Origin of the sequence: Cellulomonas olei (assembly GCF_039548315.1) — a bacterium.
GTDB lineage: Bacteria > Actinomycetota > Actinomycetes > Actinomycetales > Cellulomonadaceae > Cellulomonas.
Window position 1 is genome coordinate 1 of the sequence record NZ_JBCLVN010000011.1, and the last position, 57671, is coordinate 57671.

Consider the following 57671-nt stretch of genomic DNA (forward strand, 5'->3'; position numbering starts at 1 on the left):
GCGACGGCTCCGGCGCGCCGCGTGGCGGGTCGGAGACGCCCCGCGGCAGCGGCGCCCCCCGCGGCGGTGCCCAGCGCAGCAGCGGGGCCGGTGCACGGCGCGGGCCCGACCTCGGCCGCCCCGGGTCGGCCTGGCCGTCCCGTCCGCCGCAGCAGCGCCGGCCCCGTCCGCAGCGCGCGCAGCAGGACCTCGACGTGCACGACCCCGAGGGCGTGCGGCTGCAGAAGGTGCTCGCGCAGGCGGGTCTCGGCTCGCGCCGGGCGTGCGAGGAGCTCATCGCGTCGGGGCGCGTGAGCGTCGACGACCAGGTCGTGGTGGAGCTCGGCGTGCGGGTGGACCCCCGGTCGGCGGTCATCCACGTGGACGGCCTGCGGCTGCAGCTCGACCGGTCGGTGGTGACGCTCGCGCTGAACAAGCCGCTGGGGGTCGTGTCGACCATGCACGACCCCGAGGGGCGCCCGTCCCTCGAGCAGTACGTGCAGAACCGCGAGGAGCGGCTGTTCCACGTCGGACGGCTGGACGCCGACTCCGAGGGGCTGATGCTGCTGACGAACGACGGCGAGCTGGCGAACCGTCTCTCGCACCCGTCGCACGGCGTCACCAAGACGTACCTGGCGACCGTCGAGGGCCGGGTCGCCGGCAACCTCGGGTCGGTGCTGCGCAAGGGCGTCGAGCTGGAGGACGGCGTGGTGACCGTGGACGCGTTCCGGGTCGTGGACGCCACGCCGCAGGCCTCCCTCGTCGAGCTGGTGCTCCACGAGGGCCGCAACCGCGTGGTCCGCCGGCTGCTCGAGGAGGTCGGCCACCCGGTGACGCGGCTGCTGCGCACGCAGATCGGTCCGATCAAGCTGGGCGACCTGCGCCCGGGGCGTACGCGCGTGCTGGGGAAGCCGGAGGTCGGCTCGCTGATGACGTCGGTGGGCATGTGAGCGGGAACGGCGCCGTCGCGACCCGCGGGCCGGTCCGCGTCGTCGGCACCGGCCTGCTGGGCGCGTCCGTCGGCCTGGCGCTGACCGCCCGGGGCGTCGACGTCACGCTGCACGACCCGTCCCGGACGGCCCTCGCCCTGGCGCGGGACGTGGGGGCGGGCCGGCCCGCGGCGGCGGACGACCCGCAGCCCGCGCTCGTCGTCGTCGCGGCGCCCCCGGACGTCACGGCGGACGTCGTGCTGGCGGAGCTCGCGGCCCACCCCGCGGCGGTGGTCACGGACGTGGCGAGCGTCAAGGGCTACGTGCTGCGCGAGCTGCGCGCCGCGGGCGCGGACCTGACGCGCTACGTCGGATCGCACCCGATGGCCGGCCGGGAGCGTTCCGGCCCGGCCGCGGCGGTGCCGGACCTGTTCGTCGGGCGGCCGTGGGTGGTCGTCGACTCGGGGGAGTCCCGGCCCGACGCACTGCTCGTGGTGCGGGCGCTGGCCGCGGACCTCGGGGCCGTGCCGGTCACGATGGACGCGGAGGCTCACGACGCCGCCGTCGCGGTGGTGTCCCACGTGCCGCAGGTCGCCGCGAGCCTCGTGGCCGCGCGCCTGCGGGACGCCGAGCCGGACGCGCTCGGCCTCGCGGGGCAGGGCCTGCGGGACGTGACCCGGATCGCGTCGTCGGACCCCGCCCTGTGGACGTCGATCCTCGCGGCCAACGCCGGGGCGGTGCGGGACGTCCTGGCCGGCCTGCGCGCGGACCTGGACGAGGTGCTGGCGGCGATCGACAGCGCCGCCCGCGCCACCGGCCCGGAGGACGTCGAGCTCGGCGCGCTCGCCCGGCTGGCGCGGCTGCTCGCCGACGGCAACGCCGGGGTCGCGCTGGTGCCGGGCAAGCACGGCGGCGCGCCGCGCGCGTACGCGGTCGTCACGGCGCTGGTGCCCGACCAGCCCGGCGAGCTGGCCCGCCTGCTGACGGACGTCGGTGCCGCGGGCGTGAACCTGGAGGACCTGCAGCTCGAGCACGCCGCGGGACGGCCCGTCGGCATGGCGTCGGTGTCCGTGGACCCGGCGCGCTCGGCGCACCTGGAGGCGGAGCTGACGGCCCGCGGATGGAGGCTGGTGAGGTGACGACGCGCGAGGACGCGACGACGGGGACGGGGACGGGACGCCGCGGCGTGGTGGTGGCGATCGACGGCCCGTCCGGGTCGGGCAAGTCGACGGTGTCGCGGCGGGTGGCCGAGCGCCTCGGCCTGGCCTACCTGGACACGGGGGCGATGTACCGCGCGGCGACGTGGTGGGCGCTGCACCGCGGCGTCCCGCTGACCGACGTCGAGGCGGTCGCCGCGCTCGTGCGGCGGATGCCGCTGGTCATGGGCGTGGACCCCCGCGACCCGAGCGTGCACGTGGACGGCCACGACGTGGGAGGGGCGATCCGCGAGACCGCCATCTCCGCCGCGGTGAGCGCGGTCGCGACCAACCTCGGGGTCCGCGCGGAGCTCGGGCGCCGGCAGCGCGAGGAGATCGCGGCGCAGGCCGTGCCGACCTCGTTCTCCGGCGGGCGGGGCGTCGTCGCCGAGGGGCGGGACATCACGACCGTCATCGCCCCGGACGCGGACGTGCGCCTGCTGCTGACGGCGAGCGAGGAGGCGCGCCTCGCCCGGCGCGCGCGCGAGGTCCACGGCACGGACGACGCGGCCGCGGTCGCCGCGACGCGCGACCAGGTGGTGCGGCGCGACGCGGACGACTCCACGGTGTCGCAGTTCCTCGTGGCCTCCGACGGCGTGGTCACCGTCGACTCCTCCGAGCTCGACCTGGACCAGACCGTGCAGGCGGTCCTCGACGTGGTGGCCCGCGTCGCGGACGTCCACGCGTGACCGCGGCGGGCCGGGCCGAGGGCGCCGGCGTGCGGTCGGCGGCGCCCGGGCGCCGGTACGCGGAGCGACCGGTCCCGCGCGGGGCCCGGGCCATCGGGTGGTTCCTGGCGCACGCGCTGTGGGACGCGCGGGTGGTGGGGGCGGAGCGCGTGCCGGCCTCGGGACCGGTGCTGTTCGCCGCGAACCACACGAGCGTCGTCGACGGGCCGCTGCTGGCCGGCGTCACCCCGCGACCGGTGCACATCCTGGTCAAGGAGGAGATGTTCGCGGGGCCGTTCGCGGGCATCCTGCGCTGGTCCGGCCAGATCCCGGTGGACCGCTCCGGCGGGCGCGCGGCCCTCGTCACCGCGCTCGGCGTGCTGCAGCGCGGGGACGCCGTGGGGGTGTTCCCGGAGGGCAACCGCGGGCGCGGTGACGCGGCGTCCGCGCGGGCGGGCGTCGCCTGGCTCGCGGTGAACGGCCACGCGCCGGTCGTCCCGGTCGCGATCCTCGGCACCCGGCGCACGGGGGAGTCGGTCGGGCACGTCCCCGGGCCGCGGCGTCGCCTGCACGTGGAGATCGGGGAGCCGCTGGACGTCCAGCCGGCCGCGGGGCAGTCGCGGCGCGACGCGATCGCGTCCGGGACGGAGGCGGTGCGGGTCGCCCTGCAGAGCCTCGTCGCGGCCGCCGCGGAGCGCACGGGCACGTCGCTGCCGAGCGACTGACGGCCCCGCGCCCGGGGTGCGGACGCCCGGCGCGCCCGGCCCGACGCCGGGGCCGGTCGTCCGCGGTCCGCCCGTCGGGGACAATGGTGCCCATGCGTGACAGCGAGCCGGCCCAGCCGACCACCAGCGGACCCGTCGACGGGAACGCCGACGTCGACCTCGACCTCGACGCGGGCGGGTCGACCGACGTGCCGGTCGGCGCCGCGGAGGGCGAGCCGGCGGACGACGAGGCCCGCGAGCGGGCGCTGCGCGCCGGCCTGGAGGAGTACGAGCTCGAGGACGAGGACGTCGCGCTGCTGTCCGGCGCGCTCGGCGACGGCGACGACGACGAGATCGAGGTCGCCCTCCCGGTCCTGGCGGTCGTCGGCCGGCCGAACGTCGGCAAGTCGACGCTGGTCAACCGCATCCTCGGCCGACGCGAGGCCGTGGTCGAGGACCGCCCGGGCGTGACCCGCGACCGCGTGTCGTACCCCGCGGAGTGGGCCGGGCGGCGCTTCACCCTGGTGGACACCGGCGGCTGGGAGGTCGACGTCGCGGGCATCGAGGCGCGCGTGGCGGAGCAGGCCGAGGTCGCCATCTCCCTGGCGGACGCCGTGCTGTTCGTCGTCGACGCGACGGTGGGCCCGACGGCCACCGACGAGCGCGTCGTGCGCCTGCTGCGCAAGTCCGGCAAGCCGGTGGTGCTCTGCGCCAACAAGGTCGACGGCCCGCGGGTCGAGGCCGACGCCTCCGAGCTCTGGAGCCTCGGCCTGGGCGAGCCGCACCCCGTCTCCGCCCTGCACGGGCGCGGGACGGGCGACCTCCTCGACGCCGCGATGGACGCCCTGCCGCGCGTCTCCCAGCACGGCACCGTGCGCCCGGGCGGACCGCGCCGCGTCGCTCTCGTCGGCCGGCCGAACGTCGGCAAGTCCTCGCTGCTGAACAAGGTGCTCGGCACGAACCGCGTCGTCGTGGACGACACCGCCGGCACGACGCGCGACCCGGTCGACGAGCTCGTGGAGCTCAAGGGCGTCCCGTGGTGGTTCGTCGACACCGCGGGCATCCGGCGGCGCGTCCACCAGACGTCCGGGGCCGACTTCTACGCGTCGCTCCGCACGCAGGCGGCCATCGAGAAGGCCGAGGTCGCGGTGGTGCTGCTCGACGCGTCGCAGCCGCTGACCGAGCAGGACACGCGCGTGATCCAGCAGGTCATCGACGCGGGCCGGGCCCTGGTGATCGCGTACAACAAGTGGGACCTCATGGACGAGGACCGCCGGCCGTACCTGGAGCGCGAGATCGAGAAGGAGCTCGTGCAGATCCAGTGGGCGCCGCGCGTCAACATCTCGGCGCGGACGGGCTGGCACACGGACCGGCTCGTCCCGGCGCTCACGCGGTCGCTCGAGTCGTGGGACACCCGCGTGCCGACGGGCCGGCTGAACGCGTTCCTGGGCGAGCTGGTCGCGGCGCACCCGCACCCTCTGCGCGGCGGGAAGCAGCCGCGGATCCTGTTCGCCACCCAGGCGTCGACCCGGCCGCCGCGGTTCGTCATCTTCGCGACCGGGTTCCTCGAGGCCGGGTACCGGCGGTTCATCGAGCGCCGGCTGCGCGAGACCTTCGGGTTCGAGGGCACGCCGATCTCGATCTCCGTGCGGGTGCGGGAGAAGCGCAAGCGGTGACGCGCGGGGCGGTGGACCCGGGGCAGCGGGCGGCACGGGCGGGCGGGGAGCGGGAGCTCGCGCCGCGCCGGTCGCCGGTGCTCGTCCTGGGCCTGCCGCGCGACCCCGCCGGTCCGCGGCACGTCGCCGGATTCCTCGCGGTGACGGTCCTGACCGTGCTGGTCACCCGGGGGCTGCTGGCGCTGACCGGCTTCCCGCAGCTCGGCGGCGACGGGCTGCACATCGCGCACGTCCTGTGGGGCGGGCTGCTGATGGCCCTCGCCGTGGTGGCGGTGCTGTCGTGGGCGGGGCCCGTGGTGCGACCGGCGGCGGCGCTGGTCGGCGGGATCGGGTTCGGGCTGTTCGTCGACGAGATCGGCAAGTTCGTCACCGCGGACAACGACTACTTCTACGAGCCGACGGCGTCGCTCATCTACGTCGTGGTGGTGCTGCTGGTGCTCGCCGGGGAGGCGATCCACACCCGGCGCCGCGACCCGCACGAGACGCTCGCCGCCGCGACCGACCTGGCCGTGGCGGGGCTCGCCGGGGGGTTCACGCACCGCGCGCGACGTCAGGCGCGTGAGCTCGTCGACGCGGCGGGTGACGTGCGCGGCGCCGCGGAGGTGCGCGCGCTGCTGGCCGTCGTCGAGGACGACGCGCGCGAGCTGCCCGACCCGATCAGCGCCGTCGCCCGCGGGGTGGTCCGGGTGTCGCGCCGGGTGGTGCGGGTGCGGTGGCTGCCGCGGGTGACCGTGGCGGTGCTGGCGCTGGTGACCCTGGCGACGGTGGCGCGCGGCGTCGTCCTCGTCGCCACCGGGACCGACCTGCCGTGGTGGGCCCTCACCGGGATGCTGGTCAGCGCTGCCGCCTCGCTGGTGTGCTCGGGCGTGGGGCTGCACCACGTCGGCCGGGATCGCGCACGCGGCTACGAGTGGTTCCGGCGCGCCGTGCTGGTGAACCTGCTGCTGACCCAGATCTTCCTGTTCCGTGTGGACCAGTGGGGCGCCGTGAGCGGGCTCGTCGTGGACCTCGCGCTGCTGGGCCTCGTCGCGGCGGAACTGGACGTGCTGCGCGGCCGGGCGGGGACCGACCCGACGGCGCCCGTGGACGAGGCGGACGCCGCCCGCGGGTGACCCTCCGGGCGGTCCCGTCGACCGCTCCGCGGGACCGGGCCGTCCCACGGGGCGGACGCGTCGGACGTCCTCGTGCACGACTGAGATACATGTAGTGCCCATGGATCTCGCACGGCCCTCCGCGCCGGCGGCCCCCGCGGCCGAGCTCGCCTACCGCCACGTCAAGGACGCCCTGCTCACGGGCCGGCTCCCCGCCGGGGAGATGGTCAGCGAGGGCGAGGTCGCGGACGAGCTCGGGCTGAGCCGCACGCCCGTGCGGGAGGCGTTCCTGCGCCTGGCGGCGGACGGCTGGCTGCGCCTGTTCCCCAAGCGCGGCGCGCTGGTCGTCCCGCTCGCGCCCGGCGAGGCCGAGGCGGCGGTCGAGGCCCGGCTGCTGCTCGAGTCGCACGCCGTCGACGTGGTCGCGACCGACGCCGCCGCGCGGACGGCGCTCGTCTCGCGGCTGCGGGACCTGCTGGCGCGGCAGCAGGAGGCCGTCGACGCAGGCGACCTGGACGGCTACGCAGACCACGACGCCGCGTTCCACCTCGCGGTCGTCGCCGCGGGCGGCAACGCGCTGCTGACCGGGTTCGCGGTGACGCTGCGCGAGCGGCAGCAGCGCATGATCGCCCTGTCCGTCGGGCGGTCGGGGGAGCGGGCGCCCGGGTTCGTCGAGGAGCACGAGGGCCTGGTGGCCGCGATCGAGGCGGGGGACGCCGCGCGGTTCCGCGAGCGGCTGCGCGCCCACCTGCACGCGGCGCACCTCGGCGGTGCGCGGTGACGGCCGAGGTGCGGACGGCGGCCGGGGTGCGCACGGCGGCCGAGGTGCGCACGGCGGCCGAGCCGACCACCGCCCGCGCGACGGACCCCGCCGACCCTCGCGTCTGGCGGCGCGTCGCGGCGCTCATGGTCGCCATCGCGTGGGGCGGCAACGAGTTCACGCCGCTGCTCGTCATGTACCGCGAGGTCAGCCACCTGTCCGCACTGACCGTGAACGTGCTGCTGGGCGCCTACGTGCTCGGCATCGTCCCCGCGCTGCTCGTCGGCGGCCCCCTGTCCGACCGGTTCGGGCGCCGGCCCCTGCTGCTGCCCGCCGCGCCGCTCGGCGTCGTCGGGTCGCTCGTGCTGGCGCTCGGGCCCGCCTCGGTGCCGGCGCTCGCCGTGGGCCGGGTGCTCTCGGGCCTGGCGCTGGGCCTCGTCATGGCCGTGGGGACGACCTGGGTCGCCGAGCTGAGCGCCGCGGCGGGGGAGCCCCGCAGCGGTGCCCGGCGGGCGTCGCTCGCTTTGACCGCCGGGTTCCTGCTGGGTGCCGGTCTGGCGGGCGTGCTCGCGCAGTGGGGGCCGTGGCGCACCGGCACGCCGTACCTCGTGCACGCGGCCCTGACCGTCGCGGCCGGGGTCGCCGTGCTGGCGGTCCCCGAGACCCACGCCGCGCCGGCAGACCGCGGCCGGCTGCGCGACGACCTGCGCGTGCCGGCCGTCGGCCACCGCCGGTTCCTGCGCGTCGTGCTGCCGCTCGCGCCGTGGGTGTTCGGCGCCGTCGGCAGCGCCTACGCCGTCCTGCCCGGGCTGATGCGCGCGCACGCCGGCGGCGTACCGATCGCCTTCTCCGCGCTCCTCACGGTCGTGACCCTCGCGGTCGGCTTCGCGGTGCAGTCCGTCGCGCGCCTCATCGACACCCGGCACAGCGCCCGCGCGTCCGTCGTGGCGCTGGCGATCCTCGTGCCGGGCATGGCGCTGGCCTCCTGGGCGTCGGCCACGCTCGCGCTGCCGGTCGTGCTGCTCGCCGCGGCCGTGCTCGGAGCGGGGTACGGCCTGGCGCTCGTGGCCGGGCTGTCGGAGGTGCAGCGCATCGCCTCGCCGGCCGACCTCGCGGGGCTGACCGCGGTGTACTACTCGGTCGCGTACCTCGGGTTCTTCGTCCCGGCCGTGCTCGCCTGGCTCTCGACGCGCTGGGCGTACCCCGCGATGTTCCTGGGCGGCGCCGTGATCGCGACGGCGTGCCTGGTCGTGGTCGCGTGCGCGTGGCGCTCCCACCTGCCCGCGGGGGACAGCGGCACGGTCCGCATACGGTAGAGTTGCCGAGGCTCCTGCGGGGGCCATCGGGCTGTGGCGCAGCTTGGTAGCGCACTTGACTGGGGGTCAAGGGGTCGCAGGTTCAAATCCTGTCAGCCCGACCAGAGAGCCCCGGCGGGAGAGCCTCCCGCCGGGGCTCCGTCGTGTCCGGGGCAGCCCTCAGCGCCGGTCTCCCGCCGGGCCTCCCGGCTGCCGCTCCGCGCGCCGCCCGCGAGGCTCGCCGTGCGCGCACGGTCACGACGCCCCACAGGCCCACCGCGGTGAGCACCAGCGCCGCGCTGACGGCGAACGGGCCGGCGGCGCCGGCGGCGTCGAGGGCCGGGCCGGCGCCGACGGGTCCGACGACGGCGCCGACGTTCAGCGCGGCCGTCGCGAAGGAGCCGCCCATCGTCGGGGCGTCCGCGGTGGCGACGACGCGCGCGACCAGGGTGCTGCCCAGCGCGAACGAGAGCGCGCCCTGCACCGGCGTGAGCACCCGCAGCGCGACCGGGGCGTCCGCGGCCCACGCCAGCAGTGCCCACCCCGCGACCAGGGCCGGCCCGGTGACGGTGATGAGCCGGCGCCCGTGCCGGTCGCCGATCCGCCCGGCGAGCGTGACACCGAGGAAGGCCCCGACGCCGAACACGGCCAGGAGCGCGGGGAGCGCGCCGCCGGTGAGGCCGGCCGGCCCGGCGGCGACCGCGGCGAGGTACGTGAAGCTGCCGAAGGTCGCGCCGTTGACCAGGGCCGTCAGGGCGAGGTCCAGCCGGACGGGGCGCGCCCGCAGGCTCGCCAGCTCGCGGCCGATCGTGCCGGCCGCTCCGGTCCCCGCGTCCGCCGCGGGGCGTGCCGGGGCGGCGACCAGCACCGCGACCAGCGGTGGGAGGCAGAGCAGGGCGATCGCCCCGAGGGTCGCGCGCCATCCGAGGAGGTCTCCGACGAGGGCTCCGGCCGGGACGCCGGCGACGAGCGCGAGCGTGGTGCCGCCCAGGACGACCGCCAGGGCACGGGTGCGGCGGCCGGCCGGGACGACCCGGGTCACCGTGGAGAGCGTGACGGCCAGGAACCCGGCGTTCGCCGCCGCCGCGACGACCCGGGACGTGAGCAGCAGGGCGAAGCTGCCGGTGCCGGCACCGAGGACGTGCGCGGCGATGAAGACGGCGAGGAACCCGCTGAGCGCCCAGCGGGGTGCGAGGCGGCGCGCGGCGGCCGCCATGACCGGCGCACCCAGGACCATCCCGAGCGCGAACCCGGAGGTCAGGAGGCCGGCGCGGGCGAGCGGGACGCCCAGGTCGGTGGCGATGCCGGGGAGCAGGCCGGCGAGGACGAACTCGGAGGTGCCTTGCGCGAAGACGGCGACGGCGAGCAGGCGGAGCAGAGCGGGCACGGGTGGACCTTCCGGAGCGCGGACGTGACGGGGTAGGCGCGTGGCGCCACCGGCGCTCCGGATGCGTGAGGGCTCCTGCGACGGCGCCGAGGGGTCGGCGCGTCAGGTCCCCGGGGGGACGGGCGGGGGCATCGCGGGCTACCGGCGGACCGGCAGCCCTGACCTGTCTGTCTGCGGCGAGCTCACCTCGCGAGGCTACCAACCGGCCCCGTCGGTCCCGCCCCTGCGCCCGACACGTTCGACGGAGCGATACCCCGGGGGGTATAGTCGTCGCATGCTGAGCGAGAAGGTCGTCGAGGGTGCCGCGCGCGGCGCAGGGGCACGCCGCACGCGGATCGTCGTGGTCGGCGGGGTCGCCGGCGGCATGAGCGCCGCGGCCCGCGCCCGGCGGCTCGACGAGCGCGCCGAGATCGTCGTGCTGGAGCGCGGGGACCACCCGAGCTTCGCGAACTGCGGCCTGCCGTACTACGTCGGCGGGGAGATCGAGAGGGAGCAGAGCCTGCTGGTGCAGACCCCCGCCTCGCTCGCCGCGGCGCTCGACCTGGACGTGCGCGTCCGGCACGAGGTCATCGGCCTCGACGCCGAGGCGCGTGCCGTCACCGTGCGGACGCCGTCGGGCACCGAGGTGATCGGCTACGACGCCCTGGTGCTCGCGCCCGGCGCCCGCGCCGTCGTGCCGCCCGTCCCGGGGATCGGGTCGCCGCGCGTGACGACGCTGCGCACCGTCGGCGACGCCGTGGGGCTGCGGGAGGCCGTCACGGGGCCCGGGGCCGCCCGGCGCGCGGTCGTGCTCGGCGCCGGGTTCATCGGGATCGAGGCCGCCGAGGCGCTGCGGCTGCGCGGCCTGGAGGTCGACGTCGTCGAGCTCGCGGACCACGTGCTGCCGCCGCTCGAGCGCGAGCTCGCGAGCCTGGTGACCGCCGAGCTGCGCCGGCTCGGGATCACGGTGCACGACGGGGTGGCGGCCACGGCCGTCGAGCAGGGCGTCGACGCCGACGTCGTCGTCCTGGCCGACGGCACGCGCCTGCCGGCCGACACGGTGGTGCTGTCCGTCGGCGTGCGCCCCGACACGGCGCCCTTCGAGGCGGCCGGGGTGGCGTGCGAGCGCGGCGCGATCGTCGTGGATGAGCACGGGCGGACCAACCTGCCGGGCGTGTGGGCGACCGGCGACGCCACCGTGAGCACCGACGCGGTCACCGGCGTGCGGCGACCGGTGGCGCTGGCCGGGCCGGCGAACCGCGGCGGGCGCCTGGTGGCCGACGACATCCTGCGGCCCGGGACGGCCCGGCCCCTGCCGCAGCCGCTCGGCACGGCGGTCGTGCGGGTCGGCTCCCTGACCGCCGCGATGACGGGCGCGAACCGCGCCGCGCTCGACGCCTCGGGCACCGGCTACGAGACCGTCCACCTGCACCCCGGCAGCCACGCGGGCTACTTCCCGGGCGCCGAGCAGGTGCACCTGGTGCTGCACGTCCGCACCGGCGACGGCCTGCTGCTGGGCGCGCAGGCGGTGGGCGCCGACGGGGTGGACAAGCGGATCGACGTGCTCGCGACCGCGATGCGGCACCGGGCCGTCGCCGCGGACCTCATCGACCTGGACCTCGCGTACGCGCCGCCCTACGGCTCGGCGAAGGACCCCGTGAACCTCGCCGGCATGATCGCGGACAACGTGGCGACCGGGACCGTCCGGCTCTGGCAGGCCGCCGACCTCGACGACGTGCTCGAGCGGGCGTTCGTGCTCGACGTGCGGTCGCCGGCCGAGTTCGCCACCGGACACCTGCCCGGCGCGCTCAACGTCCCGCACACGCAGGTGCGCGACCGGCTCGCCGAGATCCGTGAGGCCGCCGGCGACCGCCCGGTGCGGCTGCACTGCCAGTCCGGCATGCGCTCCTACCTGGCCCTGCGGGTGCTCGCGCAGGAGGGGTTCGCGGACGTCGCGCACCTGTCCGGCGGGATGCTGACGCTGCGGGGCTGGCTCGGCGACGCGGCGGACGAGGTGCTCGTCGTCCCGGAGCCGGCACGCGTCGCCTGAGCGCGGGCCCCCGCCCGCGCGGCTGACCACGACCCCCGAGATCCCTCGGACCCCCGGGCCGGCACCGGCCCACGACCCCTCTGGAGGTACACCCATGTGTCAGGCAGTGACGTGCCGGACGTGCGGCAAGGTCACCTGGTCCGGCTGCGGCCAGCACGTGGACCAGGTCATGCGCGGCGTCCCGCAGTCCCAGCGCTGCGAGGGCCACGAGAGCGAGCCGGGGTTCCTCGCCCGCCTGTTCGGCGGCCGGTGACCCCGGTCCGGAGACGGTCCGGGCCCGCCGCGCGTGGCACGCTGTGCCGCGGACGTGGCGGGCCTGTCGCGTCCGGGACGGAGCGCGAGGAGCGGACGGGCGGATGACGGACGGGATCCCCGCGGGGCTGCGGCGCCGGACGATCGTGCTCCTCTCGGGGGCGCAGGTGCTCAGCGGGCTCGCCGCGGGGTCGGTGGTGTCGATCGGGTCGCTGCTGGCGGTCGAGCTGACGGGCCGCGAGGCCGTCGCCGGCTCGGTGACCACCGCCGCGACCCTCGGCGCCGCCGTCGCGGCGCTCGTGCTCTCGCGCCTCGCCCTCGCCCGCGGCCGGCGCACCGCCCTCAGCTCCGGGCTGGTGGTGGCGACGGCGGGCGCCCTCGGCTTCGTGCTCGCCTCCGTGCTGGAGAGCTTCCCGCTGCTGGTCGCCGGCGGCGTGCTCATGGGCGCCGGCTCCGCGGTGAACCTCCAGGCCCGGTTCGCCGCGACCGACCTCTCGACCGCCGGAACCCGGGCGCGGGACCTGTCGCTGGTGGTGTGGGCCGGCACCGTGGGCGCCGTGGCCGGGCCGAACCTCGTGGGGCTCGGGGGACCGCTCGGGCGGCTCACCGGGCTGCCGGAGCTCGGGGCCGCGTTCCTGTTCTCCGCCGCGGGCATGCTCGCGGCGACCGCGGTGCTCTGGTTCGGCCTGCGGCCGGACCCGCTCGAGGTGGCGCGCGCGGCGGAGCGCGGCACCTCGGTGGAGACGGGGGTCCGTCACCACGTCCCGCTCCGCCTGGCCGTCGCGACGCTGGCGCGGTTCCCGCGCGCGGTCGCGGCGCTGCTCGGCGTCGTCGTGGCGCACGCGGTCATGGTCGCGGTGATGGCCATGACGCCGGTCCACATGGCGGGGCACGGCGCGACGGTGACCGTGGTCGGGCTGACGGTGAGCCTGCACATCGCCGGGATGTACGCCCTCGCCCCGGTCATGGGGTGGCTGAGCGACCGGCTCGGCCCGCTCGCCGTCCTCGTCGGGGGGCTGGGCGTCCTGGTCGTCGCCGCCCTGGCCGCCGCCGCGTCGGGGGCGAGCACGGTCGTGGTGACGACCGGCCTCGTGCTGCTCGGCCTCGGGTGGTCCGCGGCGACCGTCGCCGGGTCGAGCATCATCGCCGCGGCCGTCCCGGGCGACGGCCGCGTGGCGATCCAGGGCCTGTCGGACGCGCTCATGTCCGCCGCCGGAGCCGGTGGCGGCGCCCTCGCGGGCCTCGTGCTGGCGGCCGCCGGGTACGGCGGGCTCGCGCTCGGTGCGGGAGCGGTCGCGGCCGCCGGGGCGGTGGCGGTGCTGCTGGTGCACGCCCGTGGCGGCGCGCGTGACCGTGCACCGGGTGCGGTCGGGCGGGCGTCGCCGCGCCCCTGACTCCGGCGCCCGGTTCGCACGTCCGCGACGCCGGAGGCGAAAACCGGCGGAGAGTGTCGGTGCCGGTGCGTACCCTCGTGCTCGCCGATACGGACGGTCCCCCCACCGGCCGTGGCCGTGACCTCGCCGCCTCGACCATGGAGACCCCCGTGCTCGCCCGACTGCTCTGGCGCTACCTGCGTCCCTACCGATGGCTCCTCGCGGGCGTGCTGGTGTTCCAGCTCGGCTCCGCGCTCGCGATGCTCTACCTGCCCAGCCTCAACGCCGACATCGTCGACCGGGGCGTCGCCCAGGGCGACACCCGCTACATCTGGCGCACCGGCGCCTTCATGCTGACCGTGTCGCTCGGGCAGATCCTCGCGGCGATCGTCGCGACGTACTTCGCCGCCCGCGCCGCCATGCAGGCCGGCCGGGACATCCGCGACGACGTCTACGGGCGCGTCAGCGGGTTCTCCGAGCGCGAGATCTCGCAGTTCGGCGCCGGCTCCCTCATCACCCGCAACACCAACGACGTCCAGCAGGTCCAGATGGTCACCATGATGGGCGCGACCATGCTGGTGTCCGCACCGATGCTCGCCATCGGCGGCGTGATCATGGCGCTGCGCCAGGACGTCGGGCTGTCGTGGCTGATCGCCGTGTCCGTGCCCGTCCTGCTCGTGGTGGCCGGCCTCATCATCAGCCGCATGGTGCCGCTGTTCCGGTCCTACCAGGGCAAGCTCGACGCGGTGAACCGGATCATGCGCGAGCAGCTCACGGGCGTCCGGGTGGTGCGCGCATTCGTCCGGGAGTCGATCGAGGCCGACCGGTTCCGGGTCGCGAACACCGACATCATGGTGGTCGGCCGCAAGATCGGCTCGCTGTTCGTCCTGCTGTTCCCGCTGGCGATGCTCGTCCTCAACGTCACGGTCGTCGGCGTGATCTGGTTCGGCGGCATCGAGGTCGACAACGGGAACGTGCAGATCGGGACGCTGCTCGCGTTCATGCAGTACATCGGGCAGATCCTCATGGGAGTCCTCATGGCCTCCTTCATGACGGTGATGATCCCGCGCGCCGCCGTCTCGGCCGAGCGCATCGCGGAGGTGCTGGCGAGCACGTCGACGCTGGCCGAGCCCGAGCAGCCCGTGCGCGGGCGCCCCCGCCCGGGGGAGGTCGCGTTCGAGGACGTGACCTTCGCCTACCCGGAGGCCGCGCACCCCGTGCTGTCGGGGATCACCTTCACGGCCCGGCCGGGGCAGACGGTCGCCGTCATCGGCTCCACGGGCGCGGGCAAGACCACGCTCGTGTCGCTGGTCCCGCGGCTGTTCGACACCACCGGCGGCACGGTGCGCGTCGGTGGCGTCGACGTCCGGGACGCCGCACTGGAGGACCTGTGGGCCGGCATCGGCCTGGTCCCGCAGCGGCCGTTCCTGTTCGCCGGCACGGTCGCGTCCAACCTCCGGCTCGGCCAGGAGGACGCCTCCGACCGCGACCTGTGGCGGGCGCTGGAGATCGCCCAGGCCAGCGACTTCGTCTCGCAGATGGACGGCGGGCTCGAGGCGCGCATCGCGCAGGGCGGCACCAACGTCTCCGGGGGCCAGCGGCAGCGCCTCGCGATCGCGCGGGCCCTCGTGCGCCGGCCCGAGGTGCTGGTGTTCGACGACTCGTTCTCCGCGCTCGACCTCGCGACCGACGCCCGCCTGCGGCAGGCGCTGTGGCGCGAGCTGCCCGAGGTCACGAAGATCGTCGTCGCCCAGCGGGTCTCGACCGTGACCGACGCCGACGCGATCCTCGTGCTGGAGGACGGCCGCGTCGCCGGCCTGGGCACCCACGAGGAGCTGCTCGCCACCAACCAGACCTACCGCGAGATCGCGGAGTCCCAGCTCTCCGTGGAGGCCGGCCGATGAGCGACCAGACGCTGACCGAGGACGAGAAGCTCGAGATCGAGCTCGGCGAGCAGGCGCGGATCGCGTCCGACTCGTGGGAGGGCGTCGCCCCCGGGAAGGCCGACAACTTCAAGGAGTCGTTCGGCCGGATGCTCGGGCTGCTGCGCCCCTACAGGCTCGCGCTCGTCGCCGTGACCCTCATGGGCGCCGCGGGCGTCGTGCTGACCGTGCTCGCCCCGCGCATCCTCGGGCGCGCGACCGACGCGGTGTTCACGGGCTTCGTGTCGCGGCAGCTCCCGGAGGGCATCACGCAGGAGCAGGCCGTCGCCGGGCTGCGCCTCGACGGGCAGGACCGCCTCGCCGACATGGTCGCGGCCATGGACCGGCTCGTGCCCGGGCAGGGCATCGACTTCGACCACCTCGGGCGCCTGCTGCTGACCGTCCTCGCGCTGTACGTGGCGAGCGCCCTGCTCATGTGGGGGCAGGGCTACATCATCAACGTCGTCATGGTGCGGGCGATGTGGCGGCTGCGCGAGGCCGTCGAGCAGAAGATCAACCGGCTGCCGCTGGCGTACTTCGACCGCGTGCAGCGCGGCGAGCTGATCTCCCGCGTCACCAACGACATCGACAACATCACGCAGACCATGCAGCAGTCGCTGTCCACGGCGCTGACCTCGATCCTCACGGTCATCGGCGTGCTGGTCATGATGTTCTCGATCTCGTGGCAGCTCGCCCTGGTCGCGCTGGTGTCGCTGCCGCTGATGGGCGTGATCTTCGGCGTGATCGGCCCGAAGTCCCAGAAGGCCTTCGGGCTGCAGTGGCGCAAGGTCGGCCGCCTCAACGCCCGGGTCGAGGAGTCGTTCTCCGGCCACGCGCTCGTCAAGGTGTTCGGCCGCCGCCGCGACTTCGCCGACCGGTTCCGCGCGGAGAACGAGGAGCTCTACCGGGCGTCGTTCCGGGCGCAGTTCCTGTCCGGGATCATCTGGCCGGGCATGTCGTTCGTCGGCAACCTCACGTACGTCGGCATCGCGGTGCTCGGCGGCCTCATGGTCGCCAACGGCAGCCTGCGTCTGGGGAGCGTGCAGGCGTTCATCCAGTACACGCAGATGTTCACGCAGCCGCTGTCCGAGCTCGGCGGCATGGCCGCGGTCGTCCAGTCCGGCACGGCCTCGGCCGAGCGGGTGTTCCAGCTGCTCGACGAGGACGAGGAGAGCGCGGACGCGGCGGACGCCCCGGCGCCCGCCGACGGCGACGGCACCATCGAGTTCGAGCACGTGTCGTTCTCCTACAGCCCGGACCAGCCGCTCATCACCGACCTGTCGTTCACCGTCAGCCCCGGGCAGACGGTCGCGATCGTCGGGCCGACCGGCGCGGGCAAGACGACGCTGGTCAACCTGCTCATGCGGTTCTACGAGCTCGACGGCGGCCGCATCCTCGTCAACGGCCAGGACATCGCGGAGCTGAGCCGCCACGACGCCCGCGCCCGCACGGGCATGGTGCTGCAGGACCCGTGGCTGTTCTCCGGCACCATCCGGGAGAACATCCGCTACGGCCGGCAGTCGGCCACCGACGAGGAGGTCCTCGCCGCGGCGCAGGCCACCTACGTCGACCGGTTCGTCCACTCCCTGCCGCACGGGTACGACACCGTGCTGGAGGAGGACGCGGCGAACCTGTCCGCGGGCGAGAAGCAGCTGATCACGATCGCGCGCGCGTTCGTGGCCCAGCCGTCCGTGCTGATCCTCGACGAGGCGACGTCGTCGGTCGACACGCGCACGGAGCGGCTGCTGCAGCACGCCATGGCGTCGCTGCGCGAGGGGCGGACGTCGTTCGTCATCGCGCACCGGCTGTCCACGATCCGCGACGCGGACCTGATCCTCGTCATGGAGCACGGCGCGATCGTGGAGCAGGGCACGCACGAGGCGCTCATCGAGGCCGGGGGCGCCTACCACCGGCTGTACCAGTCGCAGTTCGCCGGGGCGGTCGTGGAGGAGCAGGTCTGACCCGCGCGGAGCGTCCGGGCCCGGCGGCGGTGAGCGCGCCGGGCCCGGACGAGGCCGCGGCGGGTGGGCCGGGGCAGGATGGGCGCATGACGTCTCCGGCGAACCCCTCCCGCACCGGCTCGGCCACCCCGGCGGTGCCCCGGGGACCGTGGCCGCGGGTCCCGACGGCGGTCGTCGCGGCGGCCACCCTCGCCGGGGGCTTCGCCGCCGCCCAGGCGACGGGCGTGCGCGCCGTGGGCGGCGCCGTCCTGGTCGCGGGGGTCGCGTGGAGCGGCTGGCGTGCGCTGCCGACCGCCGGCCCGGCGCGGGTCGCCGGGGTGCTCGTCCTCGGCGCGGGCTGCTTCGTCGCGTCCCACCTGCTCGCGCCGCACCTGGGCGCCTGGCCGTCCGTGGCCCTGGTCACCGGCGTCCTCGCGGCGGGCACGGCGGCGCTGGTCGACCGGCCGCGCCGCTGATCGTCAGCCCTCGCCGGTCGCCGGGTCCCGGTCGGTCAGGCAGTAGCGGCGCCCGGCCGGGTCCACGAGCACAGTCCACCGCTCGCGGACGCGCTCGACCTGCGCGCCCAGCCCCACGTGCCGCGCGGTCTCGGCCGGCCGGTCGTCGCACGCGACGTCGAGGTGGGCCCGCACCGCACCCGTGGGCTCGTCGAGACGCTGCAGCAGGATCCGCAGCGGCATGCCGTCCCCGCGGACGAGCGGCACCAGCGACGCGCCGGGGTCGTGGGGACGCGCCGCCCACCCGGTGAGCGCCTGCCAGAACCGGACCTCCGGCTCCCACCGGTCGGCGGGCACGTCCACCGCGAGCTGGTCGAGGAGGCTCGTGTGGCTGCGGCCGTCCGGCGCCGTCCACCGCCGCGGTGCGGGGCGGGGTCCCTCGATCCCGTCCGCCGCCACCACGCAGAACGGCAGGCCGCCCGGCGAGCTCAGCAGGACGTGCCGGGCGCTCAGCATCTGCCGGGCGCCGAGCGCGACCGCGTCGTCCGCCGCCCGCCGCACGTCGTCGACGTGCAGGTCCAGGTGCACGCGCGGCGCGCCGGTGGTGGTGCGCTGCGCGCGCAGGAACGCGACGCCGTCGTCCGGCAGCAGGGTGACGAACTCGTCGTCGGGGCCACGGGGCGCCGAGAGCCGGGTGGCGGTCGCCCGCGTCCAGAAGTCGAGGGTGGCGGGCCAGGCCGCTGCTCCGCCGTCGAGGAAGGCGGTGGTCCACACGATCACGGCGCCCACGGTAGCGACCGGGATCACCCGGGAGACGACGGCGCGGCCGCCCGCCGGTGGAAAAGTGTGGGGGAGTGTCGGACCCGGTGCCTAGGGTCGTCGGACGATGACCAGCACCGCCACCACCGCCACCGCTCCGCCGACGCCGGACGCGCCCCGCCGTCCCGACGACCGGGCCCGCCGCCTCGACGTGCGCCGCCTCGGCGGCCGGGCCGCGGCGTTCGCGCTCACCGCGCTGACCGTCGGCGCGGTCGGGTCCGCGCTCGGCGCCGTGGTCGCGGGGCGCCTGGCGGAGGACCCGACGGGCACGGGGCTCGCGCTGCTCGCGCTCTGCCTGGTGGGGGCGGCGCTCGTCGACTCGGTCGGGCAGGTCGTGTGGGCCGGGGTCGTGGACCGGGCCGAGGGCCGGCTGCGCGGCGACCTGCTCAGCGCGGCGCTGCACCAGCCGCTCGCGACGCTCACCGAGCAGGCCGTGGGTGAGGTGCTGGACCGGGTCGACGACGACACGCACGCGGTCGGCGCCCTGGTGCGGCGGCAGGTCTGGGGCATGGGCCGCACCGTCGTCGGCTGCGTCCCGCTCTGGGTGGTCGCGGGCGTGACGTGGTGGCCCGCGTGGGTGCTCTTCCCGCTGCTCGGGGCCCTGACGGTGCTCGTCGTCCGGCCGTCCCTGGGCGAGATCGCGCGCCGCAAGGTCGTCGAGGAGCGCGCCTGGACCGACAACGCGGCGGCCTTCGAGGAGGCCGTGGCGGCGCGCGACGACCTGCGCACGAGCCACGGGCAGGCGTTCGCGGTGCGGCGGCTCGCGGAGTCCTCGGCGCTCGTGCACCGCACGCTCGACCGGGTGCTCGCCGTCGAGACGCTCATGACGGCCCGCGCCGGGATGCTGCTGCACGCCCTGCTCGGGGCGGTCGCCGTGGCGGGCGTGGCGCTGGCCGCCGGCGGCCGGCTGTCCGTGGCCGAGCTGGTCACGCTGTTCCTCGTCACCGCGTCGTTCGTCGGGCAGTTCGACCAGCTGGCGCGCAACCTGCCAGACCTCCAGGAGGGCATCGGCGCGGCGATCCGCATCCGGGAGCTGCTCGAGTCCCCGCCGGAGCCGGAGGGCGGGCTCCCCGTGCCGTCCGGGCCGGTCGGGCTGGAGCTGCGCGACCTCCACTTCGCCTACGAGGAGGGTGCGTTCGCGCTGCGGGACGTCTCGCTGCGCGTCCCCGCGGGGCAGACGGTCGCCCTGGTCGGGCGCACCGGCTCGGGCAAGACCACGCTCGCCGCCCTGCTGTCCCGCGCCGTCGAGCCGCCGCGCGGCACCGTCCTGCTCGGCGGTGTCGACGTGCGCGACCTGGACCTGCGGCAGCTGCGGGCGGCGGTCGGCGTCGTCACGCAGCGCACCGAGATCCTCGCCGGCACGCTGGCCGAGAACGTCGCGCTGTTCGCCGACGTGCCGCGGGCCCAGGTCGAGGCGGCCGTCCGCGAGCTGCGCCTCGAGGAGTGGGTGGCCGGCCTCCCCGACGGGCTGGACACGCTGCTCGGACCCGGCGGCACCACCCTGTCGGCCGGCGAGGAGCAGCTGGTCGCGTTCGCGCGCCTGCTCGTCCGCGACGTGCAGGTGGTCGTGCTCGACGAGGCGACCGCGCGGATGGACCCGCTCACCGAGGCCCGGGTCGTGGCGGCCGCGGACCGGCTGCTCGGGGGGCGCACGGGCGTGCTCGTCGCGCACCGCCTGGGCACGGTGGACCGGGCCGACCAGGTGGTCGTGCTGGACCACGGCCGGGTCGTCCAGCAGGGGCCGCGCGCCGTGCTCGCGGCGGCCGAGGGGCCGTTCCGGACGCTGCTGATCGCGTCGCGCAGCGACGGGACCGAGCGCGAGCACGCACCGGGTGTCGAGGTGACGGGTGTCGAGGTGACCGGCGACGAGGTGACGGGCGCCGAGGTGACCGACGAGGTCGTCCCGGACGGCGAGGCGGACGGTACGGGGTCGGTCGGCGTCCGCCGCCGCTCCGGCCCGCCCCCGGAGCTGCGCGAGCCCGGTCCCGGCCTGAGCCTGGCCCGCGGCATCGCCCACGCGCTGCGCGTCACGCCGCGCTGGGGCATCGGCGGCGGCCTGCTGTTCCTGGCCGCGAGCCTGGTGGCGGCCCAGGGCGCCGTCACGGGGTTCCTGTGGGGCCGCACGGTCGAGGGGCTGCGCGCGGGCGAGGCGCCGGCGGCGCTCGTCGCGGTGCTCGTCGTCCTCCTGCTGCTGGTCGCGCCGTGCGGCGCGCTGGCGTTCCGGCTCTACCCGCGCTGGTGGGTGGAGGTGCTGCTGCGCGTCCGGATGGCCGTCCTGGTCGGCCAGACGCAGCAGCACCGGTTGCGTCGAACGCCGCCCGGGGAGGTGGTCGCGCGGGCGCTCGACGCCGACCGGTTCGCGCGGTACGCGGACCGGTGGGTCGACCTCGCCAACGGCCTGGTGCTGGTCGCCGTCACCGCCGTGCTGTCGTGGTCCCTGCTGGCGGGAGCGGTCCTGCTGGGCGTGCTCGTCGTCGGCGCCGCCTGCGCCCTCGCGGGACGCCGGGCGGCGGGCCGGTCCGCCACCCGCTCGGCGGCGGCCCGCGCCACGTTCGGGCGGGCGCTGGTCTCGGCGCTGGACGCCGCGCGCACGGTGAAGCTCGCGGCGCGGACGCCGGACGTCCACGCCCACCTGCGGCGGGTGGACTCGGGCCGGGTGGAGGCGGCGGTGCGCGAGCACCGGGTGCAGGCGGTGCTGGACGGCGTGCCGATCGTCGCCGTGCAGGCCGGCGTGGTCGTGTCCTGGGCCGCGCTGCTCGGGGGCGTGTGGGACCTCGCGTCGACCCTGCTGGTCGCCGGTGCGGTCGCCGGCTTCAACTGGTTCGGCGTCGTCGCGGGAGCGGTCGTCACCGAGGCGCCCGGCACCCGCGCCTGGCAGCGGGCCACCGCCGAGTTCGCCGGCGGCGCCGACCTGTGCGCCGTCCCGCCGGGCGTCCACCTGCCCGAGGGTGCGGCGCCGGCGCCGCGGGCCGACGGGCGCGACCGCCTCGAGCACCTGGAGCTGCGCGGGCTGTCCGCGGTGCACGACGACGGGACCGTCGGCGTCGCGGGGGTGGACCTGACCGTGCGGCGCGGCGAGCTGGTGCTCCTGCTCGGTCGCGTCGGGTCGGGCAAGTCGAGCCTGCTGTCGGCCCTCGCCGGGCTCATGACGCACACCGGCCGCATGGCGTGGAACGGCACGGAGGTGGACGACCCGGAGGAGTTCCTCCGGCCCGGTCGGGTCGCCCACGTGGCGCAGGTGCCGCGCGTGCTGTCCGGCACGTTCGCGGACAACGTGCGGCTCGACCACGCGGACCGGGACGTGGCGGGGCCCGTCGAGGACGCCCGCCTCGGCGACGACGTCGCGGACGCCGGCGGACCGGACGCCCTCGTGGGTCACCGCGGGGTGCGCCTGTCGGGCGGCCAGGTGCAGCGGCTCGCGCTCGCGCGGGCGCTGGCGACCCGGTCCGAGCTGCTGCTCGCGGACGACGTGTCGAGCGCGCTCGACGCCGCGACCGAGATCGAGCTCTGGCAGTCGCTCCGCGCCCGGGGGACCACCGTGGTGGGCGCCTCGGCCAAGAGGTCCGCGCTCGCGCGGGCCGACCGGGTCGTGGTCCTGGAGGAGGGAGCGGTGGCCGCCGTCGGGCCGTGGCAGGAGCTCGCGGGACGCTGGGGCCATCTCGCGGGCTGAGCGCCGGTGATTGCCTGATGAGGTAAGGCTTGGCTAAGGTCGGCGGCGTGCTCGAGACCGCCACCGCGATGTCCGCCGCCGACGTCAGCATCGGCTACGGCGGCGACCCCGTCGTCACCGGGGCGAGCGTGACGCTCTCCCGGGGGCAGGTCACCGCGCTCGTGGGGCCGAACGGCTCCGGCAAGTCGACGCTCCTGCGGGGCATGGCGCGGCTGCAGCGGCTGTCCGCGGGGCGCGTCACCCTGGACGACGCCGACGCCGGTGCGCTCTCGGCGCGCGACTTCGCCCGGCGGGTCACGCTGCTGGCGCAGTCCCGGCCGACACCGGCCGGCATCACCGTGCGCGACGCGGTCGAGTTCGGCCGGCACCCGCACCGCAGCGGCTGGCGGGGGACCGACCCCGCGGGCCGGGAGGCCGTGGACCGGGCGCTGGTGCTCGCGGGGATCGCCGACCTCGCGGACGCCGACGTCGACGCGCTGTCCGGGGGCCAGGTGCAGCGGGTCTGGTTCGCGTCCGCGCTCGCGCAGGACACCGGCGTGCTGCTGCTGGACGAGCCGACGAACCACCTCGACCTGCGCTACCAGGTGGAGGTCCTGGAGCTGGTGCGCTCGCTCGCCGACGTGCACGACGTCGCCGTCGGGGTGGTGCTGCACGACCTGGAGCAGGCCGCGGCGGTCGCGGACCGCGTGCTCGTGCTGCACGCCGGCCGGGTCGTCGCGGACGGGACACCGGACCGGGCGCTGACGTCGCGCCTGCTCAGCGACGTGTACGAGATCGACGTGGAGGTCCGCACCGACCCCGGCACGGGCCACGTCGCCGTCCACACCCCGCGGCTGCAGCTCCGGTGCCTGGCGCCCGCGGCCACCGACCGGGCGCCCACCGCGGTCCCGGCCTGACGGGCCGCCGCCGCGGCGCGCGACCGACCGTGCGCCGCGGCGCAGGCCCCGCGGCCGGTCCGGGGCAGGGCCGCTCCTGCCGGGCGGCCACGGCCGGCGGGAGCCGCGGCCGGCCCACGACGGCCACGCCTCGCCGGGGCCTCGACCACCACGACCACCACGACCACCGCCGCGCCACCGGCGCGGCCTCACCGGGGCGCGACGCGCGGGCGCCCATCCCACCCGCGCAGACACGAGGAACGATGACCACCCGACGCACGCTCACGGCGCTGGCCGCCGTGGGGGCGCTGGCCCTGCTGGCGGCCTGCGGCACCACCGACGAGCCCGCCTCCGACGCACCGAGCACCTCGGCCGCCTCCGGCCCGGTGTCCATCACCGACGACCGCGGTGAGACCGTCGAGCTCGACGCCCCCGCGACCCGCGTCGTGTCCCTGGAGTGGATGCAGACCGAGATGCTGACGTCGCTCGGCGTCACGCCGGTCGGCGCGGCAGACGTCGCCGGGTACACCTCCTGGGTCGGCACCGTCGTGCCGCTGCAGGGCGAGCCCGAGGACGTCGGCACCCGCGGCGAGCCGTCGGTCGAGGCGATCGCCGGGCTCGAGCCCGACCTCATCGTCGGCGTGACCTCCTCGATCCCCGAGGGGGCCATGGAGCAGATGGAGCGCATCGCCCCGGTGGCCCTGTTCGACGGGGCCGACGCCTCCGACCCGCTCGGCTACGTCGAGCAGACGTTCCGGAGCATCGCGACGCTCGTCGGCCAGGACGACGCCGCGGACGACGTCATGGCGGCCTCGCAGGCGACCATCGACGAGAACGCGGCCGCGATCGCGGACGCCGGCCTGGAGGGCACGCCCGTGGTGTTCGCCTCGCCGTACGCCGAGGGCGCGAACGTGACCATCCGCATGCACGGCCCGCGCACGGCGTTCCAGGCCGTGGCGGACGAGATGGGCCTGGCGGCCGCCTGGGAGGACCCGGGCGACGACGCGTACGGCCTGTCGTACGTGGACGTCGAGGGGCTGACGGCGCTGCCGGAGGACACCCGCTTCCTGTACTGGGGCAACGACGACGAGGACGACGTGGTCGCGACCACGCTCGCCGACAACCCCGTGTGGCAGTCGCTGCCCTTCGTCCAGCGGGACCACGTGCACCGCGCGGGCGTCGGGATCTGGGCATACGGCGGTCCCGAGTCGCTGGCCGGCTGGTCGGACGACCTCGTCGCGCAGCTCACCGCCGAGTGACGCCCGCGCCGTGACCACCTCGCCACCTCGCGCCGGCACCCGGCGCGGCGCCGTCCCCTCTCCGCTGCCGGGCGGGGACGGCGCCGCCCGGCCCGGCGGTGCCGCGCCGCGTCAGCCGGTCCGCACCGGCGTCGCTCTCGGCCTGCTCGTGGCCTGGCTCGTCGTGGCCGCCGCGTGGCACCTGACCCAGGGGACAGCCGACGTCACCGTGGGCGAGCTGTGGCGCGCGCTGACGGGCCAGGGCGACCTGGACCAGGCCGCGGCGGTGGTCACGGCGTCGCGGCTGCCCCGGCTCGCGGCCGGTGTGCTGGTCGGCTGCGCGCTCGGGGCCTCCGGCGCCGCGCTGCAGGGCATCGCGCGCAACCCGCTCGCGGCGCCGGACACGCTCGCGGTGAACGCCGGAGCGCACCTCGCGGTGACGGTCGCGGCGGTGGCGGGCGCCTCGCTGGGCGCGCTGCCGGGTGTCGCGGTGGCGTTCGCGGGCGGCCTGGCCGCGGCCGGGGTCGTGATCGGGCTCTCCGGGGGCCCGGCGGCCTCGCCGGTGCGCCTGGTGCTCGCGGGGTCGGCCATCACGCTGGGGCTCGCGTCGGTGACGCAGGCCCTGCTGGTGCTGTTCCCGTGGGAGACGCAGGGGCTGTTCGCCTGGGGAGCGGGCTCGCTCGGGCAGAACGGCATGGGCACCGTCCGCAGCATCGCGCCGGTCGCGGCCGCGGCCCTGGTCGGCCTGCTCGTCCTGGGGCGGCGCCTGGACCTGCTGCAGCTCGGCGACGACGCGGCGCGGTCGCTCGGGGTCGACGTCGCGCGCACGCGGCTGGTCGGTGTCGTGCTCGCGGTGCTGCTCGCAACGTGCGCGGTGGCCGTGACCGGACCCATCGGGTTCGTCGGCCTGTGCGCGCCGCTGCTCGTGCGCCTGCTGGCCACGTGGGTCCGCCCGCTGACGCGCCACCGGGTGCTGATCCCGGCCGCCGCGGTCGCCGGCACGGCCCTGGTGCTGACGGCGGACGTGGCGCTGCGGCAGCTCTTCGGGCCGGTCAGCGGCGTGACGGTGCCGACCGGTGTGGTCACGAGCCTCATCGGCGCGGTCGCGCTGGTGCTCCTCGCCCGCCGGGCGCGCGCCGCCCTCGAGCCCGACACGCTCGTCACCCTGCGCTCGGGCAGCGCGCTGGCGCGGCGGGCGCCCGCGCTCCTGCTCGGCGGCGCCGTCCTGCTGGCGGTCGCCGCCGTGGTGGCGGGTGTCCTGCTGGGTGACTCCACGGTGCTGCTGGGCGACGTGCAGAACTGGCTCGCGGGCCGGGCGTCGGTGCGGCTCGACATCGTCCTGGACTCGCGGGTGCCCCGGGTGGCGGTCGCGCTGCTCGCCGGTGCGTGCCTGGCGCTGGCCGGTCTGCTCGTACAGGCCGTCACCCGTAACCCGCTCGCCGACCCCGGCGTGCTCGGCATCGCGCACGCCGCCGGGCTCGGCGCCGTGGCCGTGATCGTCGCCGTGCCCGGCCCCGCCTTCGCCGCGGTGTTCGCGGGGGCGGTGCTCGGCGCGGTGCTGGCCGGCCTGCTGGTGTTCGGCGCGACCGCGGGCAGCGGCATGGCGTCGGGTCGCCTGGTGCTCGTCGGCCTCGGGACCGGTGCGGCCGCCAGCGCGGTGACGACCCTGCTGCTGGTCCGCACCGACCCGTGGAACCAGAACCGCGCGATCACGTGGCTCGGGGGGTCCACGTTCGGCGCGGGCGTGCCGCAGATCGTGCCGCTCGTCGTCGCCCTCGCCGCCGCGGGGCTGGTCGTGGCCCGCACGCACCGCGACGTGGACCTCGTGCAGGTGGACGAGGTCACCCCGCGGGTGCTGGGCGTGGACCTGCCGCGGTCGCGCCGCCTGCACGTCGCGGTGGCCGTGCTGCTGACGGCCGCGGCCACGGCGGCGATGGGCCCGGTGGCGTTCGTGGGCCTGGTCGCCCCGCACGCGGCGCGGATGGTGATCGGCCGCAGGCACCGGTGGCTGGTGCCCATGACGGTCGTCCTCGGCGCCACGCTGGTGTGCGTCGCCGACACGGTGGGCCGGACGGCGATCGCCCCGGCGCAGCTCCCGGCGGGCCTGGTCACGGCCGTCGTCGGCACGCCGTACTTCCTGTGGCTCCTGTGGCGGATGCGGGCGACCGCACGGCGCTGACCGCGCCGCTGTGCCAGTGCGCCACCCGCGCCGCTGCGCCGCCGCGCCTCCGTCGCAACGCGCGGCGGGGCGGGGCAGTGCCCGCCCCTGCCCGCCCCTGCGCGCGCCCGCCCGGCGCGGTGCCTCAGCGCGCGAGCCGCTCGACCGCGGCGGCGAACACCGGGGGCAGCCGGACCGCAGCGGGCACGAGCGCCCCGCGCAGCGGGGACGTCGCCGCGGCCACGAGCGCGGACGTGAGCAGGCGGTAGTCGCGCGTCGCGGCCGACCACGCCCGCTCGTAGCCGTCCGGGTCGTCGAGGTGCGTGATCGCGGCGCGGGCCTGGGCGAACCCCAGGCGCAGGCCCTCGCCGGTGAGCGCGTCGACGTAGCCCGATGCGTCGCCGACCAGCAGCACCCGGTCGCACGCGCGCGCCCGGGTGCGCTGGCGCAGCGGCCCCGCCCCCCGGTCCGCGGCCTCCACCGGGGCCCCCTCGAGGTGCTCGGCGAGCCGGGGCATCGCCGCGAGCTCGTCGTCGACGTCGATGGGGGACGGTCCGAGCAGCGCGACCCCGACCAGGTCCGGCCCGACGGGCGTGACGTACGCCTCGGTCCGGCGGCCCCAGTGGACCTCGACGAGATCGGTCCAGGGCGTCACGCGGTAGTGGCGCCGGACGCCGAACCGCCGCACCCGGCGCCGGGGCGGCGGGGCCTCGAGGCCGGTGAGCCGGCGCACCGCGGAGTGCAGGCCGTCGCAGCCCAGCAGCCAGCGGCCCCGGACCTCGCGCCCGTCGGTGCAGCGCGCCGTGACGCCCGCACGGTCCTGGTCCACGTCGACCACCTTCGCGGGGTGCCGCGCCACGGCGAGCTCGGTCGCGCGCCGGTCGAGCGCGCCGTGCAGCACCGTCCGCCGCACGCCGCGCCCCGGGTCGCCCGCGAACCGGTGCTCGGCGCGCAGCGCGTCCCGCACGTACGCGATGCCCGCGAGCGGGTGCCCCGGCGGCCGCACCCCCAGCCGGTCGAGGGCGCCGACCGCCTGCGGCATGAGGCCCTCGCCGCACGCCTTGTCGACGGGCGGGCGGCGCGGCTCGACGACCAGCGCGGTCAGGCCGGCGAGCCGCGCCTCGACCGCGGCGGCGAGCCCGACCGGCCCGCCGCCGACGACGAGGACGTCGGCGTCGGGGGTCACGTGCGCTCGCCGGCCAGGCGGAGCGCCCGCTCCTCGGCGGGGATGCGGAACCCCAGCAGCAGGACCGCGTTGAGCACGGTGAACGCCACCGCCGTCACCCAGGCCGTGTGGACGAGCGGCAGCGCGACGCCCTCCACGACCACCGCGACGTAGTTGGGGTGGCGCAGCCAGCGGTACGGCCCGCCGGCGACGAGCGGCAGCCCCGGCACGACGATCACGCGCGTGTTCCAGCGCGGCCCGAGGGTCGCGATGCACCACCACCGCAGCGCCTGGCTGGCGACGACCAGCGCGAACGCCGGCCAGCCGAGCCACGGCAGGAACGGGCGGTCGGCGAGGTGCGCCTCGAGCACGCACGCGAGGAGCAGCCCGGTGTGCAGCGCCACCATCGCCGGGAAGTGGCCGAGGCCCGACTCGACGCCCCCGCGGGCGACGGACCAGCGGGCGTTGCGCGCCGAGACGACGAGCTCGGCGAGCCGCTCGAGCGCGGTGAGCGCCACGAGGACGTCGAACCACACCAGCGAGCTCATGCCGCGGCCCCCCAGCGCAGCGCGACCAGCTCCGCCCCGACGCCCGGCCCGAAGGCCAGCACCACGCCGAGGCCGCCGTCGTCCGGCGGGGGAGTCGCCGCCAGGACGTGCAGCACGGCCGCGGAGGACAGGTTGCCCGTGCGGGCCATCGTCGCGCGGCTGACGGCGAGCGCCTCGGGCGGCAGCCGGAGCGCGTCCTCGACGGCGTCGAGGATGCGCGGGCCGCCCGGGTGGACGACCCAGCGGGCGACGTCCGCGGTGGTCGCCCCGAGCGGCGCGAGCAGGGCGTCGACGTCCTGCGAGACGTGCGCGGCGACGGTGTCGGCCATGCCCCCCGACAGCACGATGCGCAGGCCCTGCTCGCCGACGCGCCAGCCGAGGTCCCCGGCGGTGCCGGGGTACAGCACGCTCCGCGACCCGACCACCCGGGGACCGTCCACGCCGTCGCGGGCCGCACGCTCCTCGCCCACCAGGACCGCGGCCGCGGCACCGTCGCCGAACAGCCCGGTGGCCACGAGGTTCGCCGTCGAGTCGTCGTCCTGCTGGAACGTCAGCGAGCAGAGCTCGACGGACAGCAGCACGGCGACGTCGCCGGGGTGGGCCGTCAGCCGGTCGTGGGCGAGCGCGAGCCCCGCGGCTCCGCCCGCGCAGCCGAGCCCGAAGGACGGCGAGCGCCGCACGTCCGGTCGCAGCCCGAGCCGCTCCACCAGCAGCGCGTCGAGCGACGGCGCGGAGACGCCGGTGACGGTCGTGAACAGCAGGTGGTCGACGTCCGCGGGCCGCAGCCCGGCCGTCCGCAGGGCGTCGAGCACGGCGCCGGCGGCCAGCTCGGCCCCCTCGCGCAGGAACAGGTCGTTCGCCTCCCCGAACGACCCGAGCCCGGCGTACTTCTCGAGCGGCAGCACGAGGTGCCGGGTGTCGACCCCCGCCGATCCCTGGACCCGCTCGAGCAGCGCCCGGCGCCCGGGGTCCCGGGTGAGCAGGCCGCCGATCTCCGCCGTGATCTCGGCCTGGCGGTACGCGTGCGGCGGGAGGGCCGGGCTGACGGCGAGGATCCGGGACATGGCGCGATCCTCCCCCCGTGCAGGGGCGCTCGCGACCGGTGGCGGGGCGGGGCGCCGGCGGCCCCGGCGCCGGTCAGCCGGTCGCGACCAGGAGCACGACGACGACTGCCGCGGTGAGCATCGCCGCGCGGAACGGCCACCGGCTGGCCGGGCTGCGCAGCGCGACCACCGCGGCGGACGTCGCGAGCGCCGCGGTGGCGGCGAGCGCCAGGAGCCCGCCTGCCCCGGGCGTGCCGGGGGAGGCCAGGACGACGACGGCCGCAGCCGCCAGCAGCACCGCGGCGGCGCCGGTCGCGGTCCGGCGGCGCCCGAGCCGGTGCGGCAGCCCGTGCACGCCGGTCGCCGCGTCGTCCTCGAGGTCGGGCAGCACGTTGGCGAGGTGGGCGCCGACGCCGAGCCCCGCCGCTCCCGCGGTCACCCACCACGGCGCCGGTGCGGGGTCCGCCACGGCCAGCGTCGCGACCGACGGCAGCCCGCCGAACGCGACGGCGTACGGCACCCAGGACCACACCGTCGACTTCAGACCGGCGTTGTACCCCCAGGCGACGGCGACGAGCCCGACGTGCAGCGCGCCCGGCACGGCACCGAGGGCGGCCGACAGGAGCACGCACGCGGCGGCGGCCGCCAGCGCGGCGGTGCGCAGCCCGGCGGGGGAGACGTCGCCGGACACCACCGGCTTGCCCACCCGCCCGACCGCGCGGTCCCGCGCCGCGTCGATCCAGTCGTTCGACCACCCGACGGAGAGCTGGCCCGCGAGCACGGCGGCGGCGACGAGCAGCGCCCGGCCCGGGCCCGCGTCGGCGGCCCCGGCGGCGAACGCCCCGGCGAAGAGCGTGACCGCCGCCGCCGGCGCGGGGTGGCACGCCCGGAGCAGCGCGGTCGCGCGCCGTGTGGCGGACGGCGCGGCGGAGGGCGGGACGGACGGCGTGCTGGAGGGCGGGACGGGCTCCGGCGGCCGCCCGTCGGCGCGCCCGGCCCGCGGGGGCACGTCGTGCTGGCGCATGGGGCTCCTCGTCGCGGCGGCGGGTGCCCATCGTCCCCCGGCGGGGCGGCGCCCGCTCCCCGGGGCGTCAGGCGGCGCGGTGCGTGGGCGCGAGCAGGGCGTCGAGGAACCCCACGAGCCGCCCGGGCTCGCCGCCGAGCTCGGGCAGCGAGGTGACGATGGCGGTGGCGAGCGTCCGCACGGGCACGTTCGCGTCGTTCGACGCCACCCGCAGCCGGTGGAACGCGGTCCGTGGGTCCGTGCGCCCGGCGAGTGCGACCGCGCCGCACGCCTGGTCGATGACCGCCCTGCTCTGCGCCGCCGCGGCGATCGACGCCGTGGCGGCGGCCTGGGCGTGGTCGTCGACGACGCCCGTCAGCTCGGTCACGTAGCCGCCCACGGCGACCGCGGCCCCGTCCGGCCCGCCCTGGGTCTCCCCGACGACGCCGACCAGCCGTTCGTGCCCGGACGCGTCGCAGATGCGGTGGACGCACGAGAACGGCTCGCCGGGGCCGGTCCCCGGGTCGAGGGTGCAGGCCACGCGGTCCCGGTCGCCCGGGTGCTTGTGGGCGAGCAGCAGCTCGGTCGTCGGCACGACCTCGTGCGGGGCGAACCCGTGGATGGCGTAGACCTGGTCCGACCACCACCACGCGCCGGTGGTCAGGTCCAGACGGTAGGCGCCGCAGCGGACGGGTGTCCCCACGGCGAGGGCGTGCTCGACGGCGGTCGGGTGGGTCATGGTTCCGCGCTCCTGCCCTGGCACGGTTCTCCCCGGGCACGTCCCCGACCCGGGAGAGCGGTCTCGCTCGACGGTACGCGGGACGGCCCTCCGGCGACACCGGGGGGCCGACGTCGACCCGGCCCCGGGCTCAGTCCCCGGTGTCGGGCAGCGTCGGCACCTCGAGCCCGGTGCCGCGGTGCACGAGCGCGCCGCGCACCACCGCCGACGCCCCGAACCGGCGCGCCACCGCGTCCACCGCGGCGTCCAGCCCGCGCGGGTCGCTGCCGTCCAGGTCGAGCGTCGGCTGCCAGTGGTCGTCCGGCTCGAGGCCCGTGAGCGCCACCCCGACCAGGGTGAGCCCCCGCTCCCGCACCAGCCCGGCCGCGTCCGCGAGCAGCGCGGTGGCCGCGGCCGCGAGGTCGGCGCCCGAGGACGTCGCGTGGGGGAACGAGCGCGACCGGGTCGCGGTGCCGTAGTCCGCGAACCGCAGCCGCAGCACGACGGTCCGCGCGAGGCGGTGCCCCGCGCGCAGGCGACGGCACACCCGGTCGACCAGCCCGAGCAGCGCCGCGCGCACGTCGTCGGGGGCGTGCGGGCCGGGACCGAGCGCCCGCTGCGCCCCGACGGAGCCGCGGCGCCGGCCGGTCTCGAGCCGCTCGGGCGTGCCGCCGTGCACGACGGCGTGCAGGTGGCGCCCGCGCGCTGGGCCGAGCGCGGCCACGAGCACCTCCCGCGGGAGCGCGGCGACGTCGCCGGCGGTCCGCAGCCCGTACGCCCGCAGCCGGCCGGCCGTCACCTCGCCGACGCCCCACAGCAGCTCGACCGGCAGCGGGTGCAGGAACGCCGCCTCGGCGGCCGGGTCGACCAGCAGCAGGCCGTCCGGCTTGGCGACGCGGCTCGCGACCTTCGCGAGGAACGGCGTGCGCGCGACCCCCACGGTGATCGGCAGGCCGACCTCGTGGGCCACCCGGGCGCGGACCCGCGCGGCGAGCGCGAGAGGCGGGGCGTCGATCCGGTGCAGGCCGTGCACGTCGAGGAACGCCTCGTCGATCGAGACGCCCTGCACGGCGGGCGTCGTGTCCTCGAAGATCGCGAACACCGCCCGGCTCGCGGCGGAGTAGGCGTCGAACCGCGGCCGGACGACGACGAGCCCCGGGCACAGGGACCTCGCCTGCCGCGCGCTCATGGCGGTGCGGACCCCGCGGCGCTTCGCCTCGTAGGAGGCTGCCAGCACCACGCCGCCGCCCACCGCGACGGGCCGTCCCCGCAGCCGCGGGTCGTCGCGCTGCTCCACCGAGGCGTAGAACGCGTCGAGGTCGGCGTGCAGGATCGTGGCGCGTCGCGGCGGCGCGGGCTCCGCCGGCGGGGCGACGGGTGGCCCCGGCGCTCCGCCGGGCGCGGGGCGGGCCGGACGGCTGGACACGGGCCCATGCTCGACCCGACCACCGACACGAGCGCGGTCCGGGTCGCACGGCCCGGCGCCCCGGCCGACGATGGGCGCATGGCCGAGCCCGACGCCCCCGCCGCCGACCGCCCCGACGCCGCGCACCTGCCGCCCGACGGCGTCCCCGAGGCGGTGGTCGAGGCGGTCGGGGGAGTGACCGCCGCGTTCGAGGTCGTCGAGCACGCCCGCGGGATGCTCTACGCGTTCCACCGGCTGATCGGGCGCGCGGACGCGGAGCTGGCCGAGGCGCTGGACCGGCTCGAGGCGGCGGGTCACCCCGACCTCGCCGAGGAGGTGCGCGCCGAGGTGGTCGGCCGCAACGTGCTCGCGGGGCGTTGGACGTTCCAGGTGGTGGAGGACTTCGACGACGGCTACCACCGGGCGTTCGCCGACGCCGAGCGCCGCGTCCGGGACGAGCTCGTCGCCGGCCGCCGGCACGTCCACGAGTCCCAGCTCAAGGAGCGCAACCGCACGCACGGCCGCCCGGGGCACGAGTCCCGGCCCGGTCCGACCGGGTGACGCCACCTGCGCGACACGGCGCGGGCGGCGCTAGCATCCAGGGTCGCGTCCGAGGAGGGGCACCCGTGCAGCGCAGCGTCGTGGAGGAGCTCGGTGCGCGTCTGAGCGCGCCCGCGGAGTTCGGGCGCGACGCGCTCGTGGTCTGCGACGCGGTGGTGCGCGTGTTCCGCACCGGGGGCGTCGAGGTGCAGGCGCTGCAGGGCCTGGACCTGCTGGTCCACGCGGGGGAGATGGTCGCCGTCGTGGGCGCGTCGGGCTCCGGCAAGTCGACGCTGCTGCGCATCCTGTCGGCCGCCGACGTGCCCACCGCCGGGCGGGTGCGCGTCGGGCGGTGGGACCTGGGAGCGCTGTCGCGGGCGGACCGCGTCGCGTACCGCCGCACCGTCGTCGGGTCGGTGCGGCAGCAGACGTCACGGAACCTCGTCCCGTACCTGACCGCGCGGCAGAACGTCATGCTGCCGCTCACCCTCGCCGGCAGGCGGCGACCCGTGGCACGCGGGCGCGCGGACGAGCTGCTCGGCCTGGTCGGGCTGCGGTCCGCGGCTGACCGGCGTCCCGCCGAGCTGTCGGGCGGTGAGCAGCAGCGCGTGGCGATCGCGGTCGCGCTGGCGAACGGCCCGCGCCTGCTGCTCGCCGACGAGCCGACGGGCGAGCTCGACACCGCGACCGGCCAGGAGGTGCTGGAGGTGCTGCGCGCCGCGCGGTCCGACGCCGGCGCGGCGGTCGTCGTCGTCACGCACGACCCCGGGGTCAGCGGCCAGGTCGAGCGCACCGTCGCCATCCGCGACGGCCGCACCAGCAGCGAGGTGCTGCGCCGACGCGACGCGGAGCAGGGCGACGTCGCCGAGGAGTACGCGGTGATGGACCGGGCCGGCCGCGTGCAGGTGCCCCGGGAGTACCGGGAGGCGCTGGACCTGACCCGACGGGTCCGGCTGGCGCTCGAGGCCGACCACGTGTCGGTCCGCCCCGACCGCCCCCGGCAGGGTGGCGCATGACGGCACCGCTCGTGCGCGTGCGCGACGTCCGGCGCACGTACGGCACCGGCCACGCCGCGGTCCACGCCCTGCGCGGCGTCGACCTGGACGTGGCCCCCGGGGAGCTCGTGGCCCTGGTCGGGCGGTCGGGATCCGGCAAGACGACGCTGCTGAACCTCGTCGGCGGGCTCGACCGGCCGGACGCCGGCTCCGTCCACGTGGACGGCACCGACCTGTCCACGCTGGACCGCGCGGGTCAGGTGCGGCTGCGGCGGGACGTCGTGGCGTTCGTGTTCCAGACCTTCGGGCTGGTCCCGGTGCTCAGCGCCGCGGAGAACGTCGCCGTGCCGCTGCGCCTGCGGGCGCTGCCCGTGGCGGACCGCGAGCGCCGGGTGGAGCTGCTGCTGCGGCTGGTCGGGCTCGAGGGCCACGCCGCCCTGCGCCCCGACGAGCTCTCGGGCGGCCAGCAGCAGCGGGTCGCGCTGGCCCGGGCGCTCGCCGGGTCGCCGCGGCTGCTCATCGCCGACGAGCCGACCGGGCAGCTCGACAGCGAGACCGGGCTGGCAGTCATGGCCCTGATCCGTGCCGTCGTGGAGGCCGAGGGCATGGCGGCGCTGGTGTCCACGCACGACCCGGTGATGATCGGGCTGGCGGACCGGGCGGTGCGGCTGGTCGACGGCCGCCTGGCCCCGGCATGACGTTCGCGCTGCTGCTGCGCCGTGCCCGGGCGCAGGCCGGCCTGCTGCTCGCGGTCACGGCGACGGCCCTCGTCGCGCTGACCGTGCTCGGCACGTGCGCCCTGCTGCTCGGGCCCGGTCGGGCGGGCGCCCTGGACGCCGCGCTCGCCGGCGCGCCGCCCGGCGCCACCGCCGTGCAGGCGCGGGTCGACCCGGCACCCGGGGAGGACGCCGCCGCCGTGGCCGCCCGGGCGGTGGCGCTGCTCGAGGGGGCGCTCGAGCCGCTGGCCGCGGACTCCTCCGTGTGGTCGGAGACGCCGCTGCTGGCGCTCGAGGAGGTGCCGGCGTCCGACGGGCCGCCCCCCGACGGGCCGGCGTTCGCGTACCTCGCGGACGCTCCCGGGGTCGAGGACGTCGCCCGCCTGGTCGAGGGCACGTGGCCGGGCGGCGCGGTGGGCGGCGCGGACGGCCCGGTGCCGGTCGCCGTGCCCCGCGCGGCGGCGGAGGCGCTCGGCCTGGCGGTCGGCGACGTGCTCCGCCTCGGGCCGTCCGCGGACTCGGCGCCGGACGCCGCGCTCGCCGTCCGGGTGTCGGGCGTCTACGCGCCACGGGGTGCCGGCGGTGACGCGACGCCGTGGACCCGCGACCTGCTCGCCGGCGCGGGCGCCGACCCGGACCACGGGCGCCCCGGGACGCAGGACCGCCGCACGTCGCCCGCCTACGGGCCGCTGGTCGTCGCCCCGGGGGCGGCAGCCGGGGTCCTCGGGGAGGCCGGCACCGGACCGGTCGCGGTGGCGGTGCACCCGCACGCGGCCGGCGCCGGCGCCGGCACGCTGAGCCGCGTCGCCGGGCGGGTCGCCGGGGTGCGCACCGAGCTGGCGGACGGGCTCGGCGAGACCGCGGACCGCGTCGTGGTCCGGACCACCCTCCCGGCGGTGCTGCGGGCGGCCGTCACGCAGCACGGCGTCACCGGGGCCGCGGCGGCCGTCGCGGGCCTGCTGTGCGGTGTGCTCGCCGTCGCCGCGCTGCTGCTCGCCGGCCGGCTGCTCGCCGCGCGCCGGGCGGGCGAGCGCGCGCTGCTGGCGGACCGCGGCGCGGGCCGGGCGTGGCTGCTGCGGGCGGCGACGGCCGAGGCGGGCGTGGTGGTGCTGGTCGCGGCCGTGCTCGCGGTCCCGGCGTCGCTCGGCCTGTACGCGGTCGGCGCGGCCGTGGTGCCGGTGCTGCCACCCGTCGGGGCGCCCCCGGGCGTCCTGCTCGGCACCGTCGCCGCGGGGGCGCTCGCGCTGCTGCTCGCGCTGTGCGCGCCGACCGCGGGCGCCGCGGCGTCGCACCGGGCCGAGGGCGTGCGCCGGTTCGCGCGCACGGGCGCCGACCTGCTGCTGGTCGCGCTGGCCGCCGTGGTCGTGCTGCGGCTGCGCGGCGGGACGTCGGACGCGCTCCGCACGCTCGCACCGGTCCTGTGCCTCGTGGCGCTGTCGGTGCTCGCGCTGCGCGCGGTGCCGCTCCTGGCCCGCGGCGCGGAGCGGTCGGCCCGGCGGTCGCGCCGGTTCGTGCTGCCGCTCGCGGCGCTGGACGTGGCCCGCCGGCCGCGCCCGGCGGCGGCGGTGCTGCTGCTGGTGCTGGCGGCGGCGGGCGGCACCTTCGGGACGTCGTGGTGGGCCACGGCGGTGCGCTCCCAGGGGGAGCAGGCCGAGGTCCGGGTCCCGGCCGAGCTGGTGGCGTCCGGCCTCGCCGGGACGCCGGCGGAGCAGGGGGAGGCCGTGCGCGCCGCCGGCGGGGTGGCGGCCCTGCCGGCCGTGGACCGCGTCACCGCGCTCGGGACCCTGGTGGGCGCCGGCTCGGGCGAGGCGCCCACCCGCCTGCTGGCCGTGGCGCGCGACGCCCCGCTGCACGGCCGGTTGCCGGACGGGGCGCGCTGGCGCGACCTGACCGCCGGCCTCCCGCCGGGGAGCCCCGCGCCGACCCTGGCGCTCGGGGAGGCGGGCGGGGCCGTCGGGCTCCGGCTGGAGGGCACCGCCGACGGCGTGGTGCCGGTCACGGCTGCCGTGACGCTGGTGCTGCAGGACGAGCAGGGCGTGCGCACCGCGGTGGGCACCGAGGAGGTGCCGCTCGACGGCCGCACCCACGAGCTGGTCCCCACGGCGGCACCGGGGCGCGCATCGTCGGCCGTGCCCTCCGGGAACGGTGCCCTGGCCGCCGTGCTGCTCCACCTGCGGGCCGACGCGCCGCTCCCGGAGTCGGGCGCGGCGCCGGCGCAGGTCCGGGTGCACCTGGGGTGGGACGCCCCCGCGACGGGCGGCGGGGTCGGGGCCGCCTGGGGCGCGGCCCCGACCACGGCCTCCGCGCTCGCGCTGCCGACGTCGTCCGTGACCGTCGACCGGGAGGGCCTGCAGGCGGGGGCGACGCTCGACCTCGTCGCGGCGGCGGCCGGCCCCGCCGACCTGGTGCTGAGCGGGTTCCCGCGGCCCGGTGCGCTGCCGGTGCTCGTGAGCCAGGACCTCGCGTCGGGCTCGTCGTTGCGGGCGGGTGACCTGCTGGAGGTGCTGGTCGGCCGGACGCCGGTGCCCGCCCGGGTCGTCGGCGTGGCGCCGTACCTGCCGGGCGCCCCGGAGGGCCCCGCCGTGCTGGCGGACCTCGACGCGCTGTCCCGGGCCGCCCTCGCGCAGGCGGAGACGGCGACGCTGGTGGACGGCTGGTGGGTCGACGGGGCCGCGCCCGGCGCCGCCGCCGCCCTGCGGGACCAGGGCGCCGACGTGACGGTGCGCGCCGAGGTCGCGGCGGCGCTCCGCGACGGGCCGCAGCAGGCTGCGGTGGGCGCCGCGCTCGCCCTCCTCGTCGGCGCCGCGGTGCTGCTCGCCCTCGTGGGCGCGGTGCTGCACGCCGCGGGCTCCGCCGACGACCGGGGGCCGGAGGTCGCCCGCCTGCTCGCCCTCGGCGCGGCGCCGAGAGCGGTCGCCGCCACGCACACCGCCCAGCACGCCGTCCTGGACGTGCTGGGCGTCGCGGCCGGGGCGGCGGTCGGGGCGGCCACGGCGTGGCTGCTCGCTCCCGCCCTGACCGTCACCGCGTCCGGCGGGGCGCCCGTGCCGCCCCCGGTCGTCGTGTGGCCGTGGGCGGTGCAGGGCCCCGTGCTCGCCGCGCTCGTCGTCGGGGCGACGGTGGTGACGCTGCCCGTGGTGCGCGCGCTGGTCCGGCGGGCCACGGCCTCGCACCTGCGGGTCGGGGACGCGGCGTGACGGCCCGGCACCGCGCACGCACCGGTGCGCCGCGGACGTGGTCCCGCGCCCCCGGGCGTCGCCGGGCGGCGGGCACGGACCTGCACACCCTCCCGCGACGGTCCCTGGCCCAGGCCGGGCCGCTGCTCCTGCTCGCGCTGCTCGTCGCGGTGGGCACCGCTGTGGCCGCGGCGGCGCCGCGGGTGGTCGCGCGGGTCGAGGACGAAGCCGTCCGCACCGCGGTGGCGGACGCGGGACGGGACGCCGACCTGGTCCTCAGCGGTCCGGTCGGCTACGAGGGGGCCGACGGCGGCCTGGACCGCGAGCCCGCCGGGACCGCCGCGGACGTCGCCGCCGCGGTGCGCACCGCCGCGCTGACCACGTTCGGTCCCGTGCTGGGTGACCCGCTCACCACCGAGGTGTCGCGGGCGCTGCGCCTCCAGGAGGTGGCGGGGGAGCGGCCCGGGGACGCCCCGGGGCCCACGGGTGAGACGTCGGTCCGCCTCGCCTGGCAGGCGGGGACGCAGGTCGCCTGGGTGTCGGGCCGGTCCCCGGAGCACGCGCCGGAGGGCGACCCCGAGGTGGCCCTGTCGCAGGAGACCGCGGCGGTGCTCGGCGCCGTGCCCGGGTCGGCGCTGGTGCTGAGCGGCGCGGACGGAACGGACCTGACGCTGCGGGTCACCGGGGTGTTCCGGCCGGCCGGCACCGACGCGCCCGTGCGGTGGGTCGACGCCCCCGAGGTGCTGCGGCCACGGGTGACGCGGCAGGGGCCGGCCACCACCACCCAGGTCGCCGCCCTCCTCTCGGACGCGTCGCTGCGCGACGGGCTGGCGGCCGTCGGCCCGCGCGACGTGCAGCGCGTCGTACGCCTCCCGGTGACCGCGGGCGCGCTGTCGGCGCAGCGCGCGGACCGGCTGCTCGCCGAGCTGCCGGCCGTGCAGGCCGCACCGGCCGCGCTCGGGCAGGCCGCGTCCAGCAGCAGCCTGTTCACGGGCCTCGACGACGTGCTGGGGCGGGTGCGTGCGGACGTCGACGCGGCCCGGGCGCAGACGCTCGCCCTGGGCGTCGCCGTGGGCGCCGGGACGTCCGCGCTGCTGGTGCTCGCCGCACGTGTGCTCGCGCGGCGGCGGGAGCCGGACCTCGTGCTCCGGCGCGCACGGGGGTCGGCCCTGCCCGCGACGCTCGTCGAGCTCGGCACGGAGGCGGCGCTGGTCGCGGCGGCGGGCTCTGCGGCAGGCGTCGCGCTCGCCGCGGCCGTCGTCCCGGGGGACCTGGGCGCGGCGGCGCTGGTGCCGGCGGCGGTGGCGGTCCTGGCGAGCCCGGTGGCCGGGCTGCTGGTCGCCCGTTCGGCGGGTGACCCCCCGCGCGACGCCACCGGCGCGGCGGGTCGGCGGCTGGTCCACCGCCGGGCCGGGCCGTCCGGGCCCGGCGGCGGCACGTCGGCACGCGGTGCCACGGCGGGCGGTCGCCGCCTGGCGGCGGAGGGGGCTCTGCTCGTCGCCGCGGTGCTCGCGGTGGCCGCCCACCGCGACGGCGGGACGGACCTGCTCGCCGCGGCCGCCGCGCCGCTCGTCGCGGGTGTGGCGGCCGTGGTCGTGGCGCGGGTCGTCCCGCTGCTGCTGCGCGCGGCGGGGCCGCTCGTCGCGCGGTCCCGCGGCGCCGTCCCCGTCCTCGGGCTGGCCCGCGCCCGGGAGGCGGGCGCAGCGCCGGCGGCGGTGGTCTGCCTGACGCTGTGCGCCGCGCTCGTCGTCGTCGCGTGCGCCGTGGGCGCCGGCACCCGGCGGGACGCCGTCGTGGCGTCGTGGACCTCCGTCGGCGGTGACGTCGCCGTCCGCGCCGCGCCCGGGTCGGACCTGGCGGAGGCGGCGGCCGTCTGGGCGACGGCCCCGGGTGTCACGGCGGTGGCCGCCGCACGGGTCGAGGACGACGTGCCGGCCGCCACGGAGCAGGGCCGGCAGCGCGTCCGGGTGCTCGTCGCCCCGCCCGCGGACCTGGAGCGGCTCGCCGCGGCCGCGCGGGCGGACGGAGCCGGGCCGGGCGGTGGCACCGTCGTCGGGACGGTCACCGTGGCCGGCCTGTGGGGCGCCGACCGGACCCTGGAGGGCCTCGACGTGCCGGTGCCGTCCGCGGGTGCGCCGGGCGCGGCCGGCGGGGCGGGCCGGCCGACCGTGGCGGTCGACCCCGCCGCGCTGGCGGACGCGGGGTCCCCGGACGCGGCCTGGCTCACGGGCCCCGGCGCCGCGGACGCGGTGCGCGACACCCCGCCGCCCCCGGGGTCGGACGTCGTCGTGCGGGCCGACGTGCTGGCCGACGTGACCTCTGGCGTCCTGCTGCGCGCCCGGCTGGGCGTGGCCGCGGTCGCGGCGGCGCTGCTGCTCGTGCTGACCGTCGTGGCCGCGCTGCAGGCCGCCGCAGCGGGAGGACCGGCGCGGCGGCGGGCGCTGGACACCCTCCGGACGCTCGGCCTCGGCGACCGCGGGGCGCGGGCCGTGGCGGTGGCCGAGCTGCTGCCGGCCGCGGCGACGGCGGCCGTGCTCGGGGCGGGCGGCGGCCTGCTGGCGGCGTCGGTCGTCGTCGGCGGGGAGACCGTGCGCGCGACCCTGGGCCGGCTGCTCGGCGCGGCGTGCCTGTCCACCGCGGCCGTCGTCGTGGCGGTCGTGGTGCTCGCCGTCGCCGAGCAGGCGGGCTCGCGCGCCCACCGCGTGGGGGCCTCCCTGCGGATCCCGGAGCCGTGACCTGCGGGGACGCCGCCGTGTGGCGGGACCTCGGGCGCTGACCTAGCGTCGGGCACGGCGGGCCGGCAGGTCCGCCGACAGCACCGGCGGAGGAAGCCCGTCGGCGCCATCCCCGGTCCCCGGGGGCGGACGCCGGACGGCCCCGCCCTCGCGACCGCGGTGACCGCTCCCGCACGAACCAGCGCCCGCAGAGGCGCGGAGGTCGCGATGTTCTTCCACCGCCAAGAGCTCCAGCACCAGGCCAAGCCCGACCGCCCGGACGCCGTGTACGCCCGCAAGCTCCAGGAGGTGCTGGGCGGGCAGTACGGCGAGATCACGGTCGCGATGCAGTACGGGTTCCAGTCCTGGAACACCCACCTGCCCGGCAAGTACCGCGACCTGCTCTACGGCATCGGCGCCGAGGAGTTCGGCCACGTCGAGATGCTCGCCACGATGATCGCCCAGCTGCTCGAGAAGGCGCCGGTCGGCGTCACCGAGGACGCCGTGCAGGACGACCCCACGGTCGCGGCCGTCCTCGGCGGCACCGACCTGCAGCACGCCATCGTGGCGGGCGCCGGCGCCCGCCCGGTGGACAGCATGGGCAACCCCTGGAGCGCGGGCTACGTCACCGCCAGCGGGAACCTGCTCGCCGACTTCACGGCCAACGCGAACGCCGAGATGCAGGGCCGCGTGCAGGTCGCCCGGCTCTACCACATGACCGACGACCACGGCGTCCGCGACCTGCTCGCGTTCCTGCTGGCGCGGGACACCATGCACCAGAACCAGTGGATCGCGGCGGCGCGCGAGCTCCAGGAGGAGGGCCTCGAGGGGCTCCCCGTGCCGAGCAGCTTCCCCCTCGGGCAGGAGGACCGCGACGTGGCGTACCAGTACATCAACTTCTCCGACGGCGCCCAGGCGGGCGAGGGCTCCTGGGCCTCCGGCCCGACCCCGGACGGCCTCGGGGAGTTCACCTACGTGCCGGAGCCGCCGGCGGGCGTGCCCATGCCCCCGCCCACGCAGCCGGACCCCCGGCTCTTCGGCACGACCCCGCAGCCCAACCTCCTGGAGAAGGCCACGGGGAAGCTCAAGGACACCCTCAAGAGCGAGTGAAGGAGCACGTGATGAGCGCTCAGGACACGGGTGGCGGCGCCGCTGCGGCGGTCGGCACCGCGAAGGACGAGGCACAGGGGCTCGCGCACCAGGCGGCGGAGTCGGGGCAGGACCTGCTGCAGGACGTGAAGGACGGGGCCGGTGGCGTCGCGGCGGAGGCTGCGCAGCAGGCGCGTGACCTGCTGGGGGAGGCCCGTGAGGGGCTGCGGTCCCAGGCGGCCGACCAGCAGGCGCGGGCCGCGCAGGGGCTGCGCACCCTCGGCGACGAGCTCGGTCGGATGGCGGACGCGTCCGACGGGGGCCTCGCGCGCGACCTGGTGCGGGACGTGGCGGGCCGCACCGGTGCCGTGGCGTCGTGGCTGGACGACCGCGAGCCGGGCGACGTGCTCGGCGAGGTCGCCGAGTTCGCGCGGCGTCGGCCCGGGGCGTTCCTGGCCCTCGCGGCCGGGGCGGGCGTGGTCGTCGGGCGGCTGGCGCGCGGGCTGAAGGACGCGTCGCCGAGCAGCGCGGGCGCCGGGTCCCGGCCGGGCCGCAGCGACCTGCCCGGCTCGACGACGGGACTGTCGACGCCGTCCGCGGCGTCGGCGGGCGGGTCGCCGGCCGGCGGTCTCGCGACGTCCGCCGCGGGCGCGGGTGCGGGAGAGCACGCCGGCGGCCCGGGCGGTCCCGGTGTCGTCGCCGGCGGGAACGCCGAGGTGCTCGAGGTCGGCGAGGACGAGCCGCAGCACCGCGAGCCGGGTCCGGCCCTCGGGGAGGAGCGTGCCTGGGCGGCCAGCGGCGGGGAGGCCCCGGTGGCGCCGGCTCCCGGGCACCTGCCCTCGGCCGACGGGGCGGGCACGGCCGGCGGCGACCCGCTGGCGGGCGTGCAGCGTGAGGACCGACCGTGACCGGGCCGGGCGACCCGACGGTCGCGGCGGACCCCGGGGCCGTGCCACGGGGCCCGGCCCCCGGCGGCGAGCCGGGAGCGGGAGGCGCACCGGGCGCCGGGCAGGAGCGCCCGTCACTGGGCGACCTCATCGGCTCCGTGACCCAGGACCTCTCCGAGCTCGTCCGGCAGGAGGTCGAGCTCGCGAAGGCGGAGCTCGGGCAGTCGGCCCGGCGGGCGGGCCGCGGCAGCGGGATGCTCGCGGGGGCCGGCGTGGCCGGCCACTTCGTGCTGGCGTTCCTCTCGCTCGCCCTGTGGTGGGGGCTCCCGATCGGCAAGGCCTGGTCCGCGGTGGTCGTGGCCGTGGTCTGGGGTGTGGTGGCGGCGGTGCTGGCGCTCCGGGGGCGCGCTGAGCTCCGCCGGGTGCGGGGCGCGCCGCGCACCGCCGAGACCGTCAAGAAGATCCCGAACGCGCTGAAGGGCGACGAGGAGGCGAACCATGAGTGAGGACCCGGAGCGGATCCGCGAGCGGATCGAGCGGACGCGGGCGGAGCTGTCGGCGGACGTGGACGCGGTCGGTGAGGCGATCGACCCGCGGCAGGTCGCGCACCGTCAGGCCGAGAAGGTGCGCAGCCGCGTCGGCGCGGTGCGCGACCGCGTCATGGGCACCGTCCAGGACGCGGCGGGATCGGCCGGCGGCACAGCGCGGGACGCGGCCGACAGCGTGCGCGGGACCGCGGGCGACCTGACGAGCGGCGTCGCGGGCGGGCTGCGCGACGCGCCGCACGCGGTGACGCGGCAGGCCGAGGGCAGCCCGCTCGCGGCGGGACTCGTGGCCTTCGGCGTGGGGCTGCTGGCCGCGTCCCTGCTACCGGCCTCGCGTCGCGAGCAGCAGGCGGCGCAGGCGGTCAAGGACCAGGCGCAGGCCGCTCTCCCCGAGGTGAAGCAGGCGGCCCAGCAGGCGGCGGAGGACCTGCGGGCACCGGCGCAGGAGGCCGTCGAGGCCGTGAAGGAGCGCGCCGCCGACGCGGTCGGCACGGTGCAGGAGCACGGCACGCAGGCCGCGCAGGAGCTGCGCGACCAGGCGCAGGACTCCGCGGAGCACGTCCGCGAGGCCCCGCAGCAGGGCTGAGCGCCGGCCGACGCCGCCTGGGGGAGCCGTGTCCCGCAGGCGGCGTCGGCCGCGTCCGGGGGAGCGACCGCCGCGACCGTGGGGCTGGCCGCCGGGCGCGGTCCGTCGGAGACTGGGACGACCCCCCGCCCCCTGCCCCGGAGACCTCGTCCGTGACACGCCCCGCCCCCGACCGGCGCCCCCGCCCTGCCGTCCCCGTCCCCCGCGGGGCGCGACACGGGCGGCCGCGCCACGGCGCGCGCGGCGGCATGCGCGCGGTCCAGGTCGCCGCCGCCGTCGTCGCCGGCGCCCTGGCGGTGGGGCTCGCGCTGCACGACGCGGGCGGAGCGGGTCCGGTGACCGGACGCACGAGCACCGCGCCCGACCGACCCGCCGCCGACCTCGCGCGCCGGAGCGCGGGCCTCGACCGCCCGGCCGCCCCCGCCGCCACCGACGCGGTCGCCACCCGCGCGGCCGACGCCGACCCCGCAACCACCGACGCGGCGAGCCCCCGGGCGGCCGACGTCGCCGACGCCCCGGGCACCGTCGCGGCAGGCGCCGAGCCCGTGTCGGACCCCGACGACCGGCTCCTCGACCCCGACCCGGGGGCGCCCGGTCGCCTCCGTCCGCCGCCCGAGGCTCCCGCCCCGCTGGTGCTCCCCGGGCTGCGTCCCCCCGCCCGGGTCGGGCTCGACCTCACGACGCGCTCGACGAGCGACCCCGCGAGCCTGTGGGTCGTGGTGAACAAGGCGCGCCCGCTGGACCCCGGCGACTGGGCGCCGTCGGACCTCGTGACGGTGGCGGGGTACGAGGTGCGGGCCCCCGTCGCGGAGCCGCTCGCCCGGATGCTCGCGGCCGCCGCGGCGGACGGCGTGGCGCTCGAGCTCCGCAGCGGGTTCCGGTCGCGTGCGTACCAGGAGCAGGTGCACGCCGCCTGGGCGGCCCGGGTCGGCGACGCGCGGGCCGACGAGGTGTCCGCGCGCGCCGGGCACAGCGAGCACCAGACGGGCCTCGCGGTGGACGTCGGCAGCGGCTCGGCGCCGGAGTGCGACTTCCAGGACTGCTTCGCGCAGACCCCCGAGGGCCGGTGGGTGGCGGAGCACGCCGCCGAGCACGGGTTCCTGCTGCGCTACACGGCGCAGGGGCAGCCGGTCACCGGGTTCGCCCCCGAGGGGTGGCACCTGCGCTACGTGGGCCAGGACCTGCTGGCGGAGATGGAGCGCCGCGGCGTCGGCACCCTGGAGGAGCTGTTCCGGCTGCCCGGGGGGCCCGGCTACTCCTGAGGCGCACCCTCGCCGCGGCTCTGCCGCAGCCACTGCGAGTCGTCGTTGACGTAGGCGTAGTACAGGCCGATCAGCAGTCCGCCGCCCAGGAAGTTGCCCAGCAGCGCGATCCCGACGTTCCCGGCGGCGGCGCCGAGGTCGATGCCGTCGCGGAGCCCCACGACGGAGAACAGCACCGTGTTGGCCACGGAGTGCTCGAGCCCGAGGAACGCGAAGATGAACACCGACGTGATCATCACCAGGCACTTGGTCAGGTCGTCCTTGATGAGCCCGTTGTAGACGAGCAGCATCGCGATGTTGATGCAGAAGTTGCACAGCAGCGCCCGGACGAGCAGGTCGACCCACCCGGCAGGCCCGTCGGTGACGTAGGCGAGCTTGTGCGCGACGGAGTCGGCCATCTCGGCGGCCGGGGCGCCCTCCACCAGGGTGGAGAACCGCAGCAGCACCGCGACGAACAGCCCGCCGAGCACGTTGCCGAGGTAGCACAGCCCCAGCAGCCGCAGCGCCCGCCCCCACGAGGTGCGGCGGTGGTAGGCGCCGATCGAGACGATCATCATGTTCGACGTCAGCAGCTCGGAGCGCGAGTAGTAGATGAACACCAGCGCCCAGCCGAAGACGACCGCGCCGACCACCCGTCCGACGGTGCGCAGCGTGCCGTCGCCGACCTCGATCGCGGCGAAGGCCGCCACCAGCGCGTAGAACGTCGCGTAGAGCAGGCCGATCAGCACGCCCGCCATCGCCGCGCGCTGCAGGTAGCGCCGGGCCAGCCCGCCGGACATGGTGGTCTTGGTCTCGAGGACCTCCAGGGCGGTGCTGATGAACTGCTTGCCCGGGAACAGGGACTGCGGGTCGGCGGGACTCACGGCGCACACGGTGCCACACGCGCGACCCGCCCCGCAGCAGGCGGGCCGCGGGTCCTGCGGACCGGGGCGCCGCCGCCACTAGCGTGGGCGCATGCTCGACGCCGACGTCGCCCCCGACCAGCACCTCCGCGCGGCCCTCCCGGGCGTGCTCGCACCGCTCGGGGAGGTGGTGGCCCTCGAGCGCCTCACGGGCGGCCTGTTCGCCACGACGTTCCGCGCCGCCCTCGCCGACGGCTCGCGCGTGGTGATCAAGACGGCCCCGACCGCGACCGAGCGGCTGCTCACCTACGAGCACGACCTGCTGCGCACCGAGGCGCTGGTGTACCGGCTCGCCGCGGAGCGCCCGGCGCTGCTAATGCCCCGGCTGCTGCTCACCGACTTCACGCGCGCGGCGGTGCCCTCCGACGTCGTCGTCGCGAGCCACCTGGACGGCGTCCCGCTGCTGGAGCTGGCGGTCGACGGCGCGCTGCCGCCCGACGTCGAGGCGCGGGTCCGCCCCCAGCTCGGGGCGCTCATGGCCCGGCTGCACGCCGTCACGGGGGAGCGGTTCGGCTACCCGGACCCGGCGACCACCCTGGCCGGGACGACGTGGCCGGAGGCCTTCGACCGCATCGTCGGGGCGCTGCTCGCCGACGCGCGCCGGTGGGGGACCGGGCTCCCGGAGTCCGAGATCCGGGCCGCGGTGGCCCGGCACCGCACCGCCCTGGCGGACGTGCGCCGGCCCGCGCTGGTGCACACCGACCTGTGGGCGGGCAACCTGTTCGTGGACCCCGGGACGCTGCGCCTCACCGGGGTGATCGACCCGGAGCGCGCCGTGTGGGGCGACCCGCTGCTGGAGCTGGCGGGCGCCGACCAGACGGGTCTCGGCCCGGTGCCCGACGACCTCGTGGCCGGGTACGCCGACGCCGCGGGCGCCGTCGGGCCGCTCGCGCTCGGGACCCCGGCCGGTGACGCCCGGCTGCTGCTGTACCGGATGTCGATGACGCTGGTGCTCCTCGTCGAGATGACCCCGCGCGGCTACACCGGCCCGGGGGCCGACGCCCACCGGACCACGTGCGAGGCGACGCTGCGGGCCGTGCTCGACGGGCTCGCGGGGTAGCGGCCCGTCACCCGTGCGGGTGACGGGTCCCGCTCGGGACCGGATCCACCGGCCGGAACCGCCCGGCCGTGCGCCCGTCGCGTGCCACCATGACCCGGGCGCGTCGGCAGCGCGCGTCCCCCACCAGCGGCCCCGTCGGCGAGGTCGCGCCGGCAGCTGCCTCAGGGGGCGGAGGATGGCGGAGCCGCGCGCACCGGGTCCGGGCACGGAGCCGGGCCGGAGCATCCGCGGGCTGCTCGACGTGCTGACGCGTCGCCTCGCGGCGGCCACGGGCGGCCCGGCCGCGGCGTCGGTGTGGGTGCGGCGCCGCGACGCCGACGAGGCGGTCGCCGCCACGGCGGAGACGGCGCGGCGGGCCGACGTCGCCGGCGTGGCGGACGCCTCCGTCGTCCCGCTCGACCTGCCGCCCCGGGGCGTCGCGCCGGACGGCCCGCTCCACGTGGTCCTCGCCGGGGGCCCGGACGTGCTGGTCCCCGACGTCGACGCGGGCGCGGGGTGGCCGGCGTGGCGACGGGCCGCGCGCGGGGAGGGCTTCCGCGGAGCGGCCGTGGTCGGCGCCGAGATCTCGCGCGGCGGCACGCTGGCGCTGGCGCTCTACCTGGCGGCGCCCGGTGCGGTGGACGACGAGCTCGGCCACCGGGTCGCCCGGTTCGCCCGGCAGGCCGCCTCGCTCGTCGCCCTGCACAGCACGATCCCGGCGCGCCGTCCGACGACCCGGGTCTCCGCGGCGGCGCGGCACCCCCGGGTCGGCGTGCAGACGGCCGTCGGCGCGCTCATGGAGGTGCGCGGCTGCGGCGAGGACGAGGCGCGCCGCGTGCTGACCGTGCTCGCGCGCGAGCAGGGCCGCACGCTGGAGGCCGTCGCCGCGTCGGTGCTGGAGCACGCGCGACGGCCCACCGGCAGCCGGCCCGTGCACCGGGGCGCGTGACCGGGCGGTCGCGTACGCTGCGCCGGGTGGATCGGGACGGCGCACGCGGGGTGAGCACGGTGGTGGACGGCCTGACGGCCACGACGTTCTGGGTGAACGGGCGCCTGGTGCCCGACGCCGAGGCGACCACGTCCGCCCGGGACCACGGCTTCGTGGTGGGCGACGGCGTGTTCGAGGCGGTCAAGGTGGACCGCGGCCGGCTGTTCGCGCTCACGCGCCACCTCGAGCGGATGGGACGGTCGGCGGCGGGCATCGGGCTGCGCGGCTTCGACCCGGAGGTGGTGCGCAGGGCCGCGCACGAGGTGCTCGAGGCGAACGCCGCGGTGCTCACCGGCGCGTACGACCTGCTGCGGATCACGTTCACCGCGGGCCCGGGGCTGCTGGGCAGCGGGCGGGTCGACAGCCCGCCGACCCTGGTGCTGGGGGTCACGCCCGGGCACGACCCGGACCCCGAGACGGCCGTGGTCACGGTCCCGTACCGCCGCAACGACGTCGGCGCGCTGACCGGCCTCAAGACGACGTCCTACGGGGAGAACGTCCTGGCGCTCGCGCAGGCGCACGCCGCGGGGGCGAGCGAGGCGGTGTTCGCCAACACGCGGGGGATGCTCTGCGAGGGCACCGGCACCAACGTGTTCGTGGTGCGCGGCGGCGAGCTGCTCACCCCGCCGCTGTCGTCCGGCTGCCTCGCGGGCGTGACGCGCGCGCTGGTGCTCGAGTGGTACGGCGGGCGCGAGGCCGACCTGCCCTACGACGCGCTGACCACGGCCGACGAGGTGTTCCTGACCTCCTCCGGCCGCGACGTCCAGCCGGTCGTGGCGGTGGACGGCGCACCGGTCGCCGACGGCGCACCGGGACCGGTGACCCGGGCGGCGGCGGAGGCCTTCGCCGCGGGGCAGCGGCGGCACGTCGACCCCTGACGGCGGCGGTCAGTCTCGACCGTCGGCCCCGAACCGGCGCAGCAGCGCGTGCGCCGACTGCGCCACCAGCGCGTGGTCGTGCGTCACCGCGAACTCGAACTGGCGGGACCTGTCCTCGCGCGAGCCGGCGGGCGCGCTGGAGGGCGGCCCCACCTCGCGGCCGACGAGGGCGACCGACTCGTGGGCGCCGAGCACGACGACCGCCCACTCGCGGGCGAGCGCCTCGTCCGGTTCGACGCGGGCCCAGCGCACCCCGCCGGGCACCGACGCCGGCGCCCCGGTGCCGAGCGCCCCGACGAACGGCAGCCGCTCGGCCAGGTGCCCGTACCGCAGCGCGGAGCCGCCGGTGAAGTGCCGCTCGTCCTGGAAGGTCCCGAGCAGCAGCGGCGGGACCCGCTGCGCCAGCGCCGCCGTCTCGAGCGTGCGCGACAGCGGCAGCAGCAGGTGCTTCGGCGCCAGCCGCACCGCGCGGCGGGAGGCCACCAGCTCGTAGGGCGTCGCGTCGCCCTCCGGCGGCTCCGGCGCGCGGTGCAGCCGCACGGTGTGCCGCTCCCCGGCGGGCAGCACGCGGTGCGGCCGCCCCAGGTACCAGCCCTGACCCAGGTCCGCGCCGAGCACCAGCGCCCGGGTGAGGTCGTCGTGCGTCTCGATGCCCTCGGCGACGACCCGCGCCCCGGTGGCCTCGGCCCGGGCGCGCACCGCACCCGCGACCGTGATGGTCGCCGGGTCCTCCAGCGTGCGGAGCAGCTGCAGGTCGAGCTTGATCACCTCGGGCGCCAGCAGCGGCAGGAACGCGAGCGAGTCGGGCACGGCACCCACGTCGTCGAGGGCGATCGCGCACCCGGCCTCCCGGAGCCGCGCGGCCGCGTCGAGGATGCCGGCCGGGTCGTGCGCGAGGGCGCGCTCGGTGATCTCCACGACCACGCGGACGTGCGGGTCCCGCCGGGCGAGCGTCTCGAGCACGAGGGCGATGTGACGCGACAGCGTGCGCGGCTCGATGTTGAGGAACAGCGTGTGGCCGGCACCGCGCGAGGCCTCGGCGGCGTCCGCCAGCGCCCGCGACATCGACGCCCGCTCCAGCTCGCCGAGCAGCCCCTCCTCCTGGGCGGCGTCGAGGACCTCCAGCGGCGAGCCCCAGCCGGAGCCCTCCGGGGTGCGCAGCAGGGCCTCACGGCCGACCACCTCGCCGGTCGCGAGCTCGACGACGGGCTGGTACGCGCAGTGCACGCCCCCGGTGCGGAGCAGGTCGGGCACCGGCACGCGCCCCCGCAGGTCCGACGGGCACAGGAGGGTCACGTCCTGCTCATCGGCCGGACCCGGCACCACCTGAACCGTCCGCGACGATCCGCCCGCGGACGGTTCGCCCGCGCCGTCCCGCCCCGGTCCCGGATGGCGCCGCCCCGCCGCGCGACGCCCCGGGGGCGTCGGTAGCCTGACCCGATCCGGACGGGGGGTACGCGTGGGGCGGCACGAGCAGGACCGGCGGGTCGGGGACCACCTCGTCGACCGAGGGCTGGTGACCACGGCGACGCTGGACGCGGCGCAGGAGGTCGCGGCGGGCAGCGGCGCGCGCATCGGCGAGGTGCTCGTGGCGATCGGCGCCCTCGACTCCGTCTCGCTGACGCGTGCCCTCGCCGACCTGTGGGGGCTGCCGTACGTCGCCGCGACGCGCACGGCGGCCGCGCTGGACGTGCCGGGCCTCGACGTCGGCACCGTGCTGGCCGAGGGCTGGCTGCCGCGGGAGCAGCGCGCGGACGGCGTCCCGGTGGTCGCGGTCATCGACGAGCCCACCCCGGAGCTGCGGGCACGCATCGCCGCCGCCGTGGGGCAGGACCCGTTCCTCGTGCTCGCCGACCGCTGGGAGTTCCAGCAGGCGGTGCTCGACCGGTACGGCGCGGAGCTGCGGGAGCGGGCGAGCCTCGGGCTGTGGGGCCGGTCGCCGGCGCAGTCCGCGCGCACGGTCCTGGTGCCCTGGCAGCGCGTGGCGCTGGTGGTCCTCGCGCTCGCGTCCGTCACCGCCGCGGTCCTGGCACCCGCCGCGCTGGTGGTCGGGCTGTCGCTGCTCGTCGGCCTGTCGTTCCTGCTCGGCACCGGCTTCAAGTTCTGGTCGTCGCTGCGCGGCGCCCGCATGGAGCACGTGCTGCGGACCCCGCCGGCGGCGCTGGCCGCGCTGGCCGACCACGAGCTGCCCCGGTACACGGTGCTCGTGCCCGTGTACCGCGAGGCGAACATCGTCGCCCAGCTCATCGGCAACCTCGGCGCGCTCGACTACCCGACCCACCTGCTCGAGGTGATCGTGCTGGTCGAGGAGGACGACCTGGAGACCCGCGCCGCCGCCGAGGCCGCCTCGCCGCCCCCGCACTTCCGGTTCGTGACCGTCCCGGCCGGGCAGCCGCAGACCAAGCCCAAGGCCTGCAACGTCGGCCTCGAGTTCGCCACGGGGGAGTACCTGGTGATCTTCGACGCCGAGGACCGCCCCGAGCCGGACCAGCTCAAGAAGGCCGTCCTCGCGTTCCGGGACGCGGGGGACGACCTCGTGTGCGTGCAGGCGGCGCTGAACTACTTCAACGCCGAGGAGAACGCGCTCACGCGGATGTTCACGCTCGAGTACTCGTTCTGGTTCGACTACATGCTGCCCGGCCTGGAGGCCAACCGGTTCGCGATCCCGCTCGGCGGCACGTCCAACCACTTCCGGGTCGGCGGCCTGCGGCGGCTCGGCGGCTGGGACCCGTTCAACGTCACGGAGGACGCCGACCTGGGCATCCGCGCCGCGGCCGAGGGGCTGCGCGTCGGGGTGATCGACTCGACCACGTTCGAGGAGGCCAACACCTCGTACCCCAACTTCGTGCGGCAGCGCTCCCGGTGGATCAAGGGGTACATGCAGACGACCCTCGTGCACCTGCGCGACCCGCTGCGGCTGCTGCGGGTCGCGGGGCCGCGGCAGGCGCTGTCGTTCCTGTTCCTCGTGGGCGGCACGCCGGCGACGTTCCTCGCGGTCCCGCCGCTGTACGCCGTGTTCGTGGCGTCCCTGCTGGTCGACCCGGCGGCCCTCGCCGCCCTGTTCCCGGGGTGGGTGCTGTGGCTCTCGCTCGCGAACCTCGGTGTCGGCAGCGCCCTGATGATCTACGTGTCGATGATGGGCGCGTTCAAGCGCCGCCGGTACCGGCTGGTGCTCTGGGGCCTGGCGAACCCCGTCTACTGGCTGCTCCACGCGGTCGCCGCGTACAAGGCGCTGTGGCAGCTCGTCACGAGACCGCACTACTGGGAGAAGACCGCACATGGCCTCACTGGTCTCACCGGCACCGCAGCCCACCCCGCGGGCGACGGCGTCCCGGCTCCCGGCGCCTGACACGTGGCCCGCGCGCCCGGGTGCGCGCTGGCTGCTGCGGCTCGCGTTCGCGGCGCCGTTCGTCGTGGTCGCGCTCGTCTCGCGCGCGTCCCCGTGGCAGGCCGTCGCGAACGAGGAGCTCGCCGCCCGGGGCGCGCTCATCCGCTGGGGCGACGCCGCCCTGACGTGGACGGCCGAGGTCTTCCCGCCCCTGTCGGCGGCGGCGGCCTCGGTGCTCGGCGGCGACCTGCTGCTGATGAGCCTGTTCGCGGCCGCGGTGCTCGGGTTCACGCTGCAGCGGCTCGCCGGGGTGCTGGTGCGCGAGGGCCACGGTCCGTGGGCGACGGCCGCCGTGGTCGCGGCCCTGGTCCTCACGCCGCCGCTGGCGTACCTGGCGGCGAACGACCTGGAGTCGCTGCTGGGCCTCGCGCTGGTGGTCCTCGCGCTGGACGGCATCGCGTCGTTCGTCGAGCGGCGGTCGACGGAGGCGGGGTTCCGGGCGGGTCTGGCGATGGGCGTGCTGGTGGTGCTCGAACCGGGCGGCTGGCTGTACGCGCTCGGGCTGGCGGCGACGGCCCCGTTCTTCGCACGACACGCGGGCCGCGCGGGGCAGGGCGCCACGTCGGCGACGGTCGCGGTGCTGCTGTTCCCGGCCGTCGCGGCGGTGCTGTTCTGGCTCTACCTGTCCTGGTGGTTCTCGGACGACCCCCTCGGCGGCTTCGCCCGGGCGACGGCCGACGGCTGGTTCCCCGGCGGCGTCGGCGCGTCCGCGCTCTCTGCCGCCCGCCAGATGGCGCTGTCGCTGCTGGCGGCACCGCTCGTGCTGGTCGCCGGCACGGTCCGCGGGCTGCGTGACCCGTGGTCCCTGATCGCCCCGGGCATCGCGCTCGTGGGCCTGTACCTGTCGCTGTGGCTCGGTCTGCGGGCCCCGGCCGGCCAGACGTACGTCGTGCTGACGGCGCTGTGGGTCCTGCTGCTCGCGCCGCGGAACCCGTCGCCCCGGCGGCGCCTGCTCGTCGTGGGCGCGGCGCTGCTCCAGATCGCGATCGCCTGGCTCGTGGTGCTCACGACCGGGACCACCCTCGCGGACTGGGTGTCGGCCCTCGCGTCGGGCGGCTGAGGCGCGGCGCCGTGCGCCCGGGGTGGTCGCGGGCAGCGGATCGCGGTAGAACCGGGTCATGACCACCCGCCCCCGCAACCTCACCTCCGACCCCGCCGCCGAGCACCTGGCCGAGCCCCGGACCTCCGAGGCGGAGCTCCGTGCCGCCGACGCCCGCTCGGGCGGCGACCCGCGCCGCGCGCCCCGCTCGCTGCGGGAGAGCGAGCTCGTGCCCGACGACGAGCCCATCGCCGCCTCCGACGACTGGGACGAGCCCGAGCGCCTCTGAGGCGTCGCACGCCGGGCGGCACGAGGCCCCGGTCACCTCGAGGGTGGCCGGGGCCTCGGCGTCGGTGGGCGCCCGTGGGGCGCCGGGTGCGGCGACCGGGTCAGCGCGCCGCCGGGTCCACGGCGCCGGCGCTGCGGGCCGCGTCCTGCTCGGTGTGCGCGCCCTGCGTGCTGAGCTCGCCCCCGGCCGACTCGAGGTGAGCCCGGACGAACCAGTGGAACAGCTCCAGCTCGTGCAGGTGCCCGATCAGCAGGTCGTTCGTGACCGTGTCGAGCTCCTCGGTCGCCTCGGCGGCCGCGCGGTGGTCGCCGATGACGCCGACGTAGACCTCGTCGAGCGCTCCCAGGTGCTCGATCGCGCTCGCGCGGCCGATCGAGTAGTCGTCCCAGGTCCGCGCGGCGACCAGGGCCCCCGGGGTCCCGACGGGGGCGACGCCGAGGGTCGCGATGCGCTCGGCGATCGCGTCGACCATCGCGCGGACGGCGTCGACCTGCGGGTCGAGCATCTCGTGCACCGCGATGAAGTGCGGGCCCGTGACGTTCCAGTGGATGTGCTTCAGGGTGAGCGCCAGGTCGTTCAGCGCGTTGAGCCGCTGCTGCAGGACCTCGGCGACCTTCGCACCGTCCTCGACGGTCAGCGACGGGACCGTGTACTTCGGCAGCTCGGTGCGGGCCATGGGTGTCCTCCTCGTGACGTCCGGCGCCCGGCGGCGCCCTCCCGGCCCACGCTGCCCCAACCCGCGCGGCTCCGCAATCGCTGGTGGGAGCGGTGCCCGCACCACCCGCCGCCGCGCCGCCGGGCCCCGGTCAGCCGGTCCCGAACGGGTCCCCGTCGGCCTCCAGCCGCCGCAGCACCTCGTCCGGCGTCAGCTGGGTGAGGTCCGGCCCGATCTCGTCCCACCACCGGGGCGCCGCGACCGACGGACGCTCCCGGCCGCGCAGCGAGTACGGGGTGATGGTGGTCTTCGCGGGGTGGTTCTGGCTCCAGTCCAGCAGCACGCGCCCGCCGCGGACCTCCTTGCGCATGACGGCGACCACCAGGTCCGGGTGCGCGGCGGCGAGCTCGTGGGCCAGGTCCCGGGCGTACTGCCGGACCTCCATCGCGCTGCGCCGGCGGGGCAGCGGGGCGTAGAGCTGCATCCCCTTGCTGCCGGACGTGACCGGGACCGTCGTGCCGAGGCCGTCCTCGCGCAGCCGGTCCGCCACCAGGTGCGCGACGCGCGCGCACTCGGCGAGGCCCGCGGGAGCGCCGGGGTCCAGGTCGACGACCAGGCGGTCCGGCGGGCGCACGCCGCCGCGCGGGCCGACCCGCCACTGCGGGGTGTGCAGCTCCAGCGCGCCGCCGTTCGTGACCCACACCAGCCCGGCGACGTCGTCGAGGAACGGCAGGTCGAGCTCCGTCCCCTCGTCGTCCGCGCCGGGGGCCGCCCGCAGCCGCTGGTGACGCAGCCACGCCGGCGCGCCGCGGGGCGTGTTCTTCTCGAAGAACCGCTCCCCGCCCACCCCCTCCGGGAACCGGATGCGCGTCACCGGCCGGTCCGCGAGCTGGCGCAGGAGGGCGGGCGCGGCGCGGACCACGTAGTCGACGGCCTCGGCCTTGGTCGTCCCGGTGCTCGGGTACAGCACCCGGTCGAGGTGCGTGAGGCGGACGTCGTGGTCGCCCACGCGGACGGTCTGCGGCGGGTCGGCGGGGCTCACGGGGCCTCCCAGGGATCGGGGTCGACGTCCGTGCGCCGGCCGCGGACGACGGGCTGGCGCAGCCGGCCGGACGGTGTGCGGGTGAGGTAGCGGACGTCGACCACGACGCGCGGCTCGACCCAGGTGCTGCCGCGCGCGTCGACGGGCTCCAGCCGCTCGGCGAAGGGGGAGGTGTCCCGCTCGAGCGGGGCCGTCGCGGCCGTCAGGTCGCGTGCCAGCCCGCCGGTGAGGCCGCTGCCGGCCCGGCAGAGGAACCGCAGCCCGCCGTCCGCGTCGGGCGCCCCGAGCAGCAGGGCCCCCAGGCGGCCGCTGCCGGTGCTCTCCGGTCGCCACCCGCCGACCAGCGCGGCGCGGGTGCGGTGGTGCACGGCCTTCAGCCAGTCGCCCGAGCGCCGCCCCGGCTGGTAGCGGGAGGTCGCCCGCTTGGCGACCACGCCCTCGAGCCCCTGCGCCGAGGTCGCCTGCCAGAGCAGGGAGCCGTCCTCGTAGACGGGGGACAGGCGCGCTGGCTCGGGCAGGTCGAGCGACTCCAGCGCGGCGCGGCGCTCGGTGAAGGGTCGGGCCGTCAGGTCCGTGCCGGCCAGCACCGGGACGTCGAACACCAGGTACGACACCGGCACGCGGCGGGCGAGCGCGGCGGCCCGCTCGCGGTCGCGCACGTGCATCCGCTCGGCCAGCGCCGGGAACGACGGCACCCCGTCGCGCAGGGCCACGACCTCCCCGTCGAGCACCGTGCCCGGGGGCAGCGCCCCGGCCAGCACCCCGAGCTCCGGGTACGCGTCGGTGGCGTCGCGGCCGTTGCGGCCGAGCAGCCGCAGGCGGTCCCCGGTGGTGTCGGCGAGGACGCGCACGCCGTCCCACTTCACCTCGAACCGCCACCCGGGACCGTCCGGGAGCAGGCCGGGAACCGCCGTCGGGGTGGCGAGCATGGGCTGCACGGGTCCATCCTGCCCAGGACACGACGTTCCGTCGCGGGGAGGCGCCGCGCCGGGGAGGGAGGCGACCGTGCGCGCGATCTGGAAGGGCGCCGTCGCGTTCGGGCTGGTCAACGTGCCCGTGAAGCTCTACGCCGCGACGGGCGAGCACGAGGTGCCGCTGCACCAGGTCCACAAGAAGGACGGCGGCCGCATCCGGTACAAGAAGTTCTGCTCCATCGAGGACGAGCAGGTCGAGTACTCCGAGATCGCGAAGGGGTACGAGACCGACGACGGGCAGCTCGTGGTCCTCACCGACGAGGACCTGGACCGGCTGCCGCTCGCCACCGAGCGCGAGATCGAGGTGCTCGAGTTCGTGCCGTCCGAGCAGGTCGACCCGATCCTGCTCGCCAAGACCTACTACCTGGAGCCCGACCGCACGGCCGCCAAGCCGTACGCGCTGCTGCGCGAGGCGCTCACCAGCACGGACCGGATGGCCGTCGTCAAGGTCGCGCTGCGGCAGCGGGAGTCGATGGCGGTGCTGCGGGTGCGCGACGACGTCATCTGCCTCCAGACGCTGCTGTGGCCCGACGAGGTGCGCGAGGCGGACTTCCCGATCCTCGACCAGGACGTGACGGTGCGGCCGCAGGAGCTGGCCATGGCGTCCTCGCTCGTCGAGTCGCTGGCGGGGGACTTCGACCCGTCGGGGTTCGAGGACCGGTACCGGGCGGCGCTCGAGGAGGTCATCGAGCAGAAGGTGTCCGCCGGCCGCACGCAGTCCGTGCCGCAGCCGGAGGAGCCCGCGGAGGAGGGCGGCAGCGGCGAGGTCGTCGACCTGCTGGCCGCGCTGCAGCGCAGCGTCGAGAAGGCGCGCGCGGGACGCGGCGAGGGCGCGGGGGCGGCGGCGGACGCCGGCACGGACGCCGAGGAGGCGGACACCGGCACGGACGCCGAGGAGGCGACCGGCACCACGGGCCGGTCGCGGTCCCGCAAGCCCGCCGCGTCCGGCGGCAAGGCCTCGTCGTCGGGCCGCTCCTCCGGGAGGACGGCCTCCGCGGCGAAGAAGCCGGCCGCGAAGAAGCCCGCGACCCAGGACGGCGAGGCGGCGCCGAGCGGGCGCGGCAGGTCGCGCTCCCGCGCGCAGGAGGAGGCCCCGGCCGAGGAGAAGCCCACCCGCACGCGCCGCAAGCGGGCGTCCTGACCCGTGGCCGACGGCACGCTGGAGACCGTCGCCGCCGCGCTGCGCCGGGCGGCCTACCTGCTGGAGCGGGGCGGTGCGACGTCGTACCGCGCGGACGCGTTCCGCGCGGCTGTGCGGTCGCTCGAGCGGGCGGGTGAGGACGAGGTCCGGGCGCGGCTCGCGTCCGGCACCCTCACCGACCTGCCCGGTGTCGGCGCCCGCACCGCCGAGGTCGCGCAGGCTGCCGCGGCGGGCGGCCCGGTGCCGTACCTGGCCGACCTCGAGGAGCGGTACCCGGAGGCGGACCCGGGCGAGGGCGCGGCGCTGCTGGCGGCGCTCCGCGGGGACCTGCACGCGCACACCGAGGCCAGCGACGGCTCGACGTCCGTGCAGGAGATGGTGCTCGCGGCCCTGGACCTCGGGCACGAGTACCTCGCGGTCACGGACCACTCGCCGCGGCTGACGGTGGCGAACGGGCTGTCCGCCGCCCGGCTGCGGGCGCAGCTCGACCAGCTGGAGGCGCTCAACCGCGCGATCGCCCCGTTCCGG

General features: G+C 77.6%; 48 protein-coding genes, 1 tRNA gene and 1 pseudogene (1 of these 50 running past the window's edge). 37 read left to right on the forward strand and 13 right to left on the reverse strand.

Going from position 1 to position 57671, the window contains the following annotated elements; genetic code table 11:
- The 9 genes from AAHH18_RS05450 to AAHH18_RS05490 form a co-directional block, all read left to right on the forward strand.
- Positions 1-929: pseudouridine synthase (locus tag AAHH18_RS05450; protein ID WP_343300860.1), on the forward strand; the 929-nt coding region annotated here is incomplete at its 5' end.
- Positions 926-2047, forward strand: a complete 1122-nt coding sequence (locus tag AAHH18_RS05455; RefSeq protein WP_343300861.1) for a prephenate dehydrogenase — start codon at positions 926-928, stop codon at positions 2045-2047. The genes AAHH18_RS05450 and AAHH18_RS05455, both read left to right, overlap by 4 nt.
- A complete protein-coding gene (gene cmk, locus AAHH18_RS05460; RefSeq protein WP_343300862.1) occupies positions 2044-2793 on the forward strand; it encodes a (d)CMP kinase in 750 nt (249 codons plus the stop codon). Before AAHH18_RS05455 ends, cmk begins: the two co-directional genes overlap by 4 nt.
- Positions 2790-3497 (forward strand): lysophospholipid acyltransferase family protein, encoded by a 708-nt coding sequence (locus tag AAHH18_RS05465; protein ID WP_283320437.1) that lies wholly within the window; start codon positions 2790-2792, stop codon positions 3495-3497. Before cmk ends, AAHH18_RS05465 begins: the two co-directional genes overlap by 4 nt.
- 92 nt (positions 3498-3589) lie before the next feature.
- A complete protein-coding gene (gene der, locus AAHH18_RS05470; RefSeq protein ID WP_343300863.1) occupies positions 3590-5152 on the forward strand; it encodes a ribosome biogenesis GTPase Der in 1563 nt (520 codons plus the stop codon).
- Positions 5149-6264 carry a hypothetical protein gene (locus tag AAHH18_RS05475; RefSeq protein WP_343300864.1) on the forward strand — a complete coding sequence of 372 codons (1116 nt, stop codon included), beginning with the start codon at positions 5149-5151 and terminating at the stop codon, positions 6262-6264. The genes der and AAHH18_RS05475 overlap by 4 nt, the downstream gene beginning before the upstream one ends.
- Before the next feature lie 100 nt (positions 6265-6364).
- Positions 6365-7024: a GntR family transcriptional regulator gene (locus AAHH18_RS05480; protein ID WP_283320434.1), complete on the forward strand. Its 660-nt coding sequence runs from the start codon at positions 6365-6367 to the stop codon at positions 7022-7024.
- Positions 7021-8319: an MFS transporter gene (locus AAHH18_RS05485; RefSeq protein WP_343300865.1), complete on the forward strand. Its 1299-nt coding sequence runs from the start codon at positions 7021-7023 to the stop codon at positions 8317-8319. Before AAHH18_RS05480 ends, AAHH18_RS05485 begins: the two co-directional genes overlap by 4 nt.
- Positions 8320-8346: 27 nt before the next feature.
- A tRNA-Pro gene (locus tag AAHH18_RS05490) sits at positions 8347-8423 on the forward strand.
- Positions 8424-8515: 92 nt separating this feature from the next.
- On the opposite strand, the pseudogene AAHH18_RS05495 reads toward AAHH18_RS05490, so the two are convergent.
- A pseudogene (locus tag AAHH18_RS05495) lies at positions 8516-9685 on the reverse strand (Cmx/CmrA family chloramphenicol efflux MFS transporter); the annotation flags it as partial.
- A 274-nt stretch (positions 9686-9959) separates the two neighbouring features.
- On the opposite strand from AAHH18_RS05495, the gene AAHH18_RS05500 reads away from it, so the two are divergent.
- From AAHH18_RS05500 to AAHH18_RS05525, 6 genes are all read left to right on the forward strand, one after another.
- A complete protein-coding gene (locus AAHH18_RS05500; RefSeq protein ID WP_343300867.1) occupies positions 9960-11714 on the forward strand; it encodes an FAD-dependent oxidoreductase in 1755 nt (584 codons plus the stop codon).
- A gap of 94 nt (positions 11715-11808) precedes the next feature.
- On the forward strand, positions 11809-11967 hold the full coding sequence (locus AAHH18_RS05505) for a hypothetical protein (protein WP_222169327.1): 159 nt from the start codon (positions 11809-11811) through the stop codon (positions 11965-11967).
- Between the two features lie 103 nt (positions 11968-12070).
- Positions 12071-13360, forward strand: a complete 1290-nt coding sequence (locus AAHH18_RS05510) for an MFS transporter (RefSeq protein ID WP_343300868.1) — start codon at positions 12071-12073, stop codon at positions 13358-13360.
- Between the two features lie 149 nt (positions 13361-13509).
- Positions 13510-15243, forward strand: a complete 1734-nt coding sequence (locus AAHH18_RS05515) for an ABC transporter ATP-binding protein (RefSeq protein WP_343300869.1) — start codon at positions 13510-13512, stop codon at positions 15241-15243.
- Entirely contained in the window at positions 15240-17222 is a 1983-nt protein-coding gene (locus AAHH18_RS05520; protein ID WP_343300870.1) for an ABC transporter ATP-binding protein, read from the forward strand. The genes AAHH18_RS05515 and AAHH18_RS05520 overlap by 4 nt, the downstream gene beginning before the upstream one ends.
- An 86-nt stretch (positions 17223-17308) precedes the next feature.
- Complete coding sequence (locus tag AAHH18_RS05525; RefSeq protein ID WP_343300871.1) at positions 17309-17677, forward strand: hypothetical protein; 369 nt, start codon at positions 17309-17311, stop codon at positions 17675-17677.
- A 3-nt stretch (positions 17678-17680) separates the two neighbouring features.
- Here the strand turns inward: AAHH18_RS05525 and AAHH18_RS05530 are convergent, their stop codons facing one another.
- On the reverse strand, positions 17681-18436 hold the full coding sequence (locus AAHH18_RS05530; RefSeq protein ID WP_343300872.1) for a VOC family protein: 756 nt from the start codon (positions 18434-18436) through the stop codon (positions 17681-17683).
- Between the two features lie 106 nt (positions 18437-18542).
- On the opposite strand from AAHH18_RS05530, the gene AAHH18_RS05535 reads away from it, so the two are divergent.
- The 4 genes from AAHH18_RS05535 (at position 18543) to AAHH18_RS05550 (ending at position 26437) form a co-directional block, all read left to right on the forward strand.
- Positions 18543-22145, forward strand: coding sequence for an ABC transporter ATP-binding protein (locus tag AAHH18_RS05535; RefSeq protein WP_343300873.1), 3603 nt, complete (start codon positions 18543-18545; stop codon positions 22143-22145).
- 68 nt (positions 22146-22213) lie between these two features.
- The gene (locus AAHH18_RS05540) at positions 22214-23041 is read left to right on the forward strand and encodes an ABC transporter ATP-binding protein (RefSeq protein WP_343300968.1); all 828 of its coding nucleotides are present in this window, start codon (positions 22214-22216) and stop codon (positions 23039-23041) included.
- 242 nt (positions 23042-23283) lie between these two features.
- Positions 23284-24279, forward strand: coding sequence for an iron-siderophore ABC transporter substrate-binding protein (locus AAHH18_RS05545; protein WP_343300874.1), 996 nt, complete (start codon positions 23284-23286; stop codon positions 24277-24279).
- 10 nt (positions 24280-24289) lie between these two features.
- A complete protein-coding gene (locus AAHH18_RS05550) occupies positions 24290-26437 on the forward strand; it encodes an iron ABC transporter permease (protein ID WP_343300875.1) in 2148 nt (715 codons plus the stop codon).
- 124 nt (positions 26438-26561) lie between these two features.
- On the opposite strand, the gene AAHH18_RS05555 is transcribed toward AAHH18_RS05550, so the two are convergent.
- From AAHH18_RS05555 to dinB, 6 genes are all read right to left on the reverse strand, one after another.
- Positions 26562-27602: an NAD(P)/FAD-dependent oxidoreductase gene (locus AAHH18_RS05555; RefSeq protein ID WP_343300876.1), complete on the reverse strand. Its 1041-nt coding sequence runs from the start codon at positions 27600-27602 to the stop codon at positions 26562-26564.
- Positions 27599-28129 carry an isoprenylcysteine carboxyl methyltransferase family protein gene (locus AAHH18_RS05560; RefSeq protein WP_283320420.1) on the reverse strand — a complete coding sequence of 177 codons (531 nt, stop codon included), beginning with the start codon at positions 28127-28129 and terminating at the stop codon, positions 27599-27601. Before AAHH18_RS05560 ends, AAHH18_RS05555 begins: the two co-directional genes overlap by 4 nt.
- Complete coding sequence (locus AAHH18_RS05565) at positions 28126-29193, reverse strand: type III polyketide synthase (protein WP_343300877.1); 1068 nt, start codon at positions 29191-29193, stop codon at positions 28126-28128. Before AAHH18_RS05565 ends, AAHH18_RS05560 begins: the two co-directional genes overlap by 4 nt.
- Positions 29194-29266: 73 nt before the next feature.
- The gene (locus AAHH18_RS05570; RefSeq protein ID WP_343300878.1) at positions 29267-30196 is read right to left on the reverse strand and encodes a UbiA family prenyltransferase; all 930 of its coding nucleotides are present in this window, start codon (positions 30194-30196) and stop codon (positions 29267-29269) included.
- A gap of 67 nt (positions 30197-30263) precedes the next feature.
- Entirely contained in the window at positions 30264-30914 is a 651-nt protein-coding gene (locus AAHH18_RS05575) for a PAS and ANTAR domain-containing protein (protein ID WP_343300879.1), read from the reverse strand.
- A gap of 130 nt (positions 30915-31044) precedes the next feature.
- Positions 31045-32226 carry a DNA polymerase IV gene (gene dinB / locus AAHH18_RS05580; RefSeq protein ID WP_343300969.1) on the reverse strand — a complete coding sequence of 394 codons (1182 nt, stop codon included), beginning with the start codon at positions 32224-32226 and terminating at the stop codon, positions 31045-31047.
- 171 nt (positions 32227-32397) lie between these two features.
- Between dinB and AAHH18_RS05585 the strand changes: the two genes are divergently transcribed.
- The 10 genes from AAHH18_RS05585 to AAHH18_RS05630 all read left to right on the forward strand — a co-directional run bounded on the left by AAHH18_RS05585 (position 32398) and on the right by AAHH18_RS05630 (position 44808).
- The gene (locus tag AAHH18_RS05585; protein WP_343300880.1) at positions 32398-32859 is read left to right on the forward strand and encodes a hypothetical protein; all 462 of its coding nucleotides are present in this window, start codon (positions 32398-32400) and stop codon (positions 32857-32859) included.
- A gap of 65 nt (positions 32860-32924) precedes the next feature.
- On the forward strand, positions 32925-33854 hold the full coding sequence (locus AAHH18_RS05590; RefSeq protein ID WP_283320415.1) for an ABC transporter ATP-binding protein: 930 nt from the start codon (positions 32925-32927) through the stop codon (positions 33852-33854).
- Positions 33851-34531, forward strand: coding sequence for an ABC transporter ATP-binding protein (locus tag AAHH18_RS05595; RefSeq protein WP_343300881.1), 681 nt, complete (start codon positions 33851-33853; stop codon positions 34529-34531). The genes AAHH18_RS05590 and AAHH18_RS05595 overlap by 4 nt, the downstream gene beginning before the upstream one ends.
- Positions 34528-37746 (forward strand): hypothetical protein, encoded by a 3219-nt coding sequence (locus AAHH18_RS05600; protein WP_343300882.1) that lies wholly within the window; start codon positions 34528-34530, stop codon positions 37744-37746. Before AAHH18_RS05595 ends, AAHH18_RS05600 begins: the two co-directional genes overlap by 4 nt.
- On the forward strand, positions 37743-40460 hold the full coding sequence (locus tag AAHH18_RS05605) for a hypothetical protein (RefSeq protein WP_343300883.1): 2718 nt from the start codon (positions 37743-37745) through the stop codon (positions 40458-40460). Before AAHH18_RS05600 ends, AAHH18_RS05605 begins: the two co-directional genes overlap by 4 nt.
- 207 nt (positions 40461-40667) lie before the next feature.
- On the forward strand, positions 40668-41549 hold the full coding sequence (locus AAHH18_RS05610; protein WP_343300884.1) for a manganese catalase: 882 nt from the start codon (positions 40668-40670) through the stop codon (positions 41547-41549).
- A gap of 11 nt (positions 41550-41560) precedes the next feature.
- Positions 41561-42436: a hypothetical protein gene (locus tag AAHH18_RS05615; protein WP_343300885.1), complete on the forward strand. Its 876-nt coding sequence runs from the start codon at positions 41561-41563 to the stop codon at positions 42434-42436.
- 116 nt (positions 42437-42552) lie between these two features.
- Entirely contained in the window at positions 42553-42921 is a 369-nt protein-coding gene (locus AAHH18_RS05620) for a phage holin family protein (RefSeq protein ID WP_343300970.1), read from the forward strand.
- Complete coding sequence (locus tag AAHH18_RS05625) at positions 42914-43546, forward strand: DUF3618 domain-containing protein (protein ID WP_343300886.1); 633 nt, start codon at positions 42914-42916, stop codon at positions 43544-43546. Before AAHH18_RS05620 ends, AAHH18_RS05625 begins: the two co-directional genes overlap by 8 nt.
- A 248-nt stretch (positions 43547-43794) precedes the next feature.
- Entirely contained in the window at positions 43795-44808 is a 1014-nt protein-coding gene (locus AAHH18_RS05630) for a M15 family metallopeptidase (protein WP_343300887.1), read from the forward strand.
- Here the strand turns inward: AAHH18_RS05630 and AAHH18_RS05635 are convergent.
- Positions 44799-45671, reverse strand: a complete 873-nt coding sequence (locus tag AAHH18_RS05635) for a formate/nitrite transporter family protein (RefSeq protein ID WP_343300888.1) — start codon at positions 45669-45671, stop codon at positions 44799-44801. The two genes, AAHH18_RS05630 and AAHH18_RS05635, sit on opposite strands and share 10 nt — an antisense overlap.
- A 91-nt stretch (positions 45672-45762) precedes the next feature.
- Between AAHH18_RS05635 and AAHH18_RS05640 the strand changes: the two genes are divergently transcribed.
- From AAHH18_RS05640 to AAHH18_RS05650, 3 genes are all read left to right on the forward strand, one after another.
- Positions 45763-46770, forward strand: a complete 1008-nt coding sequence (locus tag AAHH18_RS05640; protein ID WP_343300889.1) for a phosphotransferase family protein — start codon at positions 45763-45765, stop codon at positions 46768-46770.
- A gap of 175 nt (positions 46771-46945) precedes the next feature.
- Complete coding sequence (locus AAHH18_RS05645; RefSeq protein WP_343300890.1) at positions 46946-47698, forward strand: ANTAR domain-containing protein; 753 nt, start codon at positions 46946-46948, stop codon at positions 47696-47698.
- A gap of 26 nt (positions 47699-47724) precedes the next feature.
- Entirely contained in the window at positions 47725-48615 is an 891-nt protein-coding gene (locus AAHH18_RS05650) for an aminotransferase class IV (protein WP_343300891.1), read from the forward strand.
- Positions 48616-48624: 9 nt separating this feature from the next.
- On the opposite strand, the gene AAHH18_RS05655 is transcribed toward AAHH18_RS05650, so the two are convergent.
- Positions 48625-49911 (reverse strand): sensor domain-containing phosphodiesterase, encoded by a 1287-nt coding sequence (locus AAHH18_RS05655; protein ID WP_343300892.1) that lies wholly within the window; start codon positions 49909-49911, stop codon positions 48625-48627.
- 220 nt (positions 49912-50131) lie between these two features.
- Here AAHH18_RS05655 and AAHH18_RS05660 point away from each other — a divergent pair, with 220 nt between their 5' ends.
- Genes AAHH18_RS05660 through AAHH18_RS05670 form a run of 3 tightly spaced genes read left to right on the forward strand, consistent with a single transcriptional unit; the run spans position 50132 to position 53331 of the window.
- The gene (locus AAHH18_RS05660; protein ID WP_343300893.1) at positions 50132-51964 is read left to right on the forward strand and encodes a glycosyltransferase; all 1833 of its coding nucleotides are present in this window, start codon (positions 50132-50134) and stop codon (positions 51962-51964) included.
- Positions 51894-53063: a hypothetical protein gene (locus AAHH18_RS05665; RefSeq protein ID WP_343300894.1), complete on the forward strand. Its 1170-nt coding sequence runs from the start codon at positions 51894-51896 to the stop codon at positions 53061-53063. The genes AAHH18_RS05660 and AAHH18_RS05665 overlap by 71 nt, the downstream gene beginning before the upstream one ends.
- 58 nt (positions 53064-53121) lie before the next feature.
- Complete coding sequence (locus AAHH18_RS05670; RefSeq protein ID WP_283320400.1) at positions 53122-53331, forward strand: hypothetical protein; 210 nt, start codon at positions 53122-53124, stop codon at positions 53329-53331.
- Positions 53332-53431: 100 nt separating this feature from the next.
- Here the strand turns inward: AAHH18_RS05670 and AAHH18_RS05675 are convergent, their stop codons facing one another.
- The 3 genes from AAHH18_RS05675 to AAHH18_RS05685 form a co-directional block, all read right to left on the reverse strand.
- Positions 53432-54007 (reverse strand): Dps family protein, encoded by a 576-nt coding sequence (locus AAHH18_RS05675; RefSeq protein WP_283320399.1) that lies wholly within the window; start codon positions 54005-54007, stop codon positions 53432-53434.
- Between the two features lie 130 nt (positions 54008-54137).
- Positions 54138-55028 carry a non-homologous end-joining DNA ligase gene (gene ligD / locus AAHH18_RS05680; protein ID WP_343300895.1) on the reverse strand — a complete coding sequence of 297 codons (891 nt, stop codon included), beginning with the start codon at positions 55026-55028 and terminating at the stop codon, positions 54138-54140.
- A complete protein-coding gene (locus tag AAHH18_RS05685) occupies positions 55025-55957 on the reverse strand; it encodes an ATP-dependent DNA ligase (RefSeq protein WP_343300971.1) in 933 nt (310 codons plus the stop codon). The genes ligD and AAHH18_RS05685 overlap by 4 nt, the downstream gene beginning before the upstream one ends.
- Before the next feature lie 76 nt (positions 55958-56033).
- On the opposite strand from AAHH18_RS05685, the gene ku reads away from it, so the two are divergent.
- Positions 56034-57143 carry a non-homologous end joining protein Ku gene (gene ku / locus AAHH18_RS05690; protein WP_343300896.1) on the forward strand — a complete coding sequence of 370 codons (1110 nt, stop codon included), beginning with the start codon at positions 56034-56036 and terminating at the stop codon, positions 57141-57143.
- Between the two features lie 3 nt (positions 57144-57146).
- A protein-coding gene (locus AAHH18_RS05695; RefSeq protein WP_343300897.1) for a PHP domain-containing protein crosses the window boundary here: on the forward strand, positions 57147-57671 show its 5' portion. It continues 519 nt past the right edge of the window; 525 of the gene's 1044 nt are visible here — the first part of the coding sequence; its start codon is at positions 57147-57149; the stop codon falls past the right edge of the window.

Bases quoted from the DNA above. Each gene is read 5' to 3' on its own strand.
- AAHH18_RS05570 (WP_343300878.1), bottom strand. From the start codon at position 30,196: ATGCGCCAGCACGACGTGCCCCCGCGGGCCGGGCGCGCCGACGGGCGG.
- AAHH18_RS05625 (WP_343300886.1), top strand. From the start codon at position 42,914: ATGAGTGAGGACCCGGAGCGGATCCGCGAGCGGATCGAGCGGACGCGG.
- AAHH18_RS05480 (WP_283320434.1), top strand. From the start codon at position 6,365: ATGGATCTCGCACGGCCCTCCGCGCCGGCGGCCCCCGCGGCCGAGCTC.
- der (WP_343300863.1), top strand. From the start codon at position 3,590: ATGCGTGACAGCGAGCCGGCCCAGCCGACCACCAGCGGACCCGTCGAC.
- AAHH18_RS05520 (WP_343300870.1), top strand. From the start codon at position 15,240: ATGAGCGACCAGACGCTGACCGAGGACGAGAAGCTCGAGATCGAGCTC.
- AAHH18_RS05670 (WP_283320400.1), top strand. From the start codon at position 53,122: ATGACCACCCGCCCCCGCAACCTCACCTCCGACCCCGCCGCCGAGCAC.
- AAHH18_RS05645 (WP_343300890.1), top strand. From the start codon at position 46,946: ATGGCGGAGCCGCGCGCACCGGGTCCGGGCACGGAGCCGGGCCGGAGC.
- AAHH18_RS05630 (WP_343300887.1), top strand. From the start codon at position 43,795: ATGCGCGCGGTCCAGGTCGCCGCCGCCGTCGTCGCCGGCGCCCTGGCG.
- AAHH18_RS05585 (WP_343300880.1), top strand. From the start codon at position 32,398: ATGGCCGAGCCCGACGCCCCCGCCGCCGACCGCCCCGACGCCGCGCAC.
- AAHH18_RS05615 (WP_343300885.1), top strand. From the start codon at position 41,561: ATGAGCGCTCAGGACACGGGTGGCGGCGCCGCTGCGGCGGTCGGCACC.
- AAHH18_RS05505 (WP_222169327.1), top strand. From the start codon at position 11,809: ATGTGTCAGGCAGTGACGTGCCGGACGTGCGGCAAGGTCACCTGGTCC.
- AAHH18_RS05545 (WP_343300874.1), top strand. From the start codon at position 23,284: ATGACCACCCGACGCACGCTCACGGCGCTGGCCGCCGTGGGGGCGCTG.
- AAHH18_RS05675 (WP_283320399.1), bottom strand. From the start codon at position 54,007: ATGGCCCGCACCGAGCTGCCGAAGTACACGGTCCCGTCGCTGACCGTC.
- AAHH18_RS05640 (WP_343300889.1), top strand. From the start codon at position 45,763: ATGCTCGACGCCGACGTCGCCCCCGACCAGCACCTCCGCGCGGCCCTC.
- AAHH18_RS05500 (WP_343300867.1), top strand. From the start codon at position 9,960: ATGCTGAGCGAGAAGGTCGTCGAGGGTGCCGCGCGCGGCGCAGGGGCA.
- AAHH18_RS05595 (WP_343300881.1), top strand. From the start codon at position 33,851: ATGACGGCACCGCTCGTGCGCGTGCGCGACGTCCGGCGCACGTACGGC.
- AAHH18_RS05665 (WP_343300894.1), top strand. From the start codon at position 51,894: ATGGCCTCACTGGTCTCACCGGCACCGCAGCCCACCCCGCGGGCGACG.
- AAHH18_RS05560 (WP_283320420.1), bottom strand. From the start codon at position 28,129: ATGAGCTCGCTGGTGTGGTTCGACGTCCTCGTGGCGCTCACCGCGCTC.
- AAHH18_RS05565 (WP_343300877.1), bottom strand. From the start codon at position 29,193: ATGTCCCGGATCCTCGCCGTCAGCCCGGCCCTCCCGCCGCACGCGTAC.
- AAHH18_RS05685 (WP_343300971.1), bottom strand. From the start codon at position 55,957: ATGCTCGCCACCCCGACGGCGGTTCCCGGCCTGCTCCCGGACGGTCCC.
- AAHH18_RS05540 (WP_343300968.1), top strand. From the start codon at position 22,214: ATGTCCGCCGCCGACGTCAGCATCGGCTACGGCGGCGACCCCGTCGTC.
- AAHH18_RS05525 (WP_343300871.1), top strand. From the start codon at position 17,309: ATGACGTCTCCGGCGAACCCCTCCCGCACCGGCTCGGCCACCCCGGCG.
- AAHH18_RS05535 (WP_343300873.1), top strand. From the start codon at position 18,543: ATGACCAGCACCGCCACCACCGCCACCGCTCCGCCGACGCCGGACGCG.
- AAHH18_RS05610 (WP_343300884.1), top strand. From the start codon at position 40,668: ATGTTCTTCCACCGCCAAGAGCTCCAGCACCAGGCCAAGCCCGACCGC.
- AAHH18_RS05575 (WP_343300879.1), bottom strand. From the start codon at position 30,914: ATGACCCACCCGACCGCCGTCGAGCACGCCCTCGCCGTGGGGACACCC.
- AAHH18_RS05600 (WP_343300882.1), top strand. From the start codon at position 34,528: ATGACGTTCGCGCTGCTGCTGCGCCGTGCCCGGGCGCAGGCCGGCCTG.
- AAHH18_RS05510 (WP_343300868.1), top strand. From the start codon at position 12,071: ATGACGGACGGGATCCCCGCGGGGCTGCGGCGCCGGACGATCGTGCTC.